We start from the raw sequence: 54988 nt of genomic DNA, 5'->3' as shown, positions 1-54988 counted from the left end.
CGCGATCATCGCGGTGTTCTACACCACGCACCTCGCGCCGCTTCCGCTGCTCGCGGCGCTGCTCCCGCTGGGCCTGTTCGCCGTGCTCGTACGGCGTGGGGTGCGCGCGTGGTGGCTGCTGGCGCCGCTCGCCGCGGTCACCTGGGCCCTGGTGCACGCCTCGGGCGTACACGCCACGGTGGCCGGCGTGCTGCTCGCCTTCACCGTCCCGGTCCACCGGGCCCCTGGGAAGGGCACGGCGGAGGCCGCCGGGGAAGGCACGGCGGAGGGCTCCGGGGAGAGCGCGGCGGAGGGCGCGGGCCCGGCCGAGCACTTCGAGCACCGGTTCCGGCCACTCTCCGCCGGAGTGGCGGTGCCGCTGTTCGCCTTCCTCTCGGCCGGGGTGGCGTTCGGCGGGCCCGGGGGCCTGCCGGGACTGCTCACCGACGGCGTTCCTCTCGGCGTCGTCGCGGGGCTCGTCGCCGGCAAACCGCTGGGCATCACGGCGGCCACCTGGCTCGTCGCGCGGTTCACCCGGGCCGGCATCGACGAGGGCCTGGCCTGGGTGGACATCGTGGGGGTGGCGGTCCTGTCCGGCATCGGGTTCACGGTGTCGCTGCTCATCGGCGAGCTCGCGTTCGGCGCCGGATCCACCAGGGACGGCCAGGTCAAGGTCGCGGTGCTGACCGGGTCGCTGGTCGCGGCGCTGCTGGCCACGGTGATCCTGCGCCTGCGGGACCGCGTCTACCGCCGTATCGCCGAAATCGAAGCCCAAGCCGACGCCCAAGCCGAAGCCGACGCCGAAGCGCGGGCCGCCGCCCCGCCCACCACGTGACGGCTCACCAGGTGACGGGGAGCGCGTCGAGCCCTCCGGTCAGCCTGCCGGTCCGCGCCTCCAGCTCCTCGTACGGCACGGCGAGCGCGAGCGAGGGGAAGCGCGCGAACAGGGCGCCGAAGACGGCGTTGAGCTCGATCCGCGCCAGGCCCGCTCCCAGGCAGTGGTGCGGGCCGTGGCCGAAGCCGATGTGCGGCCGCGGATCACGCCTGCGGATGTCGAATCTCTCGGGGTCGGGGTAGACGCGCGCATCCCTGTTGGCCGCGTGGATCGCCAGCGCCACCAGCTCACCCTTCCGGATGCGCACCCCGCCGACCTCGACGTCGTCGTGCGCGTAACGGATCAGGCCGTGCTGGCTCGGCGCGCCGAACCGCATGATCTCTTCGACGGCGGCGTCGAGGAGGGAGGGATCACGCAGTAGCGCGTCGCGCTCGGCGGGATTGCGCAGGAACAGCAGGGTGCCGTAGTCGATCTGGTTGACCGTGGTCTCGTGGCCGGCGAACAGCAGGCCGCCCGCGATCCTCGCGATGTCCTCCTCGGGCAGTGAGGCGTTCGCGAGGTCGGTGTAGACGTCCTCGCCGGGGCTCTCGCGCTTGGCCTTCACGATCTCGTAGGTGTAGGCGTTCAGCTCCATCTGCGCGTCCGCGGACCGGGCGAGATCGGTGAGATCGGTCATCGCCTCGGCCACCGCCCGGAACCTGTCCCTGTCCTCGTACGGCACGCCGAGAAGCTCGCAGATCACCTGGATGGGGAGCGGAAGCGACAGCCCCGCGTGCAGGTCCGCCGGCGGGCCCTGCTCGGCGAGCCCGTCGAGGAGGTTCCTGACGAGCGCCCGCACGCCGTCCGACAGGGCGCGCATGCGCCGGGCCGAGAACGCGGGGGACAGCAGGCGCCGCATCTCCTTGTGGATGATCCGCTCGGTGGCGTAGTCGCCGGTCGGGCCGCCGAGCAGGACGTTGTTGGACAGCCGGGCCGCCGTCGCGGGGGCGGGGTGCGAGCGGCCGAACCGGTCGTCGCCGAAGACCTGCCGGATCTCGTCGTAACCCGTGACGAGCCATGCCTCGTCCCCGACATGGGTTCTGACCCTGGTGATCGGCGCGCTGGCGCGCAGCTCCCCGAAATATGGAGAGATATCCAGTATGTCCGGCCGATCGAACGGCAGTCGTGGCAGTTCGGGCATGGGCGGTCTTCCCTTCGGCCTAGGCGTGAACCACTCGAATCTCCCCCCTGACCGCCTGGCTGACAAGGTAGTAAAACCATGTCCGGTGTGACAGGAGAGCGGACGTTTGCCTCCTGCCATCGTCCCGTTCCTCCGGGTTCCGGCGTGGATCGTCAGGGTCGCGCCCGGGCGAGGCATGGGACGGATGGGGCTGGAGGAACGGGGATCAGGTGGTGGTGAAGTCACCGCAGCCCCGGGGGAGATCTTCACCCGGGCCGCGGTGGCGGGCCCTCCGGATGGGGGAGATGGCCTCTCACTACCAATCGTGTCCGGACGAGCACATCGTTGTGTCCCGGCACCGAGCCTGGAGGTGGTGACGAGTGCGGTTCTCCGCCGAGGACGCTGCGTACAGACAACTGAGCAGCGAGTACGCCGGCCGCTGGTCGGTCTGGAGAAGCGACGCCGGCCGCTGGTACGCGACCCGCATGACGCGGTCGCTGTCCAGGATCGAGATGGACCGGGGGCTGATCATGACCGCCTGCGGGGAGAGCGCGGACGAGCTGCGCGCGCTTCTCATGGTTCAGGAAGGCCTGGCGGGCCAGCCGCTCCCCTCCTCCTGACAGTCGTGAGAGCCGTGACGGCCGGGCGGGGTGCGGGCCAGGCGTAGGGCAGGGTGCGGGCGGGCGTGGGTCCGGTGGGATTAGTGGGAAAACGGGGGGGAAGATCGGTTTCATGACAGAACCGGTGGTCCGCCGACCCGTCCCCCCGACCGGTACGCAGCACGTCATCGCCGCGCACGGCTACCGGGCGATCGTCACCGAGGTGGGCGCGGGCCTTCGTGCCCTCACGTTCCGGGACCGGCCCCTCGTCATGTCGTACCCGGAGGGTAAGTCCCCTGTGGGCGGCGCCGGCCAACTGCTGCTCCCGTGGCCGAACCGGGTCAGGAACGGCCGGTACGACGCCGATGGCGAGACGCGGCAGCTCGCGATCACCGAGCCGCGGACCGGCAACGCCGCGCACGGCTTCACCCGCCTGCTGCCCTGGACGGTCCTCGACGCCGGCGAGACCTCGGTCCGCCTCGGGCTGCGGCTGTTCCCCCAGCCCGGTTATCCGCACGTGCTCGACCTCACGGCGTCGTACGCGCTGGGTGAGGCGGGCCTGGAGGTCGAGGTGTCGGCGGTCAACGTGGGGGAGGGGGTCGCGCCGTACGGCATGGGCGCGCATCCCTACCTGACGCTCGGCGAGGAGGCCGTAGAGACCGGGCATGACGCCGGGCACGGCACGGGCCATGACGCCGGGCACGGCACGGTGGACGACGCGGTGCTGGAACTGCCCGCGGCCGAGTGGGCGCCGGTGGACGAGCAGCAGATCCCGGTCGGCCGCCGGACGGTCGAGGGCACCGAGTACGACTTCCGGGCGGGACGTCGCATCGGCGGCACCGTGCTCGACACGCCCTTCACGAACCTGGAGCGCGACGCCGGCGGCCTGGTGCGGGCACGGCTCAGGACCGTCGACGGCTCCCGGGGCGTGGAGCTGTGGGGCGGGCCGGGCATCGAGTGGCTCCAGGTCTTCACCGGCGACACGCTCGCCGCGCCGTACCGGCGCTCGGGGGTCGCGGTCGAGCCGATGAGCTGCCCGCCGAACGCCTTCGCGAGCGGGGAGTGCCTGGTGCGCCTGGCCCCGGGCGAGCGGGCCACCCACCGATGGGGGATCACCGCACTGCCCGCGGCCGGAGCCTGACCGGCCGGCCGGAGGGGCCGCACGCCTCCGGAGCGGGCACGACACGGCACGGCGGGATTCCGGTCCGCGCCAAACGGAAGAGACGGAAGTGGCTGATTTCAGCTACTTTCATGACCACTCCCGAGGCCGGCGCGGACACCGGCGCGGAGGCCGGTCGCCCCGCGCTCCCGTGATCCGCACCCCTAGCTGCGGCGACGGCGCCGGAAGGCCGGTCACGCCGCCGTCGCGATCTCCGCACGCATCACAGATCGGGCATTGACCGGAAACAATCTTGTTTCTTTGAATTCACACGACCACGTTGTGTCCCGTATCTTGAGTCGTGGGAGCGCTCCCATAGCCTTAAGGAGGCGCGCGTGTCTCTCCCCTTTGGTGCGGCGCCGGTTGACCCGGCCCCCGTCTGGACCGCCGAGTGCCTCCTGCCCGCCGTCGGCGCGAGCGTCGCGACCGCGCGCTCCCTCGTCCGTCGTGAGCTCGGCCGATGGGGTCTGGACGCGCTGGTCGACGATTGCTGTCTGATCGTGAGCGAGCTCGCCTCCAACGTCGTGCGGCACGGCGGCAACGTCTTCACTCTCCGGCTCGGCAGCAACGGCTGCTGGGTGTACGGCGAGGTGTTCGACCAGGGCGACGGAGTGCCGTGCCAGCGTGACGCCGACCCGGAGTCGGTGAGCGGCCGGGGGCTGCTCATCGTGGACGAGCTCGCCGACGACTGGGGCGTGGCCGCCGCGGGCCGGGGCGGCAAGACCGTCTGGTTCCTGGCCGGGACGGGCAGCCGGTCGCTGCTGCCCGTCGTTCCGCACCAGTCACGCATCGCCGTCTGCTGATCCCGGACGCCCAGCCGTCCGCCTCGCCGTCCCTCTCACCTTTTCTCGGACGCTCCGGAGATCCGGGCCCCGTCCAGGTGGGCCAGCACGGCGTCCGCGATCTCCTCGGGCGTGTGCGCGGCGGGGTCGAGTGTCAGGTCCGCCACCTCCTGGAAGCCGGGCAGCCGCAGGTCGCGCTGCTCGGTCAGCATGCGCACCAGGTCGGGCTTGAAATGCGGCCGGTGGGGGCTCGACTTCATCCGCTCGGCGAGGACCTCGGGCGGGCCGTCGAGGAACACCACGAAGGCGGGGGCCAGAGCGTTGCGCGTCTCGGGGTCCTCGACCGTGCTGGCCGCGGCGGCGATCACCGGGGACCGGTCGTCCGTCAGCGCGTCCCGTAGCACCAGCGCCTCGCGCGCGTGCAGCTCGTCGGGGCCCAGATCCGCCGCGATCACCGCGGCGGTCGTGCCGTACCTGGCTTCGAGATCGGCGTCGCTGTCGCGCATGGGGCGGTCGAGGGCGGCGGCGAGCAGCCGTGCGACGGTGCTTTTGCCCGCGCCCATGAGTCCCATGACCACGACGGGGGTATCGGTCATGTTCGCCATGCTGCCCCATACGCCCACCGGCATGCGACGTTTGGAATCCGTGGAGGGGATAGAGCACAAGGCGAAGGAGGAAGCCATGACCATCGCCGGAAGCATCATCCTCATCATGTTGGGGGCCATCCTCACCTGGGCGGTCGACTTCACGATCGCGGGTCTCGACATCCAGGTCATCGGAGTGATCCTGATGGTGGGCGGCCTGGCCGGGCTGCTCTTCGGGATCTGGCGCATGACGACGCTGCGCCGCCGGACCACTGTCACCGCCGCCGCCCCCCTCGACGCCACCACCACCCGCCGTCAGGTGTACGAGGAGCGGCGCTACGACGACCCCATCTGATCCCCCCGCCCGACTTCTGATGGTCTGAAGGGAGGCATGGACATGCCGGGACGTAAGGAACTGCCCTCGACCCTGGAGCGCTCGCCCAAGGAGGCCCAGGAGACCTGGATCAAGGCGCACGACTCCGCCGTCGAGACGTACGGCGAGGGCGAGCGCGCCCACCGCACGGCGTTCTCCGCGCTCAAGCACTCCTTCGAGAAGGTGGGCGACCACTGGGAGAAGAAGAAGAGACGCGGGCCGTCGGACGAGCAGGCGAGGAAGAGCACGCCGAAGCAGGGCGAGACCGCCGAGGGCGTCGACGCCAACGCGTCCAAGCAGCACCTGTACGACGTCGCCAGCCGACTCGGCATCCCGGGCCGCTCCAAGATGACCAAGGACGAGCTGGTCGACGCCATCAAGAAGGCCAACCGCAGGGCGACCGCCAAGGCCCGCTGACAGCGCCGCGGGACCAGCCCATACAACGATGAACACGGAAACCGCGCCGCCGGACCGCCCTCAGGGGCCACGGTCCGGCGGCGCTTCCACGTGTGACGGGCGTCAGGGAAGCATGGCGAGGACGGCGTCGCGGATGGCGGTCCTGTCGATGCCGGCGTCCCGGAGCTGCTCCGCGGAGCCCGCGCTTCCGGGCATCCGCGCCACGGCCAGCTTGCGCACCGGCACCGGGTTCTCCGCGAGCGCCGAGAGCACGGCGTCGCCCAGCCCGCCCTCCGGCCAGTGGTCCTCCACCGTCACGACCCTGCCCGTAGCGGTGGCCATCGCGACCAGTTCGGGCGAGTCGAGCGGCTTGACGGAGTAGGCGTCGATGACGGTGACGGAGACGCCGTCCCCGGCGAGCAGGTCGGCGGCGGCCAGGGCCTCGTGCACGGTGACGCCCGCGGCCACGATCGTCGCCTGGCCGCCGGTCCGCAGGACCTTGCACCCGCCCACCGGGAACTCCTCGTCCGGCCCGTAGATCACCGGGGTCTCGCCCCTGGTGGTGCGGAGATAGCGGATGCCCTCCAGGCCGGCCATGTCCGCGACCAGCCGGGCCGTCTGGTTCGCGTCGCACGGATACAGCACGGTGCTGCCGTGCACCGCGCGGAAGGCCGCGAGGTCCTCCAGGCCCATCTGGGAAGGGCCGTCCTCGCCGATGGACACACCGCCGTGCGAGCCGACGAGGCAGAGCCCGGCCCGGCTCACCGCGGCCATCCGGACGAAGTCGTACGCCCTGGTCAGGAAGGCGGCGAACGTCGCGACGTACGGGGTCCAGCCGCGCGCCTGCATGCCCGTCGCGGCGGCCACCATCTGCTGCTCGGCGATGTAGAACTCGAAGAAGCGCTCCGGATGCGCTTCGGCGAACGTCTCCAGCTTCGTCGAGTCGGCCACCTCGCCGTCGAGCGCGACCACGTCGCCCCGGGCCGTGCCGAGCGCGGCCAGGGCCTCGCCGAAGGCGGTCCGCGTGGCCACCTCCTCGCCCAGCTCGTACTTGGGCAGGACGAGCGGTCCGTCGGCGTACCGGTACGGCACGCCCTGGGAGGCGGGCGGGGTCATCGGCACGGTCAGCGAGCGGGGGCCGCCGAGCTCGCCGAGCGCCTGCTCCGCGTCGGCCAGCGGCTTGCCGTGCTTGCCCTCGCGGTCCTCGACCGCCGACACCCCGCGGCCCTTGCAGGTCCTGGCGATGATCGCGGTCGGGCGGCGCCGGGTGGCCCGGGCGTCCGCGAGGGCGAAGTCGATCTGGCCGGGGTCGTGGCCGTCGATCTCGATGGTGTGCCAGCCGAAGGCGCCGAGCCTGGCGGCGTACGCGGCGAGGTCCCAGCCGTGCCGGGTGGGGCCGCGCTGGCCGAGCCGGTTCACGTCGACGATCACCGTGAGGTTGTTCAGTCCCTCGTGCCCGGCGTGCTCGAAGGCCTCCCACATCGATCCCTCGGCGAGCTCGCTGTCGCCGCACAGCACCCACACGTGGTTCGGCAGCCGGTCCAGCCGCCGCGCCGCCAGTGCGAGCCCCACGCCGACGGGCAGGCCGAATCCCAGCGAACCGGTGGCCACGTCGACGAACGGCACATCCGGCGTCGGATGCCCCTCCAGACGGCTGCCGCGCCTGCGGAAGGTCAGCAGTTCCTCGTCGGACACGACGCCCATGGCCTTGAGCATGGCGTAGAGGAGAGGGGAGGCGTGCCCCTTGGAGAAGACCAGGTGGTCGTTGGCCGGGTCGGCCGGGTTCTCGACGTCCACGCGGAGCTGCCGCGCGAGCAGTACGGCCATCAGCTCGGCCGCCGACATCGAGGACGTCGGGTGCCCCGAGCCGGCGGCAGCGGCGGCCCGCACCGAGTCCACCCGGAGCTGGGCCGCGAGTTCGCACAGGAACCGGTAGTCAAGCTCGTCCATCGTCCTCGACTACCCGGGTACGCCCCTTCGTATCGCCAGAAATGGGGCGTACCCGATAAATCAGTGTTTTCTTGTCAGTACGGTTCTGCGGTCAGCGGCGGCGCAGCCCGATACCGGCGACGGCGGCGGCCCCGAGGGCGGCGGCGGCGACCAGGCCGCGATGCTGCGACATCCACAGCTGCGCGCTCCGGCCGTGCGAACGCCGGTCGAAACCGCCGTGCGCGCCGTAGTCCTTGTCCTCGTCGGCCGGCTCCCACAGGTTGGAGATGCCGGTCGGCGCCTTCTCGGTGGTGAGCTGCGACTTGACGCCGGTCCTGGCGAGGTAGCGGTCGAGCAGGGCGGGCACCGCCCGCTGCCCCATGATCGTGGCCGCGGTCATCCCGCCGACCCAGTACTCCTTCCGCTCCGGGTGCTCGGCGGCGTGGACGATCGCCCGCGCCGCCACCTCCGGCTGGTAGATCGGCGGCACCGGCTGGGCGTGGCGCCGCATCCGGTTCAGCCCCCAGTCGAACTGCGGGGTGTTCAAGGCCGGCAGCTGCACCATCGTGATCTTCACGCCGGAGTCCTCGGCGAGCAGCTCCGTCCGCACCGACTCGGTGAAGCCGCTGATGGCGTGCTTGGCCCCGCAGTACGCCGACTGCAGCGGGATCGACCGGTAGGCCAGGGCCGAGCCCGCCTGCACGATCGCGCCCTTGTCCCGTGGTTTCATCAGCTCCAGGGCCACGCGGGTGCCCCACACGTAGCCGAGATAGGTCACCTTGGTCTCACGTTCGTACTCCTCCGGGGTGATCTGGAGGAACGGCGCGAAGACCGTCGTGAACGCGATGTTGATCCAGACGTCGATCGGCCCGAGCTCGGCCTCGGCCTGCTGGGCGGCCGCGCGGACCTGGTCGTAGTCGGAGACGTCCGCGGCGAAGACCTTGGCGGTCCCGCCCTCGGCTCCGACGTCGACGGCGGCGCCCGCCAGGCCCGCCTCCCCGCGTGCCACGAGGGCGACCTTCGCGCCCTCGCCTCCGAGCTGCCTGACCACGGCGCGGCCCACCCCGCCGCTCGCCCCGGTCACCACCACGACCTTGCCCCGCAGGCTCACCTCGTCATCCTCTCGATTGCGGCCCGCCGCCGAGTCTCTTCTGCCTGCGTACGGCGAGGAGCATGGCGGTCCCGACGACCGCCATGATCGCCAGGACGACCCCCGTCAGCCACCACAGGCGGCCGACGAAGGAGAGCACCAGTACGGCGAAGCAGAAGACCAGAGCGAACGACCCGATGCGGACGTAGATGACGTCCATCGGGGTCGCCTCGACCATGGGCTTTCCGGTCGGCGAACGTTGTTCTTCGGTCATGAACGGCCCCCTACCCTCGAATCCGGTTCACTATCGCGGTCGTCGACCTGTCCGGGACGTACCCGAGCACCCGCACCTCGCCGCCGAGCTCCCTGACCAGGTCGGCCTCGGGCAGCAGGTCAGGGTGGTAGTCGCCGCCCTTGACGTACACGTCCGGCCGGACCATCCGCAGCAGCTCGACCGGGCTGTCCTCGTCGAAGACGGTGATGTAGTCGACGCAGCCCATCGCGGCGAGCACCGCGACGCGGTCCTCGCAGCGGTTGATCGGCCGTCCCGGCCCCTTCAGCCGGGCCACCCCGGCGTCACCGTTGACCGCCACGACCAGCACGTCGCCGAGCCGGGCGGCCTCCTCCAGACAGGCCACGTGGCCGCGGTGCAGCACGTCGAAGCAGCCGTTGGTGAACACGACGCGCCTGCCCTCGGCGCGGTCGCGCTCCAGGCAGGCGGCCAGCCGCCCGGGCGGCAGCGCGACGTCGGGGCGCAGCGCCTGCACCAGGTCCTCACGGGTGCACACGGCGGTGCCCGGGCGGCGCACCACCACGCTCGCCGCGGCCTGCGCGATGTCGGCGGCCCGCTCCGGCCCGGCGCCGGCCGCGAGGCTCAGGGAGAACGCGGCGGTGAACGTGTCGCCCGCGCCGATGCTCATCGTGTCGGGCGCGGGGCTCGCGAAGGTGCGATGCGGCTCCCGGCCGCGCCGGTGCAGGAGCGTGCCCTGGCCGTCCAGAGTGGTGACCACCAGTTCGGCGCCGGTGGCCTCGACGATCTCCTCCGACCGCGCGGACAGGAAGGCGACCCGGTCGTGGTCACCGCCCTCGCCGAGCAGCCGCACGATCTCGGCGTAGTTGGGCAGCACGGCCTTCGGGCGGCACTCCCGCCAGGCCGCCACGTCGTGGGCGTCCACGACGAGGACCGGCGCCCCCCGGGAGCCCGCGTTCCGGTCGGCGCTGAGCTCGCACAGCAGCCGGCGTACGGCCGGGGTGCAGACGCCGGCGCCGTAGTCGCAGGCGACGATGACGTCCGCGTGCGCCGCCAGCCGGGTGATCTCGTCGATGAGCTCGCGTTCCGCCGCCTCGGGCAGCGGCGCGTCGTCCTCCTCGTCGTACCGGGCCACGATCTGGCCGTCCGTCAGCACCCGGCGCTTGACGGGCGTCCGCAGGCTCCGCACGATGACCAGGCCCTCGATGTCGAGCCGTCCCAGGGTCGCGTTGAGCGTCGCCCCCGCGGGGTCGGCGCCGGTGACGCCGACCATGTGCACCCGCGCGCCGAGCGCGGCGAGGTTCACGGCCGTGTTGGCGGCGCCGCCCGGCTGGTCCTCGATCCGTTCGATGGTCACGACCGGGACCGGAGCCTCCTGGGCCATTCGCTTGGTGCGCCCCCGCAGCCACGAGTCGAGCATCACGTCCCCGACGACGACGGCTGTGACTTCACCGAAGCGGTTGAGCGTCTCTTCCGTCATACCAGGGCGGCTACCCCGGCGGACGCAGGGAAAACAACAGTCACGCCAGGCGCGCCCGCCCGGTTTGGCGGGCCGGCACGGGGGTAACCGGGAGCAGACCGCTCCACACGAGCGCCCCGCCGGTGGTCAGCCGGCGGGCCGGACGGAATGGGGGGTGTCCGATGGACGAGAGGACGCGGGGAACCAGAGGTTCGTGCCCATGAGCGCGTTGCTCGTCGAAGGCGTCGAGCGGATCGCCGTCCTGCGGGCCAACGCGCTCGGCGACCTGCTGCTGGCCCTGCCCGCGATCGGGGCGCTGCGCCGGGCCTACCCGGCTGCGAAGATCACCCTGCTGGGCCGTGAGTGGCACGCGAAGTTCCTGCGGGGCCGCCCCGGCCCCGTGGACGAGGTCGTGCCCCTGCCGCCCATCTCCGGCGTCTCCACCCCGGCGGACGGGTCCCCCGCCCCCGAGGAGCTGTACGAGCACCTGCGCGAGCGCAGGTTCGACCTGGCCGTCCAGATGCACGGCGGCGGGCGCAACTCCAACCCGTTCATCCGCCGCCTCGGCGCGCGGCTGACCGCCGGGCTGCGCACCCCCGACGCCGAACCGCTCGACCGCTGGGTGCCGTACGTCCACTACCAGCACGAGACGCTGCGCTACCTGGAGGTCGCGGGCCTGCTCGGCGCGGCGACCAGCGAGATCGAACCGAGGGTCGAGGTCGTCAGGGAGGACTGGGCCGAGCTCAACCGCGTGCTGGGCAAGGTGCCGCGCGGCCTGGTGGCGATCCATCCCGGCGCGCGCGACCGGCGCAGGCGCTGGCCCCCGGAGCGGTTCGCGGAGGTCGCCGACCGGCTCGGCCGGCCGGTGGTGGTGACGGGCGTCGAGGAGGAGCGCGACCTCGTCGAGAAGGTCGTCGCCCAGATGCAGGCCCCGGCGAGAGCCGTGATCGGGGAGCTGTCACTCGGCGGGCTCACCGCGTTGTACGCCGCCTGCGACCTGCTCGTCTCCAACGACACCGGGCCACGGCACCTGGCCGCGGCGACCGGCACGCCCACGGTCGGCGTCTACTGGTGCGGCAACATGATCAACTGGGGGCCGCTGAGCAGGGGCCACAACCGGCCGCTCATCTCCTGGACGTCGCGCTGCCCGGTCTGCGGCGCGGGCGCGACCAAGGACGGCATGCGGGAGTGCGGCCACCGGGACGTCTCCTGGGTCGCCGACGTCGGCGTCGACGACGTGCTCGAACAGGCCTGGGACCTGCTGCGATGAGCACGGCCGCGGCCGAGGTGTTCCAGGCGAAGCCCGTCGAGCTGCGGCCGAGCGATCCGGCCGAGCCGGGCATCAGGCGCCGCCGCCGGGGGCGCGGGTTCAGCTACACCTGGGCCTCCGGCCGGCCTGTGCGCGACCGCGCCGCGCTGCTCCGGATCAGGGCCCTCGCGATACCGCCGGCCTGGACCGACGTCTGGATCTGCGCTCATCCGAACGGCCACCTGCAGGCGGTGGGGACCGACTCGGCCGGCCGGCGCCAGTACCGCTACCACGACGAGTGGCGAAGGCAGCAGGACGAGGCCAAGTTCGACCACGTGCTGGAAATCGCCGAACGCCTCCCCGCGTTCCGGGAACGGGTCGCGCGGGATCTGCGCGGCGAGGGGCTGGGCCGCGAACGAGTGCTGGCCACGGCCGCCCGGATGCTCGACATCGGCTTCTTCCGCGTCGGCGGCGAGGAGTACACCGACTCCTACGGCCTGGCCACGCTCAGGACCTCGCACGTGAAGTGCGGCGACGGCAGGGTCGTGTGCCGCTATCTCGCCAAGGGCCGCAAGGAGCGGGAGCAGGTGCTCGCCGACGCCGAGGTCTGCGAGGTCCTGACCGCGCTGTCGAAGGGACACCGCGGCGAACTGCTGCGGTACCGCGCCGACGAGGGGGCCGACGAGACGGGGGAGGGGGCGTGGGTGGACGTGCGCAGCTCCGACATCAACGCTTATCTCAGGGACGCCTTCGGCTCCGACGTCTCGGCCAAGGACTTCCGCACCTGGCACGCCACCGTGCTCGCGGCCGTCGGGCTCGCCGTCTCCCGGCCGGTGCGCAGCGGCGCCGGCCGCAAGCGCGCGGTGTCCCGGGTGATGAAGGAGGTGTCGGAGTATCTCGGCAACACCCCGTCGGTGTGCCGCGCCTCCTACGTGGATCCGCGTCTCGTCGCGCTGTACGAGAAGGGCCGGACCATCCCCCTCGAACGGCTGGCCGAGGACGCCGAAGGCGGGCTCGCCACGCACGGACCGGTCGAGCAGGCCGTCATCGCCCTCCTGCGGCAGGCGCCGTCCCGGCGGTCGGCGCGGCGGTCGGCACAGCGGTCGGCACGGCGCCGGCGCCACAAGGACCGCCGGGCCGCCTGACCCCTGTCACTCCAAGAGGCCGCCTGGACAAGGCCGCCTCGAACGGCCCGCCTCCACCGTGCCGGCCGTCTCCCTCGTTCTTTCCGGAGCCGCCTCGCACGCGCGAGGCGGCACGTCGAGAGGGAGGCGGTCAGCGCACCCCCGCCCCGAGGGCCTGTACCGCGGCGTCGATCACCTGGGTCGCCGAGATCGCCCCGGCGTCGCCGGCCTCGTGCAGCAGCGGGTGCCGGCGGCCGTCCGGAGGCGACACCAGCACCGAGGGCGTCCGGTAGGCCGCCGCGAGCCGCGTCAGCGCGACGTCGCCGCTGATCACCAGGCGGGCCCCGGCGACCAGCGCGCACAGCTGCCGCAGCGACGTGCGGCCGGCCAGCACGATCTGCGGCGGCAGCACCGCCCGGGTCGCCACGAGCAGCGCCATCGGCCGCTCGCGCAGGCTCCCGGTGATCACGACGGGCAGGCCGTCGTCCGCCAGCGTCCGCGCCACCTTGGCGAAGCGCTCCGCGGGCCAGCGCAGCGACGTGCCGCCCGCTCCCGGGTGGATCACGACCGCCCCCGGCGCCGGGCTGGCCGTCAGGGGCGTGGGCAGCGTCGTGTCCTCCGGGTCGGCAGGCACGCCGTACCACCGCAGCAGGCGGCACCAGCGCAGCACCTCGTGCTCGCCCGGTTGCCACCACGGGCCCCTGACCCAGGGCACGTCCCGGTTGGCGTACGCCCACAGGCGGTCGACGCCCCTGCCCTCGTGCCGCAGGTTCAGCAGGACGTGGTGGCTGCGCGGCCCCCGGCCGTGCAGGTTCACGGCGAGGTCCGGCAGGAGCGGGGGATGCCCGGCGTCCTCCTCGCCCGGGCCCGGCCACGACAGCGGCGCGAGCCCGCGGGCGGGCAGGATGCGGTCCACCGCGCCGGTGAGCGCCGCCAGTTCGCTCAGCTCCGGCGGGCACGCGAGGACGACGCGCAGCCCGTGCCGGCGCAGGGCGCGCAGCGCCGGTACGACGGTGAGCAATCCGCCGATGCCGTCGGAGCGCAGCACGAGAGCCGTGGACGTCACCGGCTCACCTCCGGGGGGCGACGCCGCTCACGACGCGCTCCGGTCGAGGTGGCGGACGGGCAGCACCTGGTCGTAGGCGGCCAGGGTCTCGCCGGCGATCCGGCCCCAGTTGTACCTGGCCCGGGCGCGGTCCGCCCCGGCGATGCCGTACGCCGTGCGCCGCACCGGGTCGTCGATCAGCCGGCGCAGCGCCCTGGCCAGCACGGCGGGACGACGGGGCGGGACGAGGACGCCGGTCACGTTGTTGACGACGGTCTCCCGCTGCCCGCCGACGGCCGAGGCGACGACCGGGACGCCGCAGGCCATCGCCTCCAGCGCCACCATGCCGAACGGCTCGTACCACGGGACGGACACGACCGCGGTGGCCGAGCGCATCAGCGCGGGGAGCCTGTCGCGCTCGACGCGGCCGAGGAAGCGCACCCGGTCGGACACCCCCGCCTGGGCCGCGAGCCAGCGCAGCCGGGTCACCTCGGGGTCGCGGTGCAGTTCGGCCGCCGGGGGGCCGCCCGCGACGACCAGTTCGGCGTCCCTCAGGTACTGCAGGGCGAGGATCGTGGTCTCCACGCCCTTGCGCGGCACCAGCCGGCCCACCGACAGCAGGCGCGGGCGGCCCGGCCGCTCCAGCGGCCGTACGTGGGGATTGAAGGTGGTCACGTCCACCCCGCAGGGGACCACCCGTGCGGTCCGGCGCGGCACCCGCAGGCGGATCAGCTCGTCCACCTCGTCGCCGCAGGTCGCGATGACGGCGTCCACGCGCCGCCCGATCTCGGCCTCGGCCTCCACGCGGTCGCGCGGGCTGGTGTCGGCCGGGCCCTGGTGGTGCCGCTTCACGCTGCCGAGAGCGTGGTAGGTGTGCACGACGGGAATCCGCAGCTTCTCCGCCGCCGCGAGCGCGGCCAGGCCGCTCATCCAGAAGTGGCTGTGCACGACGTCGGGCCGGTCGAACAGCCACCGGTCGTGCAGCCACTTCCCGAAGTGGGGGACCCAGGGAAGGATCTCGTCCTTGGGGATCTCGGAGGCGGGGCCCGCGGGGACGTGGACGACGTCCACACCGGGGGCGAAGGCGACGGTTTCCGCGAGGTCCTCACGGTCCTTGCGCGTGTAGACGGTGACCTCGTGGCCGGCTCGGGCGAGTTCGCGGGCGAGCGCGGCGACGTGCACGTTCTGGCCGCCCGCGTCGACGCCGCCGAGCGTGGCGAGTGGGCTGGCATGCTCCGAGACCATGGCGATCTTCACTGGGGGTTCCTCCATGAGCGGCAGTGGCGGGTACCCGGCTCGGGAGTCAGGGAGTCCAGGTGAACGGGCCCGGCGACCGGGGGCGCCTCAGGAGCCGGTCGTGTACGGCGGGCCGTTGCGGGCGAGGGGCGGAGGGCGGGCCCGGGGCCCGTGAGCGGCAGGGCGCGCGCCGCACGGGCGTCGCCGGGGGCGGCCGTCAGGGGGGAGGCCGCGGCGTCGGAGCCGTCGGAAAGGAGGGGGAGACAGGTGCCGACGCCGATGTGTTCCGTGCCCGCGGCGGTTCTTTCAGGGCGGGGGGAAGACCGGTCGCACGTTCCCAAGACGCTCCTCCAACATGGCATGCTCACGCCAAGGAGGTACCTGCGTCTTAGGCACCAGGAATATCACTAACCATAACCCCCTGGCAGCCCGCCAAACCAGGGTTTTCGCCGGGAAAGGCCAGTGGTTTCGCCAGGGAAGCTCCGGGCAGCGCTCATCTAAAAGGCCTAGGGGGTGCAGAGATGGAGACGCCGCACTATGTCGCGGCCCGCGTGCAGCGGGCTCTCGCGGAGGACGAACGGACCACCGAGCTGGGCATCCGGGTCGACGTGCGGGGAGAACAGGTCTACCTGCGCGGGCAGGTGTCCTGTGACGAGCGGCGGCACCAGATCGAGAACGTCGCCCGCGAAGCGGCTCCGGGCCTGCGCGTACACAACGAGATCACTCTGGTGGAAGTGCGGGAGCCGGGAGAGGAGGAACACCTGTGACGGAGTTGCGCATCGCCGCCGTAGCGGACATCCACTTGGGCGAGGACCTGCGCGGCCACTATCGCAAGAAGATCGAGGGCATCGAGCGCCGCGCCGACGTGCTGCTCGTGGGGGGCGACCTCACCAGGCACGGCACGATCGCCGAGGGCCGGGTGGTCGCCGAGGAACTGAGCGGCCTGCCCATTCCGGTCGTCGCCGTGCTCGGCAACCACGACTACCACTCCGACCACAACCAGGAGATCATCGATCTCCTGCGGGACGCGGGCATCACCGTGCTGGACGACGAGGGCACCGTGGTCCCCGTCGACGGCGTACGGCTGGGAGTGGCCGGCGGCAAGGGCTTCGGCGGCGGCTTCGCCGGGAAGTGCGCCAGCGAGTTCGGGGAGCCGGAGACGAAGGCGTTCGTCCGGCACACCAAGGACATCGCCGAGAGGTGGCGGCGGGCGCTGAAGGAACTGGACGCCGACCACAAGATCGTGCTCAGCCACTACTCCCCGGTCAAGGACACGCTGATGGGCGAGCCCCCGGAGATCTATCCGTTCCTCGGCAGCTACATGCTGGCCGAGGCGGCGGACGCGGAGGGCGCCGACCTGTTCATCCACGGGCACGCGCACGCGGGCACGGAGAAGGGCGTCACCCCCGGCGGCATCCGGGTGCGCAACGTGGCCCTGCCGGTCATCAAGCACGCCTACACCGTCTACTGCCTCAACGGCGACGACTGCTGAGCGGCCGCTGCCGCCGCCGGGCGAGGGGACGACGCGTCCCGGCGGGCGTCCGCCGGATACGGAACGGCGACCGGTTGTCAGAACCGGTCGCCGTTCCGTGTCAGATCAGAGTGGTGCCAGATCAGGGTGTACGCGGCTAGGGATTGAAGATGCTGACACCCCCGGGGCCGATGAGGAACCCGAGGACGATGAGGACGATCCCCCAGAGGATGTCCCGACGGGCCAGGATGACGTAGATCCCGGCGATGACCAGTACCACGGCGATGATCCAAAGCAGAGTAGCCATGGCCCTCCACTGCCCTCGCGAGAGGGCACGTAACATCATCCAGTCCTGGGCCCGAATGAATTTGCGACCAAAGCACACATTGTTACGTTTGCTTGACCTGATTCGGGCATGTGGGGATACATGACTACTTTCGGATATTTTCTGTCGAGCGAGGAACACGATCCCAAGGAGCTCGTACGGCAGGCGAAATTAGCCGAGGAGGCCGGGTTCGAGGCCCTCTGGATCTCCGACCACTATCACCCCTGGCTCGACGAGCAGGGGGAGAGCTCCTTCGTGTGGTCCGTCATCGGAGCCGTCTCGCAGGCCACCTCGCTGCCGGTGACGACCGCGGTCACCTGCCCGATCATCCGCATCCACCCGGCGATCATCGCCCAGGCGGCGGCCACCGCCCAGATCCTGCTCGACGGGAGGTTCCGCCTGGGGGTCGGCACCGGAGAGGCGCTCAACGAGCACATCCTCGGCGACCAGTGGCCCCCCGCCGAGGAGCGGCAGCGAATGCTGGAGGAGGCCGTCGACGTCATCCGCGAGCTGTGGACGGGTGAGCTGGTGACGTACCACGGGGAGTTCTACGAGGTCGACACGGCGCGGCTGTACTCGCTTCCCGACCAGCCTCCGCCGATCTACATCTCGGGTTTCGGGCCCAAGTCGGTGGAGCTGGCCGGCCGGCTGGGCGACGGATACATCCACACCGCTCCGGCGGGCGACATGGTGGAGGCGTTCCACAAGGCGGGCGGCGAGGGCAAGCCGTCGGCCGCCGGGCTCAAGGTCTGCTGGGCGGACGACGAGGCCGAGGCGCGCAAGACCGTCCACCGGCTCTGGCCCAATCAGGGCATTCCAGGTGAGGCCGCCCAGCTCCTGCCGCTGCCGCGGCACTTCGAGCAGCTCTCGGAGCTCGTCACGGAGGAGGCCGCCACCGCCTCGACGCCCTGCGGGTCCTCACCCGAGGCACACCTGGACGCCATCCGCCAGTACGTGGACGCGGGCTTCGACGAGGTCTACATCGCCCAGATCGGCCCGGAGCAGGAGGGGTTCTTCTCCTTCTACTCGGCGGAGATCCTGCCGAGACTGAAGGACGGACGGTAGGCCGCCCGTACGAAGCGGAGCGCGACCGCGGTGACCCGCGGTCGCGCTCCCCGTCTCAGGTGTCGTTCCTGACCAGGCGCAGCGACAGCAGCGGCTGGACGAACCACAGCCAGGCGCAGAGCAGCGCCACTCCCGTTCCCACCGCCGCGGCGGGCCAGGCGCTGGTCAGCGCGTCCAGGACCAGAGCGGTGGAGCAGGCCATGGCGACGGCCAGGGACATCGCCCCGGCCACGCCCAGCCGGTTGGCCCGGCGCAGCAGCAGTTCCTTGAGTCCTGACCGGAACAGGATGCGGTGCTGGGTCGCCGGAGCGATCGTGCAGATCGACGCGAACGCCGCGCTGACGACGGCGATGTAGAACAGCCAGTTCCCGGTCGTGTCGATCTTCCCGAAACCGGAGGAGAACGGGAGCGTCAGCAGGAACGCGAACAGCACCTGCACGCCCGTCGCGGCCACCCGCAGACCCTGCAGCAGCTCGCCGAGCTCGCGGTCGACCCGCTCCTTCGGGTTCTCGTCGGTGTTCTCCAGGGGTTCGAGCACTTCGCTCATTCGGAGGCCTTCATCAGCCGGACGTAGGCGAACTGGAGCCAGTCGGAGATCGCCACGGCCGCCATGGTGGCGCCCGCGAGCCGGGTCAGCCGGGGAAAGAACACCGTGCCCGCGGCGTATCCGGTCGCCACCCACTGGGACAGGCAGAACGGGCAGGTCAGCAGCTCGCCCACGGCGTGCTGCAACCCGTGACCACGGACCTTCTCGTTCAGCTCGGCCGGGCCGGAGACGCCCTCATAACGGGTGAAGGGGGCGCGTATCGGGCTGGTCACCGGGTCCTTGGCCAGCGTCCGTGAGAGCCGGTGCGTGAACAGGCCCATGAGCATGAGGTCCATCGGGCCGATCTTCTCGGGCGGCTTCCGGCCGGTCAGCTTCGCCGTGGCCAGCAACGCGGAAACGGCCCCGCCGTACACCGCGAGAACCCGTGTGTACGAGGAGAGCGGACGGTTCTCCTCGCCCTCGTAGGCGCGCTTGATCTCCTGCAGGGTCTCGGTCATGAGCGCGCCCTACCCCCGATTGTTTGCGGCGAACATTGCTGGGCAAGCGACGTGAGTGGGTAGTCACAGTCACGAAGTCACCGACGCGATTCTCGAAACGCTCAAGCGCGCCGGCTCCGGGCTCAAGGAGGCCGGGGTGCGCTTCGCCCTGGCCGGAGGCTGCGCCGGATATGCGAGGGGCGCCGCGCCATCGCTGCACGACGTCGACTTCGCTCTGCTGGAGGAAGACGTCCCGCTCGCGCTGAAGACCCTGGAGAGCCTGGGTTTCCGGACCGCGAGACCACCGGAGGACTGGCTGGTCAAGGCGTTCGACGAGGAAGGTGTGCTCGTCGACCTGATCTTCTCGCTCGCCGAACGGCCCGTCACCGAGGCCATGCTGGCCCGGGCCGAGCCGATCAACGTCGCCGCGCTGAGCCTGCCCGTCCTCGAAGCCACCGACCTGGTGATCTCCTGGATCATGCCGCTGTCCGAGCACGCCTGCGACTACGGCTCGCTGTTGCCGATGGTCCGGGCGATGCGCGAACAGGTGGACTGGGACCGGGTCGCCTCTGTCGTGGCCCCGTCGCCGTACGCCTCGACGTTCGTCACGCTGCTGGAAAAACTGCGCATCGTCGCTCCTACGAATCCGACATCCGACGCCACCTGGCCATGAAGGTTTTTCGTCCTGCTGACGTGCGGGCCCGCCCGGCCGGGCGGGCCCGCACGTGGTGAGGGGCCACGCCGTCGCGGCGCGGCCCCTCACTTCGTCATGCCGTCAGTCGGTCATGCCGTCACAGGGCCTCGCTGTGGGGGAAGCGCCCGTAGTAGTCGGCCAGGCGGTCCCGGTACTCGGGCTGCATCACCGCCGCCTCGTCGTACTCCGGTGCGTTCTTGATCTCCTGCTTGGTCCTGGTGACGAAGACCTTGCGATCCTCGCGGTCGATGCTCTTCACCACGCTCGCGGGGAGCATGACCTTCCTGCCGAAGATCCAGGGGCCCGTGTCGACGACGATGTAGCTCTGGCCGGCCTCGTAGGTGGCCTCGTCCACAGATCCGATCTTCCCGTCCACGGCCTGGACGTCGTATCCGACGATGTCCATCTGCCCTCCGGCGCCGTACACGGTGTCGGGATACGACCAGAGATCCGGTGTCATGGGTGACTCTCCCTTCGTCGTCACTGACCTATCCCGGAGCACGGAATGGGAATACCCCGGCGACGTAAGAGCAGGACAGGACGCGGCCGCGCCCTGGCGCGGGAGACCTCCGGATGCCGCTACCCTTGTGGTGCGGGCGCCGCTAGCTCAGTTGGTTAGAGCAGCTGACTCTTAATCAGCGGGTCCGGGGTTCGAGTCCCTGGCGGCGCACCATCACCGCGGTTCACCACCGCGGTTCGTGACACCGCTTCACGAAGCAGCTCAGCGCGTCCCGGCTCCGGCCGTGGCGCGCTGATCTTTTTCGCGCCCGCTCTCCCGGACGACTCCCGCGTCAGGGTACGGCGGCGCCGGCTTCGGGGAGGTCCGCTACCGGGCGGAGATCAGCGGACACCGCGCCTGACCGCCTGTCGCGGGGCTTCCGCGGCGGACCGCCGGACGCACCGGAACGGCTGGCGTCAGTGCTGGGAGGCCTCGTACCAGAGGTAGGGGATCGACCAGTCCCAGTGCTCGGCCTCGTCCATCTCCCGTACCGGATCGGGCTCGGGAGACCACAGCACCGCGCCGGGGACGCCGAACTGGGCAGCCCAGTATCGCCCGAGCCGTACGAATCCCCGGCCGAGAGCGCAGGCCATCCGCTTCACCAGTGCGAACATCACCGGGCATCACTCCTCGTACGCTCTGGCACGACACCGCTTGTGACCCAGACCACCATGGATCTGGAAATAAAGATTTAATCTGGTCGATTACCGGAAGTAAATGGTCAGACGGCCTCATGGCGGTCTCAGGCGCCGAGTAGTTCGTGCAGGCCCCAGCCGTCGGCGTCCTCCACCACCCGCAACGCCAGCTCCGCGCGGCCGGCCATGTCGAGCGGGGCGACTCCGGAGACCGCGTGACCGTGCGCGAGCCGGTCGAGCGCGGCCCCGACGAGAGGCCCCGCCGTCCGTACGGTCGAGGGCAGCGCGATGGAACGCGTCGATCCCCCGTGCAGCACGATATTGCGCTGGCGGTAGAGGCGCCGGAAGCAGCCGCGCAGATAACGCTCCACCCGGCCCAGCGTCACGGACGGCGCGGCGGCCAGCTCGCGCATCCGCCCGAGGGCCGCCGTCGTCACCGGATCGTCCACGTGGACGACCGGATCGGCGGCCAGCCACCGCACCATGCGCCGCACCCGTTCCCGGTTGTTGCCGCCGATCGCGTCGAGGTCGCGTCGCAGCCGCGGGTCTGCCTCGCGGATGCGGGGGTCGTAGCTCAGCGCGGTCAGTTCGGCGCGCGGCCATCCGGCGGTCACCAGGGCTGCGGCGCGATCCGCGGCCACCGCCCGGCCCTCCTCGCGGTCCGCCTCGTCGGTGTCGCAGAAGAGCAGTGACTCGATCGCGGCCCACGCTCCGGCGACGGCGGTGCTCGGGGAGCTCTCCGTGAGCGGCGCGGCGAGTTCGAGCGCGTCGTCGATGCGCAGGCCGTGGGCGCCGGAGTCGGGCAGATCGTAGAGCACGCCCACCCGTTCCAGGGAGAGCACGGTCACCGCCGGATCGCCCCGCCGGAAGTCCTGCGGGTCGGCCAGGCCGGTGAGGAACACCTTGGGATAGACGTCCAGCGCCGTCTGGCCGCGCCGATACCGCACCCTGTTGCGCACCCGGTCGAACAGCTCGGTCACCTGCTGCACCGCCGAGACATGATCACGCGCCCGTACGCGGAAGAGCAGCCCTCCACTCGCACGGACGGCCGTCACCTGCGGAAACTGAGTGAGCAGGCGGTGACGCACCTCTTCCTTCGGCACCCAGTGCGGAGACTTGAGCGCCACCTGCGGGGCGGGCACCTTGTCCTGGATGACGATCAGCCCCTCGTACTCGCGATCGCCATGCGACTCCAGATCCAGGAGAAGATCGATCAGGTCCACCGAGCCGGCCGCGGCGCCCAGCCGCGACTTGATCTCCTGGCGGAGGAAATCCTGATGAAATCCCTCGTCGAGGAGATATGAGGCGATGCATCTCGCGGAACGTTCCACATGCACAGGGCCGCTGGTGAGGACGTCACGCCAGCGCCTCAGATAGCCGTCGGCGACCAGGTCCGACAGGAGCGCCATGTTCCGCTGGCTGCGGGCCCCCGGCCTGATCGGTCTGAGGCAGGTCTGGTGAATGTGTCGGCGTATCTGCCCGTCGCCCAGTGCGCTGTCGGTCTTGAGCCTCCGCAGCAGTGACTCACGTGCGTACCAGGCCAGAGACCCCTGTGAGAGAACATGGCGCCCGGTCCAGTCGGCCGCCTCCACGGCTTCGCGCAGGGCGAGTACGGTGCCCACATCCCACAGGCGGCGATGCCAGGGCCGCCAGGATTCCAGCAGTTCCTGCACGCGGGCGGTGACCAGAGCGCTGGCGTCCGGTCCACCGGCGGCGGCTCGCATCAGCATCGGCTCCTTTCGGTTCGGTTGCGTGACCGCCGCGTTACTGGTTGCGAGCGGGCCAGGCGGGGGGCTACCCTTGGAGGGACTTAGGCAGGGGAGCCGCCCGGAAGGGCCGCTCCCCATCGCCTTTTCTAGGGGTTGTGCGGCATCCAGTTTGGCCGATCAAGGCTCCGTCGTCACAGTTTTCGTACAACTCGAACACTCTCCGTCATGGCATCCGGCTCGCGGCGCGTGCGGCTGCGCCTCGTGACGCTTCCGGCCGCCCTTCGAGGGCAGTGAAACCCCGGCGTCCGCGTATCGTTCTCGAAACGCGAGTGACTGGAGGTGCCGATGCGGCTGGAGGCCGTCTTCTTCGACGTCGGGGAGACCCTCGTGGACGAGACCCGGGAGTACGGCACCTGGGCCGACTGGCTCGGAGTGCCACGGCACACCTTCTCCGCCGTGTTCGGTGCGGTCATCGCTAGTGGCGGGGACTACCGGGAGACCTTCCAGCACTTCCGGCCGGGGTTCGACCTCCACGTGGAACGGGAGCGCCGGGCCCGCGAGGGGCAGGCCGAGACGTTCGGCGAGGAGAACCTCTATTCCGACGCGCGGTCGTGCCTCGCCGAACTGCGGGCGATGGGGCTGCGTGTCGGGCTCGCCGGCAACCAGACCGCCCGGGCCGAGGGCATCCTGCGCGCCCTCGGCCTGCCCGTGGACGTGATCGGCACCTCCGACGGCTGGGGCGTGGAGAAGCCCGCCCCGGCCTTCTTCGAGCGCGTGGTGGCGGAGGCCGGCTGTCCCGCGGGGTCGGTTCTCTACGTGGGCGACCGGATCGACAACGACATCCGGCCCGCGCAGCGGGCCGGGCTGCGCACCGCCCTCGTACGGCGGGGCCCCTGGGGCCACGTCCTCAGGGACGAGTCGGTGGCCCGGGCGTGCCTGTTCCACGTCGACTCGCTCGACGAGTTACCCGCCCTGATCCGCAAGCACAACGGCGACTGACGGCTCAGCCCGCCTCGGTGAGGTCGGTCGAGGAGGCCAGTTCGGCGGCCACGGCGCGGAGGTTGCGGACGACCTGCCGGTCGCGCGTGGCGGGCCAGGCTACGACGGTCTCGGCCCGGTCGCCGGCCAGGGGCACGAACACCACGCCCGTACGCCTGAGACTGTGCGCCGACCGGGCGAGCCGGGTCACGCCCACTCCGGCGGCGACCAGGCCGAGCAGGCTTGGCACGCCGTCGGCCCGCTGCACCACCCTGGGCTCGAAGCCGGCCGTGCGGAAGTCGTCGTCGTACTTGAGGTGCCAGGGCGGCCAGGAGCCGCGCGAAGTGAGCACCCAGGGCTCGGCGGCCAGATCGGCGAGCCGTAGCCCGGCGCGTCCGGCGAGCGGGTGGCCCGTCGGCAGGACCGCGCAGACGGGCTCGGAGACCAGTGCCTCGGTCTCCAGGTCGTCCACGAGCGGCGGACGGGTGAACGCCGCGTCGTACCGGTCCTCGCGCAGGCCCGCCACGAGGTCGGCGATGCCGACCGCCTCGGCGGCGAGCTCGACGTCCGGGTACCGCCTTCGGAACGCGCGGACGACCGGCGGCATCATGTAGTTCGCGGTGGAGACGAGGAAGGCGAGGCGGAGCCTGCCGGTCTCCCCTCGCACAGCGCGGCGGGCCGCCTGCAGCGCCGCGTCGGCCCGGTCGAGGACGGCGCGTGCCTCGGGCAGGAAGGCCCGGCCGATCTCGGTCAGGCGGGTGCCGCGGGTGTCACGGTCGAACAGGCGCGCGCCGAGGGCGTGTTCGAGAGCCGCGATCTGCTGCGACAGCGACTGCTGGGCGATGTGCAGCTCCCGCGCGGCGACGGTGAAGCTCAGATGCTCGGCCACGGCGACGAAGTACCGCAGATGGCGCAGCTCGGGAGTCACAGGACCTGACTGTAACCGCGCAGGGAACCTGTGTTGGCCGGGCGGGCCTCGCGCGGCCCAGAGTGGTCCCTCTGATCACGACACGAGGAGTGGGACCATGACCGGACGGGTGTGGCTGATCACCGGATGCTCGGCGGGTTTCGGCCGGGAACTGGCCGAAGCCGCGTTGGCGGCGGGGGACCGGGTGGTGGCGACCGCCCGGCGCGTCGAGACGCTGGCGGACCTGGTGGAGACGGGTGGCGACCGCGTGCGCGTCGCCGGGCTGGACGTCACCGACGCCACGTCGATCGGCGCGGCGGTGGCCGGCGCCCTGTCCGCCTTCGGCCGGATCGACGTGGTGGTGAACAACGCCGGTCACGGATCGGTGGGAGCCGTCGAAGAACTGTCGATGAGTGACCTGCGCGCACTGATGGAGGTCATGTTCTTCGGGGCGACGGCCGTGACCAAGGAGGTCCTGCCGCATCTGCGCCGGCAGGGGAGCGGGACGATCGTGCAGATGAGCTCGATGGGCGGGCAGCTCAGCATGCCGGGGTTCGGCGCCTACTGTGCCGCCAAGTTCGCCCTCGAAGGGTTGTCGGAGGCGCTCGCCGCCGAGGTCGCGCCCTTCGGCGTACGGGTGCTCATCGTGGAACCGGGCGCGTTCCGCACCGAGTTCGGCGGTCACCGCATGCACCGTTCGGAGCCCATCGACGCCTACCGGGTGTCCACGGGCGCGACCAGGGCCTCCGTGGACGGGATGGACGGCATGCAGCCGGGGGATCCGGCCAAGGCCGCCCAGGCGATCCTCCAGGTCCTCGGCCACGACGATCCTCCGCTGCGGCTCGCCCTCGGCGACGACGCGGTGGACGCCATCCGGGACCACCATGAGATGCTCCGCGCCGACCTGGACCGCTGGGAGAAGCTCAGCCGGGCGACGAGCCTCCCGGGCGTCCGGAGTGACGGCTGATCGTGGCCGGCGCGGCCGCGGTCACATCGTGAGCTCGGAGAGCCGGGCGCGGCCGAGGTACGTCAGCCGTTCGCCCAGCTGGCGCGTCGCCGCCGCGGGCGGCAGCGCGTCCAGCACCCCACGGACGCGATCATGGCCGATCGCGTACCAGTGCTCCTCCAGCGCTTCGACGGCCCGCCTGAGGTGCTCGGCGGCCTGGTCGCCGTCGGCCGGGGCGTGGGCGGCGGCGAGGTCGGCGAACAGCACCGAGCGCTGTTTGCCGCCGTTCGGGCCGAGGTGGTCGAGCGCCGTGCGCAGCCGGCGGGCCGCCTCCTCGTGCTGGCCGGCGGTGAGCGCGCTGTATCCGGCGAAGCCGTCGAGCCGTGCACGCTCGAAGAAGTCCAGCCAGGGAGGGTCGTCCCCGCTCGTGTCGATCATCTGGTCGGCCCGGTCGATGTGCCGCATGCACTCCCTGGGCTCGCCGCACCGGGCGGTGATCTCCGAGGCGACGCAGTGGAGCCACGCCCTGGTCAGCGGGCCGACGCCGTGCCAGGCGTGTGCGAACGCCGCGTCGAGCAGCCCTAGCGCGTCGGAGCGGCGGCGGTCGAAGCCGGGGACGAACGCCGCGTGGGCGAGCACGGCGGCGGCGAGCGGGTGGTCCCCGCACTCCCGGGTCGCCGACAGGGCCAGCCGGAACAGCCGCGCGGCCGTGTGGCACTCCTCCAGATCGAAGAAGGCCACCCTGCCGGACAGCAGGGCAGAGCGCGCGGCCGCCTCGGCGAGTGTCTGCCGCACGGCTCCCTCCGGAGCGGCGCGCAGCAGGCTCGTGCCGAGCCGGGTGTGGGCGACCGACGCCTGGAAGATCTCCTCCGGGGGCGAGGTCCAGTAGAGCGCGGCCTGCCGGTCGACGACCCGGGCGAACGCCTCGGCCGACTCGGCGTCGACCCCGCGCCCGCGCTCCACCGCCGCCGGGAGACGCTCGCCGCCCTCGCCGAGGAGCGGGGCGAGCACGCCCGCGCCTAAGAGGTTCCGCAGGAACGTGGAGCGGTCGATGCCGTCTGCGGTGATCATGCTCAGCAGCCTCCCAATCTCGTCCACCACCTCCGTCACCGGCCGCATGGCCATCTCGTCGGGGGTGAGCAGTCCCAGTTCGCTCGCGGACTTGCCGAAAATCGTCACGAGATGCTTGCGGTAGCGCGGGTCCGGCCACCGCTCGCCCGTCTCCCACCGGCGGACGGTGTTCGCCGTGAGGCCCGTGTCCTTCTCCCCGCACGACCGCATGGCCGTACGGATGCGTTCGCACAGTTCCTCGTAGGACCACCCGCGCTGCAGGCGTTCCCATGCGAGCCGGCGATTCGGCGGATGACGGTGGCTGGCCGGCATGTCGCACCCCTCCTCGCATGACCGCTTCTCGCGCGACCACATGCACGCTGCGTCGGCGTGACACGCTGACACTACGGGAGTTTCCGTGTTCGCGTGGCTACTGGCTGTGATTGGACGTCTCCTGGCTGATACCGCCGCCGTCGTGGACGCGCTTGACTTGGCCCACTTCCGCGAGCAGCCGTTGGAGATGGGTGACATGACCACGTTGGAGGACATCGCGCGAGTCCACACCGGCTGGATCATCTGGCGGTCGGACGCCGGCCGCTGGTGGGCCACCAGGCGCGGGGCGGTCGACCTGGAAGCCATCCGCAGGGGGTGTGCGATGACGCTCGACGCCGACGACCCCGACGGGCTCGCCGCCGCCCTGACCGCTCAGGAGGAGGTGACCGCCGAGATCGTCGCCGATCTCGCCCCGGTCGTCGCGGTCGTCGCGGACTCCACCACCGCCGGATAACCCGGAGCGCGGTCAGCGGCCGTCGTGCCGTCAGGCGAGGAGATCGGACCGAAGAACCTCCGCCTGGAGGATGCGTTCGATCTCCTTCTCGTCCGCATTGTGCCCCGTCTGCCGCCGCAGTTCCTTCCGTACGGCGTCGAGGATCACCGGCGTGAGGAGAACGCGTACGAGGGACTTCGGGGCCGTCGCCGCGCGGGCCTTCCACAGGTCGTCTATCAGGCGGCGCTTGAACGCCTCCTTGCTGAGATAGAAGAGGGCGTCGGCCTTCCCGGTCGGCCCGCCTTCGTCGAGGAGATCGACCTCCAGAGCCAGGTCGACGACGACCGGAAGGCCGCCGGTCAGGTGATAGACCTGCCACACCTGTCCGTTCGTCAGCACCATCCATTCGACGCCCTCGTTCACCGCGTACATCTGCACCTGCCGCAGATGTTTGACGCCCAGCTTCTGTGTGCACCGCTTGACCTCGATGAACGCGGCGAGCTGCTTGTCCACGCGTATGCCGTAGTCGGCGAATTCTCCTTTGACCTGGTATTCGGTCGTGAGGTCTTCGTATTTGTCGTACCCCAGTCCTTCGCAGAGGAAGTCGGTGACGAGCAGGCGGGTGTCGCCCTCGTTGGCGTCGCGGGCGATGAGATCGCTGAGCGGCTTGCCGTACCGGCGGATGGCCGTGCGAATTCGATTGCGCGCCTCGGATTCCCATTTCGGCATCGCCCGGGGCGCCGGGGGTGACTTCCTGGCCTCGCGCGCATCGCTCTCGCGACTGGTAGCGGCTGCGGCCGCCCCCGGTGTGGCGAGGGCCTCAGACGTTTGATCGCTCATCAAGTGCACCATCTCCTCGCGGCGGGTTCGTGGCCGTTTCGTGCTCACCGACGTAACGGGTGTTGGACGCGTGTGTGATTCCGGGCGGTTACCGGCGTGAATATCTATTCGGCAACGGATGTCATTAAGGCGATTGCGTCCGAATGGTGATTTATCGAGATATGTCATCCGGGTCATGTCTCTCCCGAATGGTGAAACACGACGGCCCTCGTTCACCGCGGCGCAAGCCGGGGGGTGCGGGGGGGGGGGGGGGTGCCGGGTGCGGTGGTGTGACAGGGGCTGAAGCCGCCGGCTACGCCACTGTGGCGCCCTGCCGCTTCTGGGGGCGCCCGATGGCTCCGGGGCGGGGAGTTGAGAGCGGGGGACTGTGTTGACATCGCCATTCTTAAGAGAGAGCATTGCTCTCGAAACGGAGCGATGTCTCAACCCCTGCTCGTCGATGGAGCCCCCATGAACGCCGCCCTGCCCACCCGTGCCCGGTTGACCGGGCTGTCCTTTCTCGTGGCCGGAGTCCTGTTCCTCCTCTATCCGCTGGTCCGGCCGTACGGGGACGAGACGGCACTGTCCGGAGCCGCCACGATGGCGTCGCCCGCCTGGGTCGCGGCGCACCTGTTCGCGATGGTCGGGTTCGTCCTGCTCGCGCTGGGGACTCTCGGCCTCTACCTGGTGCTGGACCGCCCCCTCGCCCTGCGGGCGGCGGTGGTGACCTGGATCGGCGCCGGGCTGACCCTGCCGTACTACGGCGCGGAGGACTTCGGGCTGAACGTCATCGGCGCGCGGGCGGTGCGGGACGGCGACGTCTCGCTGCTGGCGCTGGTCGACGAGTTCCGCTTCGGTCCCGTGGCGATCGCGATGTTCGCGTCCGGGCTCGCGCTGCTCGGCGTCGGCGCCGTCCTGGCCGCGGTCTCCGCCGGGCGTTCGAAGGTGCTGCCCCGGTGGAGCGGCGCTCCGCTGGCCGCGGGGATGGCGCTGTTCATCCCCCAGTTCTTCGGGTCGCCGGCGGTGCGCGTCGCCCACGGCCTGCTGCTCGCGATCGGCGGTGTCTGGCTCGCGGTCGCCCTGTGGCGGGCGAGCCGATCATGATCGAATGGTTGTTCTAATACAATGGACTCATGACGGCTTTTCAGGCCTCACTGCTGGACTGGGGCGAGGATGTTCACATGGGGTCGCTCGGCGCCTCGGTGCGGCGCACTCCGCTGGAGCGCGGCGCCTGGGTCGACGTCCGGCGGCACTGGGTCCAGGGCGCCGACGCGCTCTTCGAGCGGCTGCGCGACGGAGTGCCGTGGCACGCGGAGCGCGTCCACATGTACGACAGGGTCGTGGACGTGCCCCGGCTGCTGAAGTTCTACGACGAGGGCGAGGAGCTTCCCGACCCGGTGCTGGCCGAGGCCAGGGACCTGCTCAACGCCCACTACGAGAAGGAACTCGGCGAGCGGTTCGTCACGGCGGGCATGTGCCTCTACCGCGACGGCCGGGACAGCGTCGCCTGGCACGGCGACACGATCGGGCGGGGGAGCGTGGAGGACACGATGGTCGCGATCCTGTCGTTCGGCACGCCGCGCCCGCTGCTGCTGCGCCCGCGCGGCGGGGGCACGGCGCTGCGTCACGAACTGGGCCACGGCGACCTCATCGTCATGGGCGGAAGCTGCCAGCGCACCTGGGAGCACGCGGTCCCGAAGTCGTCCACGGTGACCGGCGCCCGGATCAGCGTGCAGTTCCGCCCCCGGGGCGTCCGCTGACGGAGCGCGCCCGCCGGGTGCCCCCCTTCCCCGCCGGCGGCGGCCCTGTAGCGTGGAGATCGTGTTCCTCCGGGTCGAGATCGACGGCCGCCCACCCACGGCCGAGGCGCTATGGCATCCCGCACTCGTCAACTACGGCCACTTCACCGCCCTGCAGGTCAGGAACGGCCGCGCCCAGGGGCTCGGCCTGCACCTCGCCCGGCTCGACGCCGCCAACCGGGAGCTGTTCGGCGCCGGACTCGACGGCGACCTGGTGCGCGAGCGCGTCCGGCACGCTCTCGCCGGCGACGCGCGCGACGCCTCCGTGCGGATGATGGCCTTCTGGCCGGAGGGCCGGGACGCGGTGAGCCTCCTCGTGGCCGTGCTGCCGCCCGCGCCCCCGCCGTCCGGGCCGCAGAGCCTGAAGCCGGTGCCGTACGAGCGGCCCGTCGCGCACGTCAAGCACCTCGGCGGCTTCGGGCAGCTCTACCACCGGAAGATCGCCGAGCGTGAGGGCTTCGACGACGTCCTGCTCACCGGTCCGGACGGCACCGTCGCCGAGGGCGGCGTCACCAACGTGGGCTTCTTCGACGGCTCGTCGGTCGTGTGGCCCGACGCGCCCAGCCTCAGCGGCGTCACCATGCAACTCCTGGAGGCCCGCCTCCCGGCCGCCGGGATCGGGTCGCGGCGCGGGCCGGTGCGGCTGGCCGGCCTGTCGTCGTACCGGTCGGCCTTCGTGGCCAACTCCCGCGGCGTCGCACCCGTCGGGCGGATCGGCGACGTCACGCTCCCCGTGGACGACGACTTCACCCGGACGCTGGTCGAGGTCTACGAGTCGGTTCCCTGGGACCCGATCTGAGGGCGGGCGGCCCCAAGGTGAGCGGCCGTCGACACGTGCGGTTTCCTGGTAGTCCTTGGAAGGCGCCGGTGAAGGACCGGTCCCGGCCGCACGAGCGAAAGGTCACGGATGATCCCGCACCCCTACGTCCCCGCCCCCGCCCGGTACGACGACATGCGGTACCGGCGCAGCGGAAGGAGCGGCGTGCTGCTTCCCGAGATCTCCCTCGGCCTGTGGCACAACTTCGGCGACGGCCACGCGTTCGACGTGCAGCGCGCCGTCCTGCGCCGCGCCTTCGACCTCGGTGTGACCCACTTCGACCTGGCCAACAACTACGGCCCGCCGTACGGCTCGGCGGAGGAGAACTTCGGCCGCCACCTGCGGGCGGACTTCCGGCCCTACCGCGACGAGCTGTTCGTCTCGACCAAGGCGGGCTACGACATGTGGCCGGGCCCGTACGGCGAGTGGGGGTCGCGCAAGTATCTGCTGGCGAGTCTCGACCGGTCGCTGAGCCGGATGGGCCTCGACTACGTCGACGTGTTCTACTCCCACCGCCCCGACCCTGACACTCCGATCGAGGAGACGATGGGCGCCCTCGACACGGCGGTGCGCTCCGGCAAGGCGCTCTACGTGGGCATCTCGAACTACTCCGCGGAGGAGACCGAGAGGGCGGCCGCGGTGCTGCGCGACCTGGGCACCCCGCTCCTGATCCACCAGCCGCGTTACTCGATGCTCGACCGCTGGGCGGAGGACGGGCTGCTCGACGTCCTGGAGCGGTCCGGGGCGGGCTGCATCGCCTATTCGCCGCTGGCGCAGGGCCTGCTGACCGGGCGCTACCTCGACGGCGAGGTGCCGGCGGACTCGCGGATGGCGATCGGCCACTTCCTCACGCGCGACCGGCTCACGCCCGGGCTGCTGGACACCCTGCGCGGCCTCGACAAGATCGCCCAAGCGCGTGGCCAGTCGCTCGCGCAGCTCGCGCTGGCGTGGATCCTGCGCGACCGGCGGGTCACGTCCGTGCTGGTCGGGGCGAGCTCGGTGGAGCAGTTCGAGCAGAACGCCGCCGCGCTGGCCGCGCCGCCGCTCAGCCCGGAGGAGCTGGCCGACATCGAGAACCTGCTGCGCGCCGCCTGACCTAGTTGTACTGCCCTGGGAGGTTGGTGACGCGGCTGATGGGTGGCTGGCCTTTCAGCGCGGTGTGTCCGCGGTGATGGTTGTACATGTGCAGCCAGGGATCAAGTGCGGCGCGGCGTTCGGCTTCTGAGGCGTACGGGCGGGCGTAGGCCCATTCGTCGGCCAGGGTGCGGTGGAAGCGTTCGACCTTGCCGTTGGTCTGGGGCCGGTAGGGGCGGGTGCGCTTGTGGGTGATGCCCAGCTGGGCGCAGGTCTCGCCCCACAGCCGGGAGCGGTAACAGCTGCCGTTATCGGTCAGTACGCGTTCGATGACGATGGCGCGGGTCGCGAACCAGGTCTGGGCGCGCAGGAGGAATGCGGTGGCGGTTTCCTTGGTCTCATCGGCCAGGATCTCGGTGTAGGCCAGGCGGGTGTGGTCGTCCAGCGCCGTGTGCAGGAAGCCGTGGCCCAGGCGGGGGTTGCCGTGGGCGTTGCGTGAGGCGGTGGGGGTGGCTTGGCGGTTGCGCCCGCCGGCGGCGCGGCCCAGCATGCGGTGGCCGCCACCGTCGGGGATGTTGCCCAGCTTCTTGACGTCGATGTGGACCAGTTCGCCCGGGCGGTCACGCTCGTAGCGGCGGACGGGTGCACCGGTGGCCCGGTCCAGGTGGGTCAGGGGTGGCATGCCGTAGCGGACCAGTACCCGGTGCACGGTGGAGGGGGCCAGGCCCAAGCGGGCGGCGATTCGGGCGGGTCCGAGCCGATGGGTGATGCGGAGCTTGCAGATGCGCCGTTCGGTCCGCTGCGGGGTACGGGCCGGGCTGCGGCGCGGCCGGGACGACCGGTCGGCCATGCCGGCTGGGCCCAGCTGTCGATAGCGACGGGCCCAGCGGGCGGCGGTGGTGTGGGAGACCTGGAAGCGTTCGGCCGCGCGGCGAATGCTCCAGCCGTCCTCGACGATGCAACGCGCGAGCCGGAGTCTGCCGGTTTCGGTCAGCGGGGCGTTACGGTGGGGCATGAGGGCCTCCGGGCGATGTGAATCTTGGTCGACTCACACCACGCCAGAAGGCCCTCACCCTTTTCAAGGTCATCGACAGCGTGTCGCCGATCCTCCACCGCTGTCACCAACGTCCATGGTCAGAACACCTAGTCGACCTCGGCGCTGCCGTTCACCCGCAGCTTGCGGCGGGCCCGCTCGTAGAAGGTCGTCGTCCCGAGCCGCACCACGCGGGCCGCGGCGCGCAGCGCCGTCACGGTGAGCCGGTCGCCCGGGCACAGGTGGCCGCCGATGGCGCCGTCGACCTCCATCGCGAGCTGTCCGCTCGTCGGGAGCACGTCGAGCGTCACCTCCTCGTCGGCGGACAGCACGAGCGCCCGGTTGAAGGCCGTGTGCGCGGCGGCCGGGACGACGATGAAACCCTCGACGGTGGGGGAGACGATCGGGCCGCCGGCCGAGAAGCTGTACGCCGTCGACCCGGTGGCGGTGGAGACGATCACCGCGTCGGCGGCGTACCGGACGAACGGCTCGCCGTAGACCGAGACGGCCACGGCGGCGAGCCCGTCGCCGGGGATGCGGACGAGCGCGATGTCGTTGAAGGCGGTCACCGTCCGGCCGTCGTGGGTGGTCGCCCGGACCGCCATGCGCGGCTCCACCGTGTACCTGTGCTCGTCGATCGCCGACAGCGCGGGCGCGAGGTCCGCGACGTCGATCTCGGCGAGGAAGCCGAGCCGGCCCAGGTTGACGCCGAGGACGGGCGTCGGCCGCCCGGCGATCAGGCGCATGGTGCGCAGCATCGTGCCGTCGCCGCCGAGGCTGACCAGCAGGTCGGCCTGCCGCACCAGCGTCTGGTCGTCCACCGCGACCGCGCTGCAGTCGATGCGCCCGACCTCGTCGGGCAGGCCCAGCACCGGGCAGCCCCGGTTGCGCGCCCACTCGACGATGGTGTCGATCGCCTCCTTCGAGTCGCGCTCGGGGTGCAGAACGAGACCGACGGTGCTGACCATGCCCATGCCCCTCACTGTACGGGGCATCAGGCACGACCTAACGCGCGTCGTCGCGGGGGGCCTGGGTGATGGGGAGGACCACCCGGAACCGGGTGTCTCCGGGCGTGGACTCCACCCGGATGTCTCCGTGGTGCTTGTTCACGACGATCCGATAGGAGATGTCCAGGCCAAGGCCGGTGCCCTCGCCGACGGGCTTGGTGGTGAAGAACGGCTCGAAGATGCGGGGCCGGACCTCCGGCGGGATGCCGGGCCCGGTGTCGCCGATCTCCGTGATGAGGTGCCCGTCCTTCCGCCAGGTGCGGATGGTGAGCGTGCCCTCGCCGTTCATCGCGCAGAGGGCGTTGTCGATGAGGTTCGTCCACACCTGGTTCAGCTCCGCCGCGTACGCCGGGATCGGCGGCAGCGACCGGTCGTACTCCTTGACCGTGCGCACGCCCTGCGGGATCTTGCCGTGGAGCATGGTCAGCGTGGCGTCGAGCAGGTCGTGCACGTCGACGGTCTGGTACGGGGCCCGGTCGAGCTGGGAGTACTGCTTCGCCGCGCCGACCAGGCTGGAGATCCGGTTCACCGCGTCGTCGATCTCGCCCATCAGCAGCTCGGTGTCGATCGTGTAGGTGAGCCACCGCACCGCCGGCTCCAGGTTCTCCTCGCCCACCGCGCCGGCGATCTGGCCGAGCCACTCCACGTCGAGGCCCCCGGCCACCAGCGTGGCCGCGAGGTCCCAGCCGCCGATGATGTCGTGGTCGTCCAGCCAGTCGGCGATGGCGTCCTCGGCGTCGGACCGCGCCAGCGGGGACAGCTCGGGGGCGGACGCGGCGCGCTTGACCGCGTCCTCCTGGAGCTCCACGAGATCGTGCAGCTGGCTGCCGTCCAGCCGCCCGTCGGCGATCATGGCGAGCTTCTGCCGCATGCCCGCCACCCGTCCGCGCAGCGCGGACGTGGCGCGCACGGCGGCGGCTGCCGGGTTGTTCAGCTCGTGGGTGAGCCCGGCCGACAGCGAGCCGAGCGCGAGCAGCCGCTCCCGCTCGCCCACGACCGTCTGGGTGGCGCGCATGCCGATGAACAGCCCCTCAAGCAGGTGCATCGCCATCGGGAACCACTCGCGCACGCACTCGGCGATCACCTCGGCGGGCAGCACGAAGAACTCGGCGTCGGTGACCGCGCGCAGCGAGTTGAGGTAGAGCTGGTGCGGCTCCCCGGTGATGTACGACTGGGTGGCGCCGCCGTACACGCCGCGCTGGCCGGTGCGGCTCACCTCGACCTCGTCGCCCTGCACCCGCCTGCTCATCGCGACGGTGCCGCTGAGCAGTACGAAGAAGCAGGTGGCGGGCTCGCCCTCGCCGTAGACGAGAGTGCCGGCGGCGCGGGTCTCCACCCGGCCCTCCGCCGACAGGGCGGCGAGCTGGCCGTCGTCCAGGGACTCGAAGAGGAACAGGGTGCGCAGCTCGTGCGGCGGCAGCGTCTCGGTCATCGGCCCTCCAGGTAGCGGTGGACGAGCGAGACCGCCATCGCGCCCTCGCCCACGGCCGAGGCGACGCGCTTGACCGATCCGGCCCGCACGTCGCCGGCCGCGAAGACGCCCGGCATGCTCGACTCCAGGTGGTAGGGGTCTCTGGACGGCGCCCACCCGGCCGGGCGGCTTCCGTCGGCGAGCAGGTCGGAGCCGGTCAGCACGTATCCGTTCCCGTCGCGGGCCACCACGTCGCCGAGCCAGTCGGTGCGCGGCTCGGCGCCGATGAAGACGAAGAGCCACGACGTCGGCACGGTGGCGACCCGGCCGGACCGCCGGTCGCACAGGGTCAGCCGCTCCAGGTGGTCGCGTCCCTCGCCCCCCACGACCTCGGTGTTCGGGTGGACCTCGATGTTCGCGATCCCCTCGATCTGGTCGATCAGGTAGCGCGACATCGACCGGGTGAGGTCGTCGCCCCGGATGAGGATGTGCACCTTCCTCGCGAAGCGGGAGAAGTACACCGCCCCTTGGCCCGCCGAGTTGGCCCCGCCGACGATGTAGATCTCCTCGCCGGAGCAGTTCGGGGCCTCGATGGCGGCCGAGCCGTAGAAGACGCCGCGGCCGGTCAGATCGGCGAGGCCGGGCGCGTTCAGGAGGCGGTACGACACGCCCGTGGCCAGCACGACCGTGTGCGCCGCGACGGCCGTGTCGTCGGAGAACCGCAGCAGCGTGACCGGGTCCTGCCGTTCGAGGCCGACGACCTCGCGGGTGGTGAGCATCTCGGCGTTGAACTTCTGGGCCTGCCTGCGGGCGCGGTCGGTGAGCTGGGCGCCCGAGACGCCGTCGGGGAAGCCCAGGTAGTTCTCGATCCGGCTGCTCTGCCCCGCCTGGCCGCCGGTCGCCCGCTGTTCGACCAGCAGGGTCCGCAGGCCCTCGGAGGCGCCGTAGACCGCCGCGCCGAGCCCGGCCGGGCCCCCGCCGATCACGGCGAGGTCGTAGAGGTCGGAGGCGGGGGTGGTGGCCATGCCGACGTGCGCGGCGAGGTCGGTCTCCGTGGGCCGGGCCAGGGCCTTGCCGTCCGTGGTGATCACGACCGGCACGTCCGCCTCGGCCAGCCCGGCCGCGGCGAGCAGTCGCGCGCCCTCGGCCTCGTCGGCCCGGATCCAGCGGTACGGCACGAGGTTGCGGGCCAGGAAGTCGCGCACCGCGAACGACCGCGCCGACCAGCGGTGCCCGACGACCTTGGTCTCCGGCATCGTCACGGCGGGGGTGGCGAGCCACGCCTCCAGCAGCGCGTCCAGCACCGGGTAGAGCTTCTCCTCGGGCGGGTTCCACGGCTTGAGCAGGTAGTGGTCGAGATCCACGATGTTGATCGCGTTTATGGCCGCGTCCGTGTCGGCGTACGCGGTGAGCAGCACACGGCGGGCCAGCGGGAAGACGTCCATGGCGGCCTCGAGGAACTCGATGCCGTTCATCCCGGGCATCCGGTAGTCGGCCAGGAGCACGGCGACCTGCTCGCCGCGCAGCTTGATCTCCCGCAGCGCGTCCAGCGCGGTGGACCCGGACTCGGCCCGGATCACGCGGTAGCGGTCGCCGTACCGGCGGCGTAGGTCGCGCGCCACCGAACGCGAGACAGAGGGATCGTCGTCGACGGTGAGGATCGCGGCGTTCTGCACCTCTCCAAGGTACTGGCGATAAACATGATCCGGTTCATCCCCGAAGGGCCATAGGTCCCATGTCAGGGGGACGTTCGCCGCTCGCCGCACCAATGGGTATGACGAAGTCTGAGGAGGGACGGGGAGGAAGATGCGATGCCCATGACCGTCCGTGACGTCATGAACAGGTTCGTGGTCGCGGTCGAGGCGGACGCCTCGTTCGGCGAGGTGGTGACCGCGATGTGCCGGTTCCACGTCGGAGCGGTCCCCGTGGTGGACGGCGAGCGGCGGGTGCTCGGCATGGTCAGCGAGGACGACCTGCTGCTGAAGGACATGGACCGGCGGATGGGCGACCTGCTCTTCGAGGGGCCCACGCGTCACCGGGAGCGGAGGAAGGCGGCGGGCCGGCTGGTGCGCGATCTCATGAGCACTCCCGCGATCACGGTCACCGAGGACACCCCGGTGCGGCAGGCGGCCTGGCTCATGCACCGGAACCGGATCAAGGATCTTCCGGTGGTGGACGAGCAGACCGGGCGCATCACCGGGCTGGTCCGCAAGTCCGACCTGATCAGGGTGTTCTGCCGCTCCCCGGAGGACATCCACGACGACGTCCTCGACGCGATCGGGCGGCACTCCGGACGGTGCTCGATGCGGGTCGAAGACGGGATCGTCTACCTCGACGGCAGCGTGGAGCGGCGTTCGCAGCTCAGGACGCTGCTGGAGGACATCTGGCGGGTGGACGGCGTGGTGGACGTCGACTCCGACGTCTCGTACGAGATCGACGACCTGGGCCGGGTGGTCCCGCCCGTCACCCGTCCATGATCAGTACGGCGGCTCCCTCCACCCGGTCGGCGGCGAGGTCGGCCAGCGCCCGGTCGGCGGCCGAGAAGGCGTAGGGCGTGGTCGTGACCTGAGGGCGGTGGAGGGACGCCAGCCGGAGGAACTCCCGGCCGTCGGCGCGGGTGTTGGCCGTGACGCTGCGCAGCGTGCGCTCCTGGAACAGATGGCGCTGGTAGTTCAGCGCCGGGATGTCGGTCAGGTGGATCCCGGCGACCGCGAGCGTCCCGCCCCGGTCGAGCGCGGCGAGGGCGACCGGCACGAGGTCGCCCACCGGGGCGAACAGGACGGCCGCGTCCAGGGGCTCCGGTGGCGGGTCGGCGCTGCCCCCGGCGGAGGCCGCGCCCAGCCGGAGCGCGAGTTCCCGGGCCGCCGCCGACCTCGTCATGACGTGCACGGTCGCGCCCTCGGCGATCGCGATCTGCGCGGTCAGGTGCGCCGAGGCGCCGAAGCCGTAGATCCCGAGCCGGCCGCCGGGCGGCAGATCGGCGCGGACCAGCGCCCGGTATCCGATGATCCCCGCGCAGAGCAGCGGCGCCAGCGTCTCCGCCGGAGCGTCCTCCGGCAACGGGTAGACGTACGCGGCGGGGGCGGTCAGCAGTTCGGCGTAGCCGCCGTCGGCGTCCCAGCCCGTGTAGGCGGACGCGGGACACAGGTTCTCCGCGCCCCGCAGGCAGTATCGGCACCGGCCGCAGGTCGAGCGCAGCCACGCCACGCCCACCCGCGAACCGGGCGGCGGCCCCGCCGTGTCCGGGCCGAGGGCCGCCACCCGCCCCACCACCTCGTGCCCGGGAACCGTACGGGGCCGCCTCGGGGGGAGATCGCCCTCGGCGAGGTGCAGGTCGGTGCGGCAGACGGCGCACACCTCGACGCGGATCAGCAGTTCCCCCGGCCCGGGCACGGGGTCCGGCAGTCCGGCCCGTTCCAGGGGCCGCGTCGCGACCGGTCCCGGGCGGGCCACGACCCAGGCGTCCACGGCTAGCCGTGCCGGATGCGCCGGCCGCTGATCTCGACCGGCTCGATCCTGATGTAGAGGGGGCGCTCGCCGCCCGCCCACGTCTCGACCTCCTTGTGCACGTCACCGGTCACGTGGTGGGCCCCGCCGCGGACGAGCACGCTCCAGCCCTCCCGCGTCCTCTCGTCGATGCGGTCGACCTCGAAGGCGACCATGAAGTCGGCCCCGTTGACGCCCGTGCGCAGGTCGGCGTCCATCGGGCCGCCGAGCGCCGTGCGGAACAGCACCGCGCCCTGCTCCACCGTGTAGTTGACCGGCAGGATCACCGGACCGCCGGGGTGGGTGAAGGCGATCCTGCCGACGCCCCCGGGGGAGATCAGCCGCAGGCAGTCGTCGCGGTCCAGCTTCTCCAGGTGCGGCAGGCCGGCGGGTGCGGTGTTCTCAGACATGCGTTCCTCTTCTTCACAGTCGGGTCCTACGGCCTCGTTCGGCGCGTGACCAGCGTCCCGTCCCCGGCGCCGGCGGCGGCACCGCCGTCCGTCACGTTCCGGGGGACGAAAGACCCTTGGCCGCGTCTCCTCCCTTGGCCGTCGTTTGCCGTAATCCCTCCTTTAGTCGCATGCCCCGGATGGGCACGACCGTCACGTGACTCCCGCCGGGGGAGCGCCACGGGGAGGACCCCCCGTCATCACCACAACGGGAAGGACGCCGCGATGAGGCCGTACGGACAACCACACGCCGATCACCCGGCGAGGCGCTGATGGAGGTGCTGAGCGGCCGCGTGCTCGTGCGCTCCGCCGACCGGGCCGCGAGCCGCCGCTTCTACCGGGACGTCCTGGGCCTGGCGGTGAGCCGGGAGTTCGGACCGGCCGAGGACCCCGGGGTCGTGTTCTTCCTCGGGGCCGGATTCCTGGAGGTCTCCTCGCACGGCGGCGGCGCACGGGAGAGCCCGGCGCTGTGGCTCCAGGTCCGCGACGTCCGGCGGGAGCACGAACGGCTGGCCGGCGCGGGGGTGCGGGTGTCGCACCCGCCCCGGCTGGAACCCTGGGGCCTGGTGGAGATGTGGATCGAGGACCCCGACGGCCTGCCGATCGTGCTCGTCGAGATCCCCGAGGGACATCCGCTGCGGCGCGATCCCCGATCCTTCACCCCTCATCCCACCTGACCAGGATGAGTGTGATCCGGGTCTCACCTCGCCGTAGGCTTCTACTGGGAGACGGTAGCCTTAATTTCCTACCGGATTCGTGGGAGAATCGGGCGATGAGTACCTGGCCATGTGAGACGCCGACCACCGCCGCCGTCATGGCCGCGCGCTGGGTGAGGTCGGCGGCCGTCGACGACGCCCTCGGACGGCACTGGCTGGCCAATCCCGATCCCCGGGGCCGGTCGGCCGGCGCGGGGAACGCCTCCTCCCTGTACGCGGGGGCGGCCGGCGTCGTGCTGTTCTTCCTGGAGGCCGCCGCCGCCACCGGCGACCAGACGTATCAAGACGACGCTCTCGCGGGGGCGCGGCGGCTCGCCGCGACGTGGCGGGAGCAGCGCGATCCGACCTTCTACCACGGCCGGGCGGGGATGCTCTTCGCGATGGCCGAGACCGGCTGGGCGACCGGCGACGAGGAGGTCCACGAGGCGGCCCGCGCCGCCGCCGACGGCCTGGTGCGCGACGTCCGCCGGTTCGACGACGGCGTCGGCTGGACCGGGGACCCGGCGCTGCGCGGCGACGGGGGGATCGTGCTCGCGCTGCTGCACGCCTCGGGCCTCCTCGGGGTGTCGGCGTACGAGGAGGTGGCCGTCGAGGCGGGCGGGCGCATCGCGGCCCTCGCCGTGCCCGGCCACCGCTTCGGCGGAAAGGCCTGCCCCGACCTGCCCGTGGACGCCGTCACGCCGGGGTTCCTCTCGGGTACGGCGGGCACCGCGTTCCTGCTCGCCCGGCTGCACGGCGTGACCCGCGACACGCGGTTCCTCGCGGCGGCCCGCCGGGGGGCCGACTTCGTCCGCACGGTCAGCGTGGTCACCGACAGGTGCGCCCGCGTCCCGCACCACCTGCCGCAGGGGCGCCGCCTCCACTACCTCGGCTTCTGCTCCGGCGCGGCCGGGGTGGCCCGGATGTTCCACGAGCTGCACCGCGTCACCAGCGATCCCGGCGACCTGGACTGGGTGGAGCGCCTCGCCCACGGGATCGTGCAGAGCGGGCTGCCGGAGCACGCCCCGCCCGGCCACTGGGACGTGGCCTGCCTGTGCTGCGGCACGGCCGGGCTGCTGGAACTGTTCACCGGCCTGTACGCGGCCACCGGGCGGGAGCCGTACCTCGCCTTCGCCCGCACCCTCGCCGCCGATCTCATCGGACGCGCGGCCGGGGACGAGGAGGACGGCTTCCGCTGGTACCAGGCGTACCGCCGGCTGCGGCCGGAGGAGTTCACCGCCGACACCGGCTACATGGTGGGCGCCGCGGGGATCGGGACCGCGCTGCTGCACCTCGCGGCCACCGAGGCCGCCACCGAGGACGCCGCCCGGGACGCCGTCTCGGCCGCGGCGGGGGGTGTGGCGCAGGGCGGCCCGCGCCGTCTGATCCTCCTGCCGGACAACCCGTTCCCGGCCATCCCGGTCCCCGCCGCCGTTCTGCGTGGGGGCGACGCCTGAGCGGCGCCCTTTGGCGGCCGGCTCCACAGGTCCTTCGGAGGTCGTCTCCGGAGCTCGTCTCAGGGCCGTCGCCGGAACGGGGCGAGCGTGGCCCGCACGAGATCGGCGGCGCCCCAGTCGGGGTCGAACTGGGCGATCACGGCCAGGTGCTGGCGTAGCTGGAGGATCGGCATCCGTTCGCGCCAGTCGCGGTCGAGCCCGGTCAGCTCGGCGTAGAGCTCGAAGAACACGTGCGCCTCGGGCGGCGGCGCCGTCGTCCACAGGTGGGCCAGGTCGACCTCGGCCCACGTGTACGACACGGCCGGGTCGATCAGCGCGGGCCGCCCGTCAGGGGTGGCCATGACGTTCAGCGCCCACAGGTCGCCGTGCGTCAGGCACGCGGGCCGGACGGGCAGCAGCTCGGGCAGCCGGTCGCACAGCCGCTCCAGCGCCGCTCGGTCCGCGACGTCGAGCGCCTCCCGGACGCGACGCTCGCCGAGCCAGCGCAGCAGACGGTGCTGGGCGAAGAACTCGTACCCGTCGTCGTCCCAGGTGTTGACCTGCCGGCGACGGCCCAGCCAGTTGTCCCTGTGCCACCCGAATCGGGAGTGCCGCGTGGTGGTGTGCAGGTGGGCGAGCGCATGCGCGAGCTGCTCCCAGAAGGCCCCGGTGCCCGGCCGGGGGCGCAGCACGGACAGCACGAGCAGGTCGCGGTCCGCCAGGATGATCTCGGGCGTGGCGACGCCGCCAGTCTCGCGGAGCGCGGTGAGCCCCTCGGCCTCCGCGGCGAAGGCGTCGTCCGACGGCGGCTCGCCGAACGCCTTGACGAACACCGGCGTGCCGTCACCGCGGCGCGCGAGCCCCGCGATCGCGGCGAGGCCTCCAGCGGCCGGCTCGACCGCGACGACGTCGGTCAGACCGGCCGCGTGCAGGCGTTCGAGCAGGACGGACGTCGTGTCTGTCACGGGTGTGCTCCTGTCTGCCGGCCGCGCGTCATGGCATGTCAGGGCCGAGCCGGCGGCGGCTCACTCATCGGTACGGGCTGTGTCCTCCTGTCGAGTGTGCTCGCCGTCGGCGGGTGCCGGCCTCCACTGTCGAGTCGTGCCGCTGGACGGTGCCGTGCGTCCAGGGGCCCCGCTCCGGCCCTCCTGGGAGGAGGGTGCGTCCACATCTGACTTTGACACGTGATGGGGTGTTCGTCCATAAAGTAAAACTTTCATCCGCAATGTCGAGATTTGGGGTCTTCTTGGTTTAGTGTCCGGTTACCCAACCGTGACCAGTCAGGAGATCCCCCATTTCCAGCTACGCGGACCCCCATGAGCAGCACGTGACCGCCCTCTCCCTCGCGGCGGCCTCCCTCCCCACACAGGCCACCGAGGCGGCCGAGACTCCGGCCGTTCCCGAGGTCGGCTGTCCCACGGCCGACGGCCGGACGGTGCTCTACGCCGGCAAGACGACCGCGTCCTACTTCTGGGACGACGGATCGGGCGTCAACGGCGACACCGGAGCCCCCGCGTCGGGCGAGCCGATGCAGAAGGGCCTGGCGGCCAGCCCGAGCTGGCCCATGGGCACCAAGGGCTATGTGATCTACCAGGGCAAGAAGGCCGAGTTCTTCGTCGGCGACCGCGGCCCCGGCGTTCCCTCCAGCAGCGGGGTCATGCTCGATCTCGACGGCAAGACGTTCGCCGAGCTCACCGGCGGCACCTGGGACAGCGACTCGCTCACCGTCGAGGGCGCGGGCGGGCTCGGCCACATCCCGGTGAAGTACGTGATCACCGAGTGGGGCAAGGGACGCGGCAAGACGGGCGCGCCCAAGCCGTTCTCCACCGGCGCGTACGGCGTGCGGGACCAGGCCGAGCCTCCGCCGCCCTGCCCGACCGCGGCCCCCGCCCCCTCCGAGGAGTCGCAGACCACCGCCTCCACGCCGGCTGCCAAGGCGGCTCCCGAAGCGGCCGCGAAGGCGGCCCCGGCGCAGCCGCTCACGCCGGCCTCTCCCGCTCCCGCCGACCAGGCCCAGGCCGCCGCGGCGGCCATGGCCCCCTTCGCCGGCGGGCAGGACGCGGCGGGCGGCGCGTCCCCGGCCGCGCCGGCCGCCACGACCGGTACGGCGTCGGTGCAGGCCGTCACCCCCGTGTCCGCCACCGGCGACCCGTCCGGCGGCGACGACGCGGCTCCCGCCGTCTCCGCCGCGATCGTGGTGTGCGCGCTCGTCGCGGTGGGCGCGAAGGCGGTGCACAGCCGGGTCACCCGCCGGCCGAGCGGCGAAGAGGCCCAGTAGGGGCGCGCGGGAGAGGCGGGGCTACCTCGGCTACCGCCTGCGGCCCCGCAGCGCTCCCGCCACCCGGTTGAACACCCGGTCCCACTCGGAGCCGAACGGGTTGTCCTGCACCAGGTAGGTCCAGGTCGCCGTGGGCCGCTTGAGGCCCTGGTCCGCCAGATCGCGGGTGACGTCGGCCTTTTCGAAGGTCTCCCGGGAGCGCCGTTCGACCTCGTCCAGCATCGCCCGGTAGGCGGGGACGGCCTCCCGGTTGAACTCGTCCAGCGGGTTGAGCCGCCCGAGCGCGCGCAGGTGGATGCCCTCGCGCAGGTCGGACAGGAAGCCGAGGTGTTCGGTCCAGCACTGGTCGAGGTGGTACAGCACGATCTGCCGGGCCGCCCGCTCGACCGCCTCCTCGCCCGCCGTCCCGCACAGCTCGCGGTAGCGCTCCGGGCAGGCCGACTCCAGCGCCCGCGCCCCGGTGTCGCCGTTCAGCACCCGGTCGCGCTGTTCGAGCACCTCGGCCCGCTGCCGCTCCAGCAGCCGGGTGTACCGCCAGGTGTTGCGGTGGATCTCCAGGTTCACGCCCTCGGCCACCCGCTGGGCGTGCGCCACGAGCGCGTGCGCGTCAGGGTTCCGTACGGCGCCGTCGGCGTCGGCGGGCGGCAGCGACTGGTCCGGTGCGTAGACGGTCAGGAGCGGGTCCTGGCCGCTGACGAAGAACACCGAGCCGCCCGGGTCGCCCTGCCGCCCGGCCCGGCCCCGGAGCTGGTCGTCCAGCCTGCTGCTGTCGTGCCTGCCGGTGCCGATGACGTAGAGCCCGCCGAGCGAGGCGACCTCGTCCTCCTCGCCGGGGTCGCCCGCGCCGAGCCGGATGTCGGTGCCGCGCCCGGCCATCTGGGTGGAGACCGTGAGGGCCCCGCGCCGTCCGGCCCGCGCGATGATCTGCGCCTCCTCGGCGTCGTTCTTCGCGTTCAGGACGGTCGCGGCGAGCCCTCTGGCCTCAAGGGCCCCGGCCAGGCGCTCGGACTCGGCGACGTCGAGCGTGCCGACGAGGATCGGCTGCCCGGTGGCGTGCCGGGTCTCGATCTCGTCCAGCAGCGCCCCCTCCTTGTCCTCCACGGTCGCGAAGATCCGGTCGGGCTCGTCCACCCGTACGCAGGGGCGGTTGGGCGGGACGACCACGACGGAGAGGTCGTAGAACTCGCGGAGCTGCTCGCCCACGGCGACGGCGGTGCCGGTCATGCCGCACACGCGGGGGTAGCGGTGGATGAGACCCTGCACGGTGATCGAGTCGAGGATCTCGCCCGTCTCCGACGCCTGCAGGTGCTCCTTGGCCTCCACGGCGGCCTGCAGCCCGTCCGGCCAGCGCTGCAGCGCCGCGACCCGGCCGCGCGAGGTGTTGACGAGCTCGACCTTGCCGTCCCTGACGATGTAGTCGACGTCCCGGGTGAGCAGCGTGTGGGCGTGCAGCGCGAGGTTGACCTGCGTCACCACGCCGGGGTGCTCGTAGAGGTCGACGCCGAGGGCCTTCTCGACCGTGTCGGTGCCCTTGGGGGTGAGGAAGACGGCCCGGCCCTCCTCGTCGATCGTGTAGTGGTAGCCGCGCGACAGCCGCCGTACGAGGGCCGCCATCTCGGGGAGGGCCGTGCCCGCGTCGGCCGCGCCGGCCAGCACCAGGGGCACCCGGGCCTCGTCCACCAGCACCGAGTCGGCCTCGTCGACGAGCGCGACCTCCGGGGCCGGCACGACCAGCTCGGCCGGGTCGGTGCACAGCCGGTCGCGCAGCACGTCGAAGCCGAGCTCGCTCACCGCCGCGTACGTGACGTCGCACGCGTACGCCTTCCTGCGCTCCTCCGGCGTGGAGGTCTCGGCGATCCATCCGGCCGTCAGGCCCAGCGTCTCGTACAGCGGGCCCATCCACTCGGCGTCGCGGCGGGCGAGGTAGTCGTTCACCGAGACCACGTGGACCCGGGAGCCGCGCAGCGCGTACCCGGCGGCCGCCATGGCCCCGACGAGCGTCTTGCCCTCGCCGGTGGCCATCTGCGCGACGTGGCCCTCCAGCAGCGCCAGCATGCCCGCGAGCTGCACGTCGTACGGCCGCTGGCCGAGCGCTCGGACGGCCGCCTCCCGCATCACCGCGCAGAAGTCGGCGGTGCCGACCCAGGCCGGGTCGGCGACGGCGGGGCGAAGCTCGTCGCGCCGACCGGCCTCGGCCGCGCGCCCGGCCGCCTCCGCGGCGACCCGCTGGAAGGGGGCGAGATCGACGCTTCCCGGCTTCTCCAGGAACCGCCTGATCCATCGACCTACCCGCGTCACATCCGCTCCAACGACTCTTGGGTCCGACTGGTTCCACATGCCCGGTTCATGGTCCCACTATCTGGGAGGTGCGACAGGTGAGCGTACCTGACACTCCCTGACAGGTACGGACGGCAGCATGGCCGCATGACAACGATCGCGAAGCTCATCGCCGTGACCATCGACTGCGCGGAGCCGAAGAGGCTCGCCGACTTCTACTCCCAGATCACCGGGCTGCCGGTGCAGTATGCCGAAGAGGAGTACGCCGGCATCGGCGACGACACGACGAGCATCTACTTCCAGCGGGTGCCCGAGCGGAGGGCGCCGTCCTGGCCCGGCGCGGACAAGCAGTTCCACCTGGACTTCCGGGTGCCCGACGTGGCCAAGGCCGTGGAGGAGTACGTCGCGCTCGGGGCGACCAAGCCGGAGTTCCAGCCGGGCGACTGGGTCGTGCTCGCCGACCCGGAGGGTCACCTTTTCTGCGTCTGTCCGGAGAGGTCCTGAATCGGGCACAGTGTGGCCGACTCTCCTGACGATGCAAGAAGCGTGATTACATCGCGTGATCGAATCTAGTCTCTCCGTGATCGATTCCCGCGGGCAGGGGGCCCGCCCGATGCGATGCGGAGGCATTCATGACGACTCGATCAGCGGCCCGTCCCGGCCTGGTTCTCCTCGCGGCGACTCTCGCCTGCACGGCGGCCCTGCTACCCGCCGGACCGGGCACGACCGCGGCGAGCGCGCAGTCGCGGGCGGCCGTCGCCCCGCCCCGGATCGGCGTGCTCAAGGTCGGCGGCGGCGCCCTGGTCAAGGAGGGCGGTCTGTCGGCGAGCTGGGTGCTGGAGCACGACGGGGTCGTCCAGATCGCGCTCGCGGGTGACCGGATCGGCGTCCTCACCGGGGACGGCAGGGCCTGGGTGAAGCAGGGGGGCCTGTCCACCAACTGGGTGCTGGAGCACGACGGCGGTGTCAAGCAGCTCGCGCTGGCCGGCGACCGGATCGGCGTCATCACGGGGGACGGCAGGGCCTGGGTGAAGGAGGGCGGCCTGTCGGCGAGCTGGGTGCTGGAGCACGACGGCGTCAAGCAGCTCGCGCTGTCGGGTGACCGCATCGGGGTGCTGACGACCGACGGCAGGGCCTGGGTGAAGGAGGGCGGCCTGTCGGCGAGCTGGGTGCTGGAGTACAACGGCGTCAAGCAGCTCGCGCTGGCCGGCGACCGGATCGGCGTGGTCCGGGCGGACGGCGTCGCGCTGGTCAAGGCGGGCGGGCTGTCCGCCACCTGGGTGACCGAGAACACGGCGGTGAAGCAGCTCGTCCTGGCCGGCGACCGCATCGGGGTCGTCCGGGGCGGCGGCGCGGCGCTGGTGAAGGAGGGGGGCCTGTCGGCCACCTGGGTGACCGAGAACGTGGACGTCCTCGAACTCGCGCTCGCGGGCAAGCGGATCGGCGTGCTCAGGGTCACCGGCGAGGCTCTGGTCAAGGAGGGCGGGCTGTCCGACGCCTGGGTGACCGAGAATGCCGGGGTCGTCGGCATCGCCCTGTCCAGCGGCACCGACTGATCGGACACCGCGGGTTCCCGGATCCTCGGGTCCCGGGAGCCGCGATTTCGCGGACGTGGGGAGTGGGCCCGGAAAGGTCCTGAGAGCCGCGGGTTCCCGTGGCGCGGACCCACTCCCCCTAAACTTGCGTGGTGATTTCTGGACACACCGCCGGCTCCCGGCACCCCGGCCGGCGCCCATGATCTGGGCGGGAGTGGCGATCGCCCTCGTCGGGGCGCTCGGGTACGCGCTGGGCGCGGCGCTGCAGCAGTTCGAAGCCGTGCGCGACGGGGCCACGCTCGCGCTCGTGCGCAGGCCCCGCTGGCTGATCGGCGGGGTGATCGGCTTCGCCGGCGCGTCCCTGCACGCCGTGGCGCTCAGCGTGGCCCCGCTCGTCGTCGTCCAGCCGGTGAGCGTGGCGACGCTGGTCTTCGCGGTGCCGCTCGCCGCCACGCTGCACGGCAGGCGCCCCCGGCGGGCCGAGATCACCGGGTCGATCGCGGTGGCGGTGGGCCTGCTCGGCCTGATGCTGCTGGTCCCGGCGCACAACGTGACCCCCGTGCTGTCGGACGCGAACGCCCTCGCGCTGATCGGCTGCGTCGCCCTGGTCGCCGCCGTCACCTTCACCGCCGCGCGCCTGCTGCGGGGGCCGCTCAAGGCGCTGCTGATGTCGGTCGGCGCCGGAGCGGTGACCGCGACCGTGTCCACGTTCGTCCGGGTCGTCGGCGGCGGGCTCAACGGAGACCTCGGACGGCTGCTCCACTGGTTCACCCTGGCCATCCCGGTGCTGCTGGTCTGCGCCATCGTGCTACTGCAGAAGTCGTACGCCGTCGGCTATTTCGGGATCGCCTACGCCGGAGTCCAGGTCGTCGATCCCCTCACGTCGGTGACGGCCGGGGCCGTGCTGCTGGGCGAGTCGCTGCCCACCGGGCCCGACAAGGTGGTGCCCGCGCTGCTGGCCGCCGCCCTGCTGATCGCGGGGACGGTCACCCTGGGCCGCCTGGCCCCCGACCACTCCAAACCCGCTGTCGTACGCGGTGAGCCCGGCCCGCGCGAGGAGCCGGTGAACGCGGCGACGCCCGAGGCGGCCTGACCCCTCGGCCGCCCGGTGCTGGCGGCGCTCAGGCCGGCCAGCGGAAGACGTCGTCGAACTGGCGCACCGCGACGGCGGGCCCGAGCATGCCCGCCGCGCGCAGCGCGCCGTCGCGCAGGGTGACCGCCAGCGGGTCGCGCCAGCCGCTGACCCGCCCGACCAGCCGCGACCGCCGCACGATCGGCGTCGTACGGGCCAGCCGCTCCCGGCTGTACGCGGCGAGCCCCGCAGTGACGTCCGGGGCGGGGCCGCCGCCCGGTGAGACGTGCCGGGCGAGCACGACGGCGTCCTCGATCGCCTGGCAGGCGCCCTGCCCGAGGTTGGGCGTCATGGGATGCGCCGCGTCGCCCAGCAGCGCGATCCGCCCGGAGTGGAGCGCGGGCAGCGGGGTGTCGAGGGAGTAGATGTCATGGCGCAGCACCGCGCCGGGCTCGGCGGCGGCCAGCAGCCCGGGGATCGGGTCGTGCCAGCGGCCGAACAGGCGGATCAGCTCGTCCTTCTCGCTCTCCGCGCGCAGGCCGGCGGGGACCGGCGCGGTGGCGTAGCAGTAGACCTGGCCGCCCGCCAGCGGCATCACCCCGAACACCAGGCCCGCCCCCCAGGTCTCCGACGCGCCGACCGGTCCGGGGAAGGGGACGAGCGCCCGCCAGCTCGTCACGCCCGCGTACACGGGCTCAGGGTGGCCGGGGAACAGCGCCGCGCGGGTCCGCGACCGGATGCCGTCCGCCGCCACGACGAGATCGGCCTGAATCGTCTCCGTGCCGCCCGTGCCGCCTGTGCCGCCTGCCGGGGTGGCGAGGGTGACCAGGCCCGTGCGGGGGTCGGCCGACTCGGCCCTTGTGCCCAGGCGCAGGGCGCCTCGCGGCAGGCGCGCGGCGAGGATGCCGACCAGCGCCGACCGGGTGAGCAGCACGATCGAGTCGCCGTACCGCGCGGCGGCGTCCTCGGCGGTGGTCCGCGACAGCCAGCGGCCGGACGGCCGCCGGAGGCCCGCCTCGCCCTGGATCGCCGAGAGCTTCCTGACCTCGTCCCCGAGGCCGATCATGTCGAGGGCCCGCAGCGCGTTGGGCGCGACCGCGAGGCCCGCGCCGACCGGCTCGATCGAGGCCGCCTGTTCCAGCACGGTCACGTGCCAGCCGTTCCGCGCCAGGGCCAGCGCCGCCGTCAGCCCGCCGATGCCCGCTCCGGCCACCACCGCGTGTGCCATGCCCGGCCTCCTTCACTACAGGTGTAGTCATACGCTACTACGCCTGTAGTGCGCCCGTACGATGGGGGCCGTGAACAGTCAGCGGGCGGTCCTCGTCGCGGACGCGGCCATCGCGATCCTGGCCGAGCGCGGCATGCGCGGGCTGACTCATCGGGCGGTCGACGAGGCCGCCGGCCTCCCTCCCGGGTCCACGTCGAACTGCGCCCGCACGCGTGCGGCGCTGCTGGAGCTGGCGCTGGCCCGGCTGTCCGAGCGCGAGGCTGCGGCGCTCTCCACGGTCGTGTCCGCCCTCCCCTTCGGCGAGGGGGGCGCCGCCGACCTGACGGAGTTGCTCGCCGCCTTCGCGTACGCGGCGATGACCGAGCACCGGGAGACCACCGTCGCCCGGTACGAGCTGGCGCTGGAGGCGAGCCGCCGGCCGGAGCTGCGCAGGCTGTACGACGAGCTGGGCCGCCGCATCCGTGAGCCCGCCGTCGCCATGCTGGCCGCCGCGGGCTCGCCCGACCCGGTGCGGCGGGGCGGGCAGATGGTGGCCTACGTCGACGGCCTGCTGTTCGACGCGGTGGCGGGCGCGGGCGGCATCCCCTCTCCCGAGGACCTGCGGGCCGCCTGTGAGGACCTCATGAGCCTGTTCCTCCGCGGCTGAGCAGCGCCTCCATCCGGCCTTCCAGGCGGGCACGATGGGCCGGCCACTCGTCGTCCAGGATGGAGTAGAGCGGGCTGTCGCGCCAGGTCCCGTCGGGGCGGCGCAGCTGCCGGCGGAGCACGCCCTCCCGCACACCGCCGATGCGCTCGATGGCGGCCTGCGACCGCAGGTTGCGGACGTCGGTCCGCAGCACGACGCGGGTGAACCCGAGAGCGAAGGCGTGGTCGAGCAGCATGATCTTGCAGTCGGTGTTCACGCCCGTGCGCCAGTGGGCCCTGGCGTACCAGGTGGACCCCACCTCCACGCTCTCGTCGAAGCCGCCGACGTCCCAGTAGGCGGTCGAGCCGATCGCCCGCCCGGTCGCCTTGAGGATCACGGCGAACTGGACGGTCAGCGGCCTGGCGAGGAGGCCCGCCACGTGGCGGCGCATCCCCTCCTCCGAGGCGGGGAAGATCCGCGGACTGAACCGCCACACCTCCTCGTCGTCCCGGCCGGCCGCGTACAGGTCGGGGACGTGGCCGAGGGTGAGGGGCTCCAGCCGTACGACGCGGCCGTCGAGCACGACGGGCGCGGGCATCTTCGCGGTCATGCGGCCGACGCTACCGAGAGCGCGCGGCGCGGAGAACGGCCACTTCGGAGGCATCGCCGAGGACCACTTGTGCAGCCGTGTCGACACGCATACCGGCTGGTCGGTACGCTCACGGGGTGGACGCCGACCCGCCCGGCCTCGATCTCGCCCGCCTCGCCGGGCACCTCCAGCGCGCGGGCCTGACCGAGGGGCCGCTCACCGCCGAGCTGATCGTGGGCGGAAGGTCCAACCTGACGTACGTCGTCCGCGACGCCGCGCGGACGTACGTGGTGCGCCGGCCGCCGCTCGGGCACGTTCTGGCCACGGCCCACGACATGGCCCGGGAGCACCGGGTGATGAGCGCCCTGCGGGACACGCCGGTCCCCGTGCCGCGCATGTTCCATCTGTGCCGGGACGCCGAGGTGATCGGCACGCCCTTCTACGTGATGGAGCACGTCGAGGGCGGGCAGCCGCCGCTCACCCCCGCCCTCGCCCACGCGCTGGTGGACGTGCTGGCCGCGCTCCACTCGATCACTCCCGGGAGCGTGGGGCTCGGCGACTTCGGCAGGCCCGAGGGCTTCCTGGAGCGGCAGGTCGCCCGGTGGAAGCGGCAGCTCGACGCCTCCCGCAGCCGGGACGTCCCCGGCTTCGACGACCTGTACGAACGCCTCGCCCGCGACGTGCCCGCCGAATCGGGGGCTCCGGCGATCCTGCACGGGGACTTCAAGCTCGGCAACACGCTGGTCGCCGACGGCGAGGTGCGGGCCGTGCTCGACTGGGAGATGTCCACGCTCGGCGATCCGCTCACCGACCTGGCGCTGTTCCTCCTGTACGGCGAGGTCTCCGCGCTCGACCCCGCCGCGGGCCGCGCGGTCGGCGCGACGGGTGAGGCGGGCGGCGAGGCGCCGCCCCTGCCGATGGAAACGGGGGCCGACCTCGCCGCACGGTACGGCGAGGCGTCCGGCCGCGACCTGTCCCGGTTCGGCTGGTACGCCGGCCTCGCCTGCTTCAAGCTCGCGGTGATCGCCGAGGGCATCCACTTCCGCCACACGATGGGCCTCACGGTGGGGGAGGGCTTCGCCGGGATCGGCGAGCAGGTCGCCCCGCTCGTCGCCCGCGGGCTCATGGAGGTCTGAATGCACTTCGCGTTCGACGACAGGACGGAGGAGCTGCGGGCCCGGTTGCTCGCCTTCATGGACGAGTGCGTCCTTCCGGCCGAGCGCGCCTTCCACGAGCAGGCGGCCCAGGTCCGGGCGGCCGGCGGCTGGGGCCCGCCGCCGCTGCTGGAGGACCTCAAGGCCGAGGCCCGCTCGCGCGGCCTGTGGAACCTCTTCCTTCCAGGAGAGCAGGGCGCGGGGCTGACCAACCTCCAGTACGCCCCGCTCGCCGAGATCATGGGCAGGTCGCCGGCCATCGCCCCGCCCGCGACCAACTGCGCCGCCCCCGACACCGGCAACATGGAACTGCTGGCGGAGTTCGGCAGCGAGCGGCAGCGGGCGGAGTACCTGGAGCCGCTGCTGGCGGGGGAGATCAGGTCGGCGTTCGCCATGACCGAGCCCGAGGCGGCCTCCTCCGACGCGACGAACATCGCGACCTCCATCACGAGGGACGGCGACGAGTACGTCGTCAACGGCCGCAAGTGGTACATCACCGGCGCGATGAACCCGAACTGCCAGGTCTTCGTCGTGATGGGCAAGACCGACCCCGGCGCGCCCCGGCACCGGCAGCAGAGCATGGTGCTCGTGCCGCGCGACACCCCCGGTCTCACCGTACGGCGCGGCATGACCGTCTTCGGGTACGACGACGCCGACCACGGCGGCCACGCCGAGGTGGTGTTCGAGGACGTACGCGTGCCCGTGGACAACCTGGTCGGCGAGGAGGGCGGCGGCTTCGCCATCGCCCAGGCGCGGCTCGGGCCGGGACGGATCCACCACTGCATGCGGCTCGTCGGCATGGCCGAGCGGGCGGTGGAGCTGACGTGCCGCCGGGTGCTGTCGCGCGAGGCGTTCGGCGGGCCGCTGGCCCGGCAGGGCGTGATCCAGGACTGGATCGCCGAGTCGCGGGTGCGCATCGAGCAACTGCGCCTGCTGGTGCTCAAGACGGCCTGGCTGATGGACACCGCCGGCAACCGGGGCGCGCACACCGAGATCCAGGCCATCAAGATCGCCGCACCCGCGACCGTGGAGTGGATCCTGGACAAGGCGATTCAGGCGCACGGCGCCGCCGGGCTGAGCCAGGATTATCCCCTTGCCGCGCTGTGGGCGGGGGCCCGGGCCCTGCGCTTCGCCGACGGTCCCGACGAGGTCCACAAGCGGTCGCTGGCCCGCCGCGAGCTCAAGAGACACATGGGGTGATCTTCTGGTGACATGGGATGAGGCGTCGGTCGCCGAGCGTGCCGCGGCCTTCCTCGCGGAGCATGACCCGGCGGCCATGGACCGCCTGGAGTTCCTGCGTGCCCGGTTCGACGCCGGGCTCGCCTGGGTGCACTTCCCCGAGGGCCTCGGCGGCCTCGGCGCCCGCCGGGAGCTGCAGGCCGTGGCCGACCGGGAGCTGAGGGGCACGCCCGACAACCAGCCCGGCCGCATCGGCATCGGCCTCGGCATGGCCGCCCCGACGATCCTCGCCTTCGGCACCGACGAGCAGAAGAGGCGTTTCCTGCGCCCCCTCTGGACCGGTGAGGAGGTGTGGTGCCAGCTGTTCAGCGAGCCCGGCGCCGGTTCCGACCTCGCCACCCTGGCCACCCGCGCCGTACGCGAGGGCGACGAGTGGGTGGTGGACGGCCAGAAGGTGTGGACGTCGAGCGCGCACACCGCCCGCTGGGGCCTCCTGCTGGCCCGCACCGATCCCGGCGTGCCCAAGCACCGCGGGCTGACCTACTTCGTCTGCGACATGCGCGCGCCCGGCGTCGAGGTGCGCCCGCTGCGCCAGATCACCGGCGAGGCCGAGTTCAACGAGGTCTTCCTCACCGGGGTCCGCCTGCCCGGCGCGCTGCGGCTGGGCGAGACCGGCGACGGCTGGCGGGTCGCGCAGGCCACGCTGATGAACGAGCGGGTCGCCATCGGCGGCATGCCCGTCCGCCGCACCATGATGGAGGTCGTCGCCGACACCTGGCGCTCCCGGCCCGAGCTGCGCACCCACGACCTGCACCAGCGGCTGCTGCGGCTCTGGGCGGAGTCGGAGGTCATGCGCCTGACGGCCGCGCGGCTGCGCGAGCAGCTCGCCGCCGGGCACCCGGGACCGGAGGGCTCGGGCATGAAGCTCGCCTTCGCCCGGCTGCACCAGGAGCTCTCCGGCCTGGAGGTCGAGCTGCTGCGCGAGGACGGCCTCGGCTACGACGACTGGACCTTCCGCCGCCCCGAGACGGTCGACTTCCTCGGCCGGGAGGCGGGCTACCGCTACCTGCGGGCCAAGGGCAACTCGATCGAGGGCGGCACCTCGGAGATCCTGCGGAACATCATCGCCGAACGCGTGCTCGGGCTGCCCGCCGAGCCGCGTGCCGACAAGGACGTCGCGTGGAAGGACCTCCCCCGATGACCCTGCTGTACACGGAGGTGGAGGAGGAGCTGCGGGCCGCCGTGCGCGACCTGCTCGCCGACAGGTGCTCCCCGTCCGCCGTGCTCGGGCGCGTCGAGTCCGGCACGCCGTACGACGCGGAGCTGTGGAAGACGCTGGCCCGCGAGATCGGCGTGGCCGGGCTGCTGGTGCCCGAGGAACTCGGGGGCGCAGGGGCGTCGGCCCGCGAGGCCGCCGTCGTGCTGGAGGAACTGGGCCGCGCCGTGGCGCCGGTGCCGTTCCTCGCCAGTGCCGTCCTCGCGACCCAGGCGCTCCTGACGGCGGGGGGAGAGGCGGTCGGCGAGCTGCTGGGCCGCCTGGCGGCCGGGGAGGCGACGGCCGCGCTCGCGGTGCCGTTCGCCGCCTCGCCGTACGCTCCTCCGGCCCCCGCGGCCGTCCTCGGCGAGGACGGCACGGTGACGGGCACCGTCGGCGGCGTGATCGGCGCGGAGATCGCCGACGTGCTGCTCGTCCCGGTACGGCTGACGGG

At 72.2% G+C, this 54988-nt stretch carries 58 protein-coding genes and 1 tRNA gene (2 of these 59 running past the window's edge); 32 read left to right on the top strand and 27 right to left on the bottom strand.

What is annotated here, in order from left to right:
- Positions 1–814: the 3' portion of a Na+/H+ antiporter NhaA gene (gene nhaA / locus HHX37_RS15945; protein WP_182885892.1), read on the top strand. It extends 569 nt beyond the left edge of the window; only the last 814 of its 1383 coding nucleotides appear in the window; its start codon lies beyond the left edge, outside the window; its stop codon occupies positions 812–814.
- A gap of 4 nt (positions 815–818) precedes the next feature.
- On the opposite strand, the gene HHX37_RS15940 is transcribed toward nhaA, so the two are convergent.
- Positions 819–1994: a cytochrome P450 gene (locus tag HHX37_RS15940; protein WP_182885891.1), complete on the bottom strand. Its 1176-nt coding sequence runs from the start codon at positions 1992–1994 to the stop codon at positions 819–821.
- A gap of 359 nt (positions 1995–2353) precedes the next feature.
- On the opposite strand from HHX37_RS15940, the gene HHX37_RS15935 reads away from it, so the two are divergent.
- From HHX37_RS15935 to HHX37_RS15925, 3 genes are all read left to right on the top strand, one after another.
- Complete coding sequence (locus HHX37_RS15935; RefSeq protein ID WP_117408459.1) at positions 2354–2593, top strand: hypothetical protein; 240 nt, start codon at positions 2354–2356, stop codon at positions 2591–2593.
- Positions 2594–2705: 112 nt separating this feature from the next.
- Complete coding sequence (locus HHX37_RS15930; RefSeq protein ID WP_182885890.1) at positions 2706–3713, top strand: aldose 1-epimerase family protein; 1008 nt, start codon at positions 2706–2708, stop codon at positions 3711–3713.
- A 353-nt stretch (positions 3714–4066) separates the two neighbouring features.
- Positions 4067–4534, top strand: a complete 468-nt coding sequence (locus HHX37_RS15925; protein WP_165900797.1) for an ATP-binding protein — start codon at positions 4067–4069, stop codon at positions 4532–4534.
- A 35-nt stretch (positions 4535–4569) separates the two neighbouring features.
- Here the strand turns inward: HHX37_RS15925 and HHX37_RS15920 are convergent, their stop codons facing one another.
- On the bottom strand, positions 4570–5109 hold the full coding sequence (locus tag HHX37_RS15920) for a shikimate kinase (RefSeq protein ID WP_208759272.1): 540 nt from the start codon (positions 5107–5109) through the stop codon (positions 4570–4572).
- Here HHX37_RS15920 and HHX37_RS15915 point away from each other — a divergent pair.
- Complete coding sequence (locus tag HHX37_RS15915; protein ID WP_259402550.1) at positions 5108–5452, top strand: DUF6458 family protein; 345 nt, start codon at positions 5108–5110, stop codon at positions 5450–5452. The genes HHX37_RS15920 and HHX37_RS15915 overlap by 2 nt on opposite strands.
- A gap of 42 nt (positions 5453–5494) precedes the next feature.
- Positions 5495–5887, top strand: coding sequence for a ChaB family protein (locus HHX37_RS15910; protein WP_117408498.1), 393 nt, complete (start codon positions 5495–5497; stop codon positions 5885–5887).
- 102 nt (positions 5888–5989) lie between these two features.
- Here HHX37_RS15910 and HHX37_RS15905 read toward each other — a convergent pair whose 3' ends face one another.
- The 4 genes from HHX37_RS15905 to rfaE2 all read right to left on the bottom strand — a co-directional run bounded on the left by HHX37_RS15905 (position 5990) and on the right by rfaE2 (position 10615).
- Positions 5990–7816, bottom strand: a complete 1827-nt coding sequence (locus tag HHX37_RS15905; RefSeq protein ID WP_182885889.1) for a transketolase — start codon at positions 7814–7816, stop codon at positions 5990–5992.
- Between the two features lie 91 nt (positions 7817–7907).
- Positions 7908–8900, bottom strand: a complete 993-nt coding sequence (locus tag HHX37_RS15900) for an SDR family oxidoreductase (RefSeq protein ID WP_182885990.1) — start codon at positions 8898–8900, stop codon at positions 7908–7910.
- A 10-nt stretch (positions 8901–8910) separates the two neighbouring features.
- Complete coding sequence (locus HHX37_RS15895; RefSeq protein WP_133306076.1) at positions 8911–9159, bottom strand: hypothetical protein; 249 nt, start codon at positions 9157–9159, stop codon at positions 8911–8913.
- Between the two features lie 10 nt (positions 9160–9169).
- Positions 9170–10615 carry a D-glycero-beta-D-manno-heptose 1-phosphate adenylyltransferase gene (rfaE2, locus tag HHX37_RS15890; protein WP_182885888.1) on the bottom strand — a complete coding sequence of 482 codons (1446 nt, stop codon included), beginning with the start codon at positions 10613–10615 and terminating at the stop codon, positions 9170–9172.
- Between the two features lie 199 nt (positions 10616–10814).
- Between rfaE2 and HHX37_RS15885 the strand changes: the two genes are divergently transcribed.
- Together HHX37_RS15885 and HHX37_RS15880 are read left to right on the top strand one after the other, a co-directional pair.
- Complete coding sequence (locus HHX37_RS15885; protein WP_182885887.1) at positions 10815–11864, top strand: glycosyltransferase family 9 protein; 1050 nt, start codon at positions 10815–10817, stop codon at positions 11862–11864.
- Entirely contained in the window at positions 11861–12988 is a 1128-nt protein-coding gene (locus HHX37_RS15880; RefSeq protein WP_182885886.1) for a DNA topoisomerase IB, read from the top strand. The genes HHX37_RS15885 and HHX37_RS15880 overlap by 4 nt, the downstream gene beginning before the upstream one ends.
- Before the next feature lie 130 nt (positions 12989–13118).
- On the opposite strand, the gene HHX37_RS15875 is transcribed toward HHX37_RS15880, so the two are convergent.
- Together HHX37_RS15875 and HHX37_RS15870 are read right to left on the bottom strand one after the other, a co-directional pair.
- Positions 13119–14033 (bottom strand): glycosyltransferase family 9 protein, encoded by a 915-nt coding sequence (locus tag HHX37_RS15875; RefSeq protein ID WP_117408468.1) that lies wholly within the window; start codon positions 14031–14033, stop codon positions 13119–13121.
- A 27-nt stretch (positions 14034–14060) separates the two neighbouring features.
- On the bottom strand, positions 14061–15284 hold the full coding sequence (locus tag HHX37_RS15870; protein ID WP_259406473.1) for a glycosyltransferase: 1224 nt from the start codon (positions 15282–15284) through the stop codon (positions 14061–14063).
- A gap of 485 nt (positions 15285–15769) precedes the next feature.
- On the opposite strand from HHX37_RS15870, the gene HHX37_RS15865 reads away from it, so the two are divergent.
- Together HHX37_RS15865 and HHX37_RS15860 are read left to right on the top strand one after the other, a co-directional pair.
- Positions 15770–16015 carry a BON domain-containing protein gene (locus tag HHX37_RS15865; RefSeq protein ID WP_142558089.1) on the top strand — a complete coding sequence of 82 codons (246 nt, stop codon included), beginning with the start codon at positions 15770–15772 and terminating at the stop codon, positions 16013–16015.
- Positions 16012–16740: a metallophosphoesterase family protein gene (locus HHX37_RS15860; protein WP_208759273.1), complete on the top strand. Its 729-nt coding sequence runs from the start codon at positions 16012–16014 to the stop codon at positions 16738–16740. The genes HHX37_RS15865 and HHX37_RS15860 overlap by 4 nt, the downstream gene beginning before the upstream one ends.
- 136 nt (positions 16741–16876) lie before the next feature.
- Here HHX37_RS15860 and HHX37_RS15855 read toward each other — a convergent pair whose 3' ends face one another.
- A complete protein-coding gene (locus tag HHX37_RS15855) occupies positions 16877–17026 on the bottom strand; it encodes a GPGG-motif small membrane protein (RefSeq protein WP_165900798.1) in 150 nt (49 codons plus the stop codon).
- A gap of 120 nt (positions 17027–17146) precedes the next feature.
- Here HHX37_RS15855 and HHX37_RS15850 point away from each other — a divergent pair, with 120 nt between their 5' ends.
- Positions 17147–18109 carry a TIGR03557 family F420-dependent LLM class oxidoreductase gene (locus tag HHX37_RS15850; RefSeq protein ID WP_138462912.1) on the top strand — a complete coding sequence of 321 codons (963 nt, stop codon included), beginning with the start codon at positions 17147–17149 and terminating at the stop codon, positions 18107–18109.
- A gap of 55 nt (positions 18110–18164) precedes the next feature.
- Here the strand turns inward: HHX37_RS15850 and HHX37_RS15845 are convergent, their stop codons facing one another.
- Positions 18165–18656 carry a DUF6328 family protein gene (locus tag HHX37_RS15845; protein ID WP_182881419.1) on the bottom strand — a complete coding sequence of 164 codons (492 nt, stop codon included), beginning with the start codon at positions 18654–18656 and terminating at the stop codon, positions 18165–18167.
- Positions 18653–19153, bottom strand: a complete 501-nt coding sequence (locus HHX37_RS15840) for a DUF1360 domain-containing protein (RefSeq protein WP_182875439.1) — start codon at positions 19151–19153, stop codon at positions 18653–18655. The genes HHX37_RS15845 and HHX37_RS15840 overlap by 4 nt, the downstream gene beginning before the upstream one ends.
- Positions 19154–19208: 55 nt before the next feature.
- Here HHX37_RS15840 and HHX37_RS15835 point away from each other — a divergent pair, with 55 nt between their 5' ends.
- The gene (locus HHX37_RS15835) at positions 19209–19805 is read left to right on the top strand and encodes a nucleotidyltransferase (RefSeq protein ID WP_117408474.1); all 597 of its coding nucleotides are present in this window, start codon (positions 19209–19211) and stop codon (positions 19803–19805) included.
- 118 nt (positions 19806–19923) lie between these two features.
- Here the strand turns inward: HHX37_RS15835 and HHX37_RS15830 are convergent, their stop codons facing one another.
- Positions 19924–20286: a PRC-barrel domain-containing protein gene (locus HHX37_RS15830; RefSeq protein WP_117408475.1), complete on the bottom strand. Its 363-nt coding sequence runs from the start codon at positions 20284–20286 to the stop codon at positions 19924–19926.
- 136 nt (positions 20287–20422) lie between these two features.
- Here HHX37_RS15830 and HHX37_RS15825 point away from each other — a divergent pair.
- Positions 20423–20499 (top strand) — tRNA-Lys (locus HHX37_RS15825).
- A gap of 242 nt (positions 20500–20741) precedes the next feature.
- On the opposite strand, the gene HHX37_RS15820 is transcribed toward HHX37_RS15825, so the two are convergent.
- Both HHX37_RS15820 and HHX37_RS15815 read right to left on the bottom strand, forming a co-directional pair.
- Positions 20742–20939, bottom strand: a complete 198-nt coding sequence (locus HHX37_RS15820; protein ID WP_117408476.1) for a hypothetical protein — start codon at positions 20937–20939, stop codon at positions 20742–20744.
- 128 nt (positions 20940–21067) lie between these two features.
- The gene (locus HHX37_RS15815; RefSeq protein WP_182885885.1) at positions 21068–22690 is read right to left on the bottom strand and encodes a hypothetical protein; all 1623 of its coding nucleotides are present in this window, start codon (positions 22688–22690) and stop codon (positions 21068–21070) included.
- A gap of 324 nt (positions 22691–23014) precedes the next feature.
- Here HHX37_RS15815 and HHX37_RS15810 point away from each other — a divergent pair, with 324 nt between their 5' ends.
- Positions 23015–23668 carry an HAD family hydrolase gene (locus HHX37_RS15810; protein ID WP_182885884.1) on the top strand — a complete coding sequence of 218 codons (654 nt, stop codon included), beginning with the start codon at positions 23015–23017 and terminating at the stop codon, positions 23666–23668.
- A gap of 4 nt (positions 23669–23672) precedes the next feature.
- Here the strand turns inward: HHX37_RS15810 and HHX37_RS15805 are convergent, their stop codons facing one another.
- Positions 23673–24575, bottom strand: a complete 903-nt coding sequence (locus tag HHX37_RS15805) for a LysR family transcriptional regulator (RefSeq protein ID WP_182885883.1) — start codon at positions 24573–24575, stop codon at positions 23673–23675.
- A gap of 97 nt (positions 24576–24672) precedes the next feature.
- Here HHX37_RS15805 and HHX37_RS15800 point away from each other — a divergent pair, with 97 nt between their 5' ends.
- Positions 24673–25521, top strand: a complete 849-nt coding sequence (locus HHX37_RS15800) for an oxidoreductase (RefSeq protein ID WP_182885882.1) — start codon at positions 24673–24675, stop codon at positions 25519–25521.
- Between the two features lie 21 nt (positions 25522–25542).
- Here HHX37_RS15800 and HHX37_RS15795 read toward each other — a convergent pair whose 3' ends face one another.
- Positions 25543–26883 (bottom strand): helix-turn-helix domain-containing protein, encoded by a 1341-nt coding sequence (locus HHX37_RS15795; protein ID WP_182885881.1) that lies wholly within the window; start codon positions 26881–26883, stop codon positions 25543–25545.
- A 142-nt stretch (positions 26884–27025) separates the two neighbouring features.
- Here HHX37_RS15795 and HHX37_RS36725 point away from each other — a divergent pair, with 142 nt between their 5' ends.
- Entirely contained in the window at positions 27026–27337 is a 312-nt protein-coding gene (locus tag HHX37_RS36725) for a hypothetical protein (RefSeq protein ID WP_259406472.1), read from the top strand.
- Positions 27338–27367: 30 nt separating this feature from the next.
- Here HHX37_RS36725 and HHX37_RS15785 read toward each other — a convergent pair whose 3' ends face one another.
- Complete coding sequence (locus HHX37_RS15785; protein ID WP_182885880.1) at positions 27368–28333, bottom strand: type I restriction enzyme HsdR N-terminal domain-containing protein; 966 nt, start codon at positions 28331–28333, stop codon at positions 27368–27370.
- A 273-nt stretch (positions 28334–28606) separates the two neighbouring features.
- On the opposite strand from HHX37_RS15785, the gene HHX37_RS15780 reads away from it, so the two are divergent.
- The 4 genes from HHX37_RS15780 to mgrA all read left to right on the top strand — a co-directional run bounded on the left by HHX37_RS15780 (position 28607) and on the right by mgrA (position 31846).
- Positions 28607–29239: a hypothetical protein gene (locus HHX37_RS15780; protein ID WP_182885879.1), complete on the top strand. Its 633-nt coding sequence runs from the start codon at positions 28607–28609 to the stop codon at positions 29237–29239.
- Between the two features lie 29 nt (positions 29240–29268).
- On the top strand, positions 29269–29895 hold the full coding sequence (locus HHX37_RS15775; protein WP_182885878.1) for an alpha-ketoglutarate-dependent dioxygenase AlkB: 627 nt from the start codon (positions 29269–29271) through the stop codon (positions 29893–29895).
- 61 nt (positions 29896–29956) lie between these two features.
- Positions 29957–30733, top strand: coding sequence for an aminotransferase class IV (locus HHX37_RS15770; protein ID WP_220499237.1), 777 nt, complete (start codon positions 29957–29959; stop codon positions 30731–30733).
- 108 nt (positions 30734–30841) lie between these two features.
- On the top strand, positions 30842–31846 hold the full coding sequence (gene mgrA / locus HHX37_RS15765; RefSeq protein WP_182875461.1) for an L-glyceraldehyde 3-phosphate reductase: 1005 nt from the start codon (positions 30842–30844) through the stop codon (positions 31844–31846).
- Between the two features lies 1 nt (position 31847).
- Here mgrA and HHX37_RS15760 read toward each other — a convergent pair whose 3' ends face one another.
- The 4 genes from HHX37_RS15760 to HHX37_RS15745 form a co-directional block, all read right to left on the bottom strand.
- Positions 31848–32840 (bottom strand): IS481 family transposase, encoded by a 993-nt coding sequence (locus HHX37_RS15760; protein ID WP_182885877.1) that lies wholly within the window; start codon positions 32838–32840, stop codon positions 31848–31850.
- 128 nt (positions 32841–32968) lie between these two features.
- Positions 32969–33832 (bottom strand): NAD(+)/NADH kinase, encoded by an 864-nt coding sequence (locus tag HHX37_RS15755; protein ID WP_182875462.1) that lies wholly within the window; start codon positions 33830–33832, stop codon positions 32969–32971.
- 31 nt (positions 33833–33863) lie between these two features.
- Positions 33864–35297, bottom strand: a complete 1434-nt coding sequence (locus HHX37_RS15750; RefSeq protein WP_182885876.1) for an ATP-binding protein — start codon at positions 35295–35297, stop codon at positions 33864–33866.
- Entirely contained in the window at positions 35294–36952 is a 1659-nt protein-coding gene (locus tag HHX37_RS15745; RefSeq protein ID WP_182885875.1) for an FAD-dependent oxidoreductase, read from the bottom strand. Before HHX37_RS15745 ends, HHX37_RS15750 begins: the two co-directional genes overlap by 4 nt.
- A gap of 135 nt (positions 36953–37087) precedes the next feature.
- Here HHX37_RS15745 and HHX37_RS15740 point away from each other — a divergent pair, with 135 nt between their 5' ends.
- Positions 37088–37753: a CBS domain-containing protein gene (locus HHX37_RS15740; RefSeq protein WP_182881432.1), complete on the top strand. Its 666-nt coding sequence runs from the start codon at positions 37088–37090 to the stop codon at positions 37751–37753.
- Here the strand turns inward: HHX37_RS15740 and HHX37_RS15735 are convergent.
- Positions 37740–38744, bottom strand: a complete 1005-nt coding sequence (locus HHX37_RS15735; protein ID WP_182885874.1) for a zinc-dependent alcohol dehydrogenase family protein — start codon at positions 38742–38744, stop codon at positions 37740–37742. The two genes, HHX37_RS15740 and HHX37_RS15735, sit on opposite strands and share 14 nt — an antisense overlap.
- Before the next feature lie 2 nt (positions 38745–38746).
- Positions 38747–39172, bottom strand: coding sequence for a pyridoxamine 5'-phosphate oxidase family protein (locus tag HHX37_RS15730; protein ID WP_182885873.1), 426 nt, complete (start codon positions 39170–39172; stop codon positions 38747–38749).
- Positions 39173–39483: 311 nt separating this feature from the next.
- Here HHX37_RS15730 and HHX37_RS15725 point away from each other — a divergent pair, with 311 nt between their 5' ends.
- Together HHX37_RS15725 and HHX37_RS15720 are read left to right on the top strand one after the other, a co-directional pair.
- Complete coding sequence (locus tag HHX37_RS15725; protein ID WP_117408489.1) at positions 39484–39888, top strand: VOC family protein; 405 nt, start codon at positions 39484–39486, stop codon at positions 39886–39888.
- A 95-nt stretch (positions 39889–39983) separates the two neighbouring features.
- Complete coding sequence (locus HHX37_RS15720) at positions 39984–41363, top strand: lanthionine synthetase LanC family protein (protein WP_182885872.1); 1380 nt, start codon at positions 39984–39986, stop codon at positions 41361–41363.
- A 59-nt stretch (positions 41364–41422) separates the two neighbouring features.
- Here HHX37_RS15720 and HHX37_RS15715 read toward each other — a convergent pair whose 3' ends face one another.
- Positions 41423–42307 (bottom strand): fructosamine kinase family protein, encoded by an 885-nt coding sequence (locus tag HHX37_RS15715; RefSeq protein WP_182885871.1) that lies wholly within the window; start codon positions 42305–42307, stop codon positions 41423–41425.
- A gap of 362 nt (positions 42308–42669) precedes the next feature.
- Between HHX37_RS15715 and HHX37_RS15710 the strand changes: the two genes are divergently transcribed.
- The gene (locus HHX37_RS15710; RefSeq protein ID WP_310740392.1) at positions 42670–43620 is read left to right on the top strand and encodes a hypothetical protein; all 951 of its coding nucleotides are present in this window, start codon (positions 42670–42672) and stop codon (positions 43618–43620) included.
- Between the two features lie 30 nt (positions 43621–43650).
- Here the strand turns inward: HHX37_RS15710 and secA2 are convergent, their stop codons facing one another.
- On the bottom strand, positions 43651–45918 hold the full coding sequence (gene secA2 / locus HHX37_RS15705; protein WP_310740391.1) for an accessory Sec system translocase SecA2: 2268 nt from the start codon (positions 45916–45918) through the stop codon (positions 43651–43653).
- A 126-nt stretch (positions 45919–46044) separates the two neighbouring features.
- Between secA2 and HHX37_RS15700 the strand changes: the two genes are divergently transcribed.
- The 3 genes from HHX37_RS15700 (at position 46045) to HHX37_RS15690 (ending at position 48525) form a co-directional block, all read left to right on the top strand.
- Positions 46045–46401: a VOC family protein gene (locus tag HHX37_RS15700; RefSeq protein WP_182885869.1), complete on the top strand. Its 357-nt coding sequence runs from the start codon at positions 46045–46047 to the stop codon at positions 46399–46401.
- Positions 46402–46529: 128 nt separating this feature from the next.
- Positions 46530–47453: a peptidase S1 gene (locus tag HHX37_RS15695; RefSeq protein WP_182885868.1), complete on the top strand. Its 924-nt coding sequence runs from the start codon at positions 46530–46532 to the stop codon at positions 47451–47453.
- A gap of 178 nt (positions 47454–47631) precedes the next feature.
- A complete protein-coding gene (locus HHX37_RS15690; protein ID WP_182881438.1) occupies positions 47632–48525 on the top strand; it encodes a DMT family transporter in 894 nt (297 codons plus the stop codon).
- A 28-nt stretch (positions 48526–48553) separates the two neighbouring features.
- Here the strand turns inward: HHX37_RS15690 and HHX37_RS15685 are convergent, their stop codons facing one another.
- A complete protein-coding gene (locus tag HHX37_RS15685) occupies positions 48554–49732 on the bottom strand; it encodes an FAD-dependent monooxygenase (protein ID WP_182885867.1) in 1179 nt (392 codons plus the stop codon).
- Positions 49733–49802: 70 nt separating this feature from the next.
- Between HHX37_RS15685 and HHX37_RS15680 the strand changes: the two genes are divergently transcribed.
- Positions 49803–50378 carry a TetR/AcrR family transcriptional regulator gene (locus HHX37_RS15680; protein ID WP_310740390.1) on the top strand — a complete coding sequence of 192 codons (576 nt, stop codon included), beginning with the start codon at positions 49803–49805 and terminating at the stop codon, positions 50376–50378.
- On the opposite strand, the gene HHX37_RS15675 is transcribed toward HHX37_RS15680, so the two are convergent.
- Entirely contained in the window at positions 50353–50967 is a 615-nt protein-coding gene (locus HHX37_RS15675) for a GNAT family N-acetyltransferase (protein WP_182873912.1), read from the bottom strand. The two genes, HHX37_RS15680 and HHX37_RS15675, sit on opposite strands and share 26 nt — an antisense overlap.
- 116 nt (positions 50968–51083) lie before the next feature.
- On the opposite strand from HHX37_RS15675, the gene HHX37_RS15670 reads away from it, so the two are divergent.
- The 4 genes in view from HHX37_RS15670 to HHX37_RS15655 are tightly spaced (at most 7 nt apart) and all read left to right on the top strand, a layout consistent with a single transcriptional unit that may run on beyond the window.
- The gene (locus HHX37_RS15670; protein ID WP_182885865.1) at positions 51084–52082 is read left to right on the top strand and encodes a phosphotransferase family protein; all 999 of its coding nucleotides are present in this window, start codon (positions 51084–51086) and stop codon (positions 52080–52082) included.
- Complete coding sequence (locus HHX37_RS15665) at positions 52083–53300, top strand: acyl-CoA dehydrogenase family protein (protein ID WP_182885864.1); 1218 nt, start codon at positions 52083–52085, stop codon at positions 53298–53300.
- A gap of 7 nt (positions 53301–53307) precedes the next feature.
- A complete protein-coding gene (locus tag HHX37_RS15660; RefSeq protein WP_182885863.1) occupies positions 53308–54480 on the top strand; it encodes an acyl-CoA dehydrogenase family protein in 1173 nt (390 codons plus the stop codon).
- Positions 54477–54988 carry the beginning of an acyl-CoA dehydrogenase family protein gene (locus HHX37_RS15655; RefSeq protein ID WP_182885862.1) on the top strand. 652 nt of this gene lie beyond the right edge of the window, so 512 of the gene's 1164 nt are visible here — the first part of the coding sequence; its start codon is at positions 54477–54479; its stop codon lies off the right edge, out of view. Before HHX37_RS15660 ends, HHX37_RS15655 begins: the two co-directional genes overlap by 4 nt.

Origin of the sequence: Microbispora sp. H10885, assembly GCF_014161415.1 — a bacterium.
GTDB classification, from domain to species: Bacteria; Actinomycetota; Actinomycetes; order Streptosporangiales; family Streptosporangiaceae; genus Microbispora; species Microbispora triticiradicis.
The sequence above is the reverse complement of the archived record's forward strand: the minus strand, read 5'-3'. Positions and strand labels throughout refer to the sequence as shown.

Bases quoted from the DNA above. Each gene is read 5' to 3' on its own strand.
- HHX37_RS15940 (WP_182885891.1), bottom strand. From the start codon at position 1,994: ATGCCCGAACTGCCACGACTGCCGTTCGATCGGCCGGACATACTGGAT.
- HHX37_RS15930 (WP_182885890.1), top strand. From the start codon at position 2,706: ATGACAGAACCGGTGGTCCGCCGACCCGTCCCCCCGACCGGTACGCAG.
- HHX37_RS15915 (WP_259402550.1), top strand. From the start codon at position 5,108: ATGTTCGCCATGCTGCCCCATACGCCCACCGGCATGCGACGTTTGGAA.
- HHX37_RS15920 (WP_208759272.1), bottom strand. From the start codon at position 5,109: ATGACCGATACCCCCGTCGTGGTCATGGGACTCATGGGCGCGGGCAAA.
- HHX37_RS15910 (WP_117408498.1), top strand. From the start codon at position 5,495: ATGCCGGGACGTAAGGAACTGCCCTCGACCCTGGAGCGCTCGCCCAAG.
- HHX37_RS15905 (WP_182885889.1), bottom strand. From the start codon at position 7,816: ATGGACGAGCTTGACTACCGGTTCCTGTGCGAACTCGCGGCCCAGCTC.
- HHX37_RS15895 (WP_133306076.1), bottom strand. From the start codon at position 9,159: ATGACCGAAGAACAACGTTCGCCGACCGGAAAGCCCATGGTCGAGGCG.
- rfaE2 (WP_182885888.1), bottom strand. From the start codon at position 10,615: ATGACGGAAGAGACGCTCAACCGCTTCGGTGAAGTCACAGCCGTCGTC.
- HHX37_RS15885 (WP_182885887.1), top strand. From the start codon at position 10,815: ATGAGCGCGTTGCTCGTCGAAGGCGTCGAGCGGATCGCCGTCCTGCGG.
- HHX37_RS15880 (WP_182885886.1), top strand. From the start codon at position 11,861: ATGAGCACGGCCGCGGCCGAGGTGTTCCAGGCGAAGCCCGTCGAGCTG.
- HHX37_RS15870 (WP_259406473.1), bottom strand. From the start codon at position 15,284: ATGGAGGAACCCCCAGTGAAGATCGCCATGGTCTCGGAGCATGCCAGC.
- HHX37_RS15865 (WP_142558089.1), top strand. From the start codon at position 15,770: ATGGAGACGCCGCACTATGTCGCGGCCCGCGTGCAGCGGGCTCTCGCG.
- HHX37_RS15855 (WP_165900798.1), bottom strand. From the start codon at position 17,026: ATGGCTACTCTGCTTTGGATCATCGCCGTGGTACTGGTCATCGCCGGG.
- HHX37_RS15850 (WP_138462912.1), top strand. From the start codon at position 17,147: ATGACTACTTTCGGATATTTTCTGTCGAGCGAGGAACACGATCCCAAG.
- HHX37_RS15845 (WP_182881419.1), bottom strand. From the start codon at position 18,656: ATGAGCGAAGTGCTCGAACCCCTGGAGAACACCGACGAGAACCCGAAG.
- HHX37_RS15840 (WP_182875439.1), bottom strand. From the start codon at position 19,153: ATGACCGAGACCCTGCAGGAGATCAAGCGCGCCTACGAGGGCGAGGAG.
- HHX37_RS15830 (WP_117408475.1), bottom strand. From the start codon at position 20,286: ATGACACCGGATCTCTGGTCGTATCCCGACACCGTGTACGGCGCCGGA.
- HHX37_RS15820 (WP_117408476.1), bottom strand. From the start codon at position 20,939: ATGTTCGCACTGGTGAAGCGGATGGCCTGCGCTCTCGGCCGGGGATTC.
- HHX37_RS15815 (WP_182885885.1), bottom strand. From the start codon at position 22,690: ATGCTGATGCGAGCCGCCGCCGGTGGACCGGACGCCAGCGCTCTGGTC.
- HHX37_RS15810 (WP_182885884.1), top strand. From the start codon at position 23,015: ATGCGGCTGGAGGCCGTCTTCTTCGACGTCGGGGAGACCCTCGTGGAC.
- HHX37_RS15800 (WP_182885882.1), top strand. From the start codon at position 24,673: ATGACCGGACGGGTGTGGCTGATCACCGGATGCTCGGCGGGTTTCGGC.
- HHX37_RS15795 (WP_182885881.1), bottom strand. From the start codon at position 26,883: ATGCCGGCCAGCCACCGTCATCCGCCGAATCGCCGGCTCGCATGGGAA.
- HHX37_RS15785 (WP_182885880.1), bottom strand. From the start codon at position 28,333: ATGACCCGGATGACATATCTCGATAAATCACCATTCGGACGCAATCGC.
- HHX37_RS15780 (WP_182885879.1), top strand. From the start codon at position 28,607: ATGAACGCCGCCCTGCCCACCCGTGCCCGGTTGACCGGGCTGTCCTTT.
- HHX37_RS15775 (WP_182885878.1), top strand. From the start codon at position 29,269: ATGACGGCTTTTCAGGCCTCACTGCTGGACTGGGGCGAGGATGTTCAC.
- mgrA (WP_182875461.1), top strand. From the start codon at position 30,842: ATGATCCCGCACCCCTACGTCCCCGCCCCCGCCCGGTACGACGACATG.
- HHX37_RS15760 (WP_182885877.1), bottom strand. From the start codon at position 32,840: ATGCCCCACCGTAACGCCCCGCTGACCGAAACCGGCAGACTCCGGCTC.
- HHX37_RS15755 (WP_182875462.1), bottom strand. From the start codon at position 33,832: ATGGGCATGGTCAGCACCGTCGGTCTCGTTCTGCACCCCGAGCGCGAC.
- HHX37_RS15750 (WP_182885876.1), bottom strand. From the start codon at position 35,297: ATGACCGAGACGCTGCCGCCGCACGAGCTGCGCACCCTGTTCCTCTTC.
- HHX37_RS15740 (WP_182881432.1), top strand. From the start codon at position 37,088: ATGCCCATGACCGTCCGTGACGTCATGAACAGGTTCGTGGTCGCGGTC.
- HHX37_RS15730 (WP_182885873.1), bottom strand. From the start codon at position 39,172: ATGTCTGAGAACACCGCACCCGCCGGCCTGCCGCACCTGGAGAAGCTG.
- HHX37_RS15725 (WP_117408489.1), top strand. From the start codon at position 39,484: ATGGAGGTGCTGAGCGGCCGCGTGCTCGTGCGCTCCGCCGACCGGGCC.
- HHX37_RS15720 (WP_182885872.1), top strand. From the start codon at position 39,984: ATGAGTACCTGGCCATGTGAGACGCCGACCACCGCCGCCGTCATGGCC.
- HHX37_RS15700 (WP_182885869.1), top strand. From the start codon at position 46,045: ATGACAACGATCGCGAAGCTCATCGCCGTGACCATCGACTGCGCGGAG.
- HHX37_RS15695 (WP_182885868.1), top strand. From the start codon at position 46,530: ATGACGACTCGATCAGCGGCCCGTCCCGGCCTGGTTCTCCTCGCGGCG.
- HHX37_RS15690 (WP_182881438.1), top strand. From the start codon at position 47,632: ATGATCTGGGCGGGAGTGGCGATCGCCCTCGTCGGGGCGCTCGGGTAC.
- HHX37_RS15685 (WP_182885867.1), bottom strand. From the start codon at position 49,732: ATGGCACACGCGGTGGTGGCCGGAGCGGGCATCGGCGGGCTGACGGCG.
- HHX37_RS15675 (WP_182873912.1), bottom strand. From the start codon at position 50,967: ATGACCGCGAAGATGCCCGCGCCCGTCGTGCTCGACGGCCGCGTCGTA.
- HHX37_RS15665 (WP_182885864.1), top strand. From the start codon at position 52,083: ATGCACTTCGCGTTCGACGACAGGACGGAGGAGCTGCGGGCCCGGTTG.